We start from the raw sequence: 57,671 nt of genomic DNA, 5'->3' as shown, positions 1-57,671 counted from the left end.
GTCACGATGGTGGAGTTTGCGTGTGCAGAGAATTCGCGGCCACCGTATGCTTTCCCGATAATGAGGGAGAAGAACTTTTCCTTCCGCAGGTAATCCCATACTTCTGGCGGTAAATCGCGGTCTTCCCGGACGATTTGGTGATCATCCAGCATCGCCAGCAGAGTCTTTAATTCATGATCAATAAAGTGTTGCTCTTCGTCACTCAGCTTTGGTGTCGGATAACTGAGTAAGGTATTCCAGTCTGGTTTACCGGCAAACAGCTGACCGTCCCACCAAACACTACCGGCTTCCATGGCTTCCCGCTCTGTATCTGACAGCGGCGGAAGTACTTTTTTAAATACTTTGAAAGCCGGATCACTGATGTAGCGTTGTCTCAAGCTTTTGTTACTCATGGTCACGTCCTTTTGTCTCTGCCTTTGTGTTGGCGGATGATTCACTATTCTTGTTGTTGCAGGGTTCAGTATGTATTTTCGATGGCTGAATTCTCGGGTGAAGCCATTTCAATCGGTGCGGCGACCCCAGCAGCCAGATAAGGCACCATGCGGTCGATCAAGTCTGCCGTTGACACCACACACTGGAAATCATTCTCTGCAATTTCACGCAAGGCCGTACTGGAGGCCATCGTAAATACAGAAGCACCCAGCGTGAAATGAAGGCGCCAGAACAGAGTTTCTGGATCTAACGAAGGATTGGCCCGGCACACCGCTTTTGTGAACAGATTCAGAACCTGACTGTAGCGGGTTACAATAAACCAGCGTAAATGGCCCTGAACATCGGTATAGCCTCGTCCGATGAGTGACATAAAGATGGTCGCGCCATTCGGACGATAATCACTCAGTTTCAGCAAAGGTTGTTTGGTACAACGGAAAACATCGTCCATGCTGAAATCATCGCGGGTGAGCAACACTTCCAGTTCCTGTTTCAGTGCTGGCATGAACTCTTCCAGATAGCGGCTAATCACAGCACGGATGAGTGTTTTCTTATCCCCATAGTGATAGTTGACCGAAGCCAGGTTCACGCCTGCTTTACTCGTGATGGTCCGCAGGGATGTTTCTTTAAAGCCATGCTCAGCAAATAACAGCTCAGCGGCATCCAGAATCCGGTTTTTTGTATCAGCTTTGGCTGCCATGTTAGTCACCTGTATTAAACGTATGTTTAAACTCTACACCTTGCTAACAGATTTAACAAGCGATGAACAGAGTCGTTCTGTGGTCTGAAGAAAAAAATATAAAAAATGAGAGATGAGTTGGGAACCATGCGCCATGAGCGAAGTCTTAAATAATGCCACTGCTTTTTCTTAGAAGATATTCTTCATAGCCCGTTTCCATTTGGTTACGGGTTTTCTTTCGTCTGAGGTTTGAATCTCAGAACAGCAATCAGATACCCATGGTAAATATCGTTCAGGAAAATCACATAGAATATGAGATTTTTTAATGCCAAATATCAAACACTTAAAAAAAAGTGAAGAAAAAAATCAGGCCGCGTGGAACTAAGGCTATCCCGTCAGGTCATAACTAGTGACATTAAGATTATCGGACTGACGGATTAACCGGCCGCCCATGAATGGTTTACTGAACAGCTTTAATCGACAATGCCACTGCTGCTAAACTCCTAATTGTGTTAAGGATTCATTCCTCCCGCTGACAATTCAGCGGGATTTTTTTATGTCCTGCAAAACGGTCACTAACGCTCTGGTCGCTCAGACAACAAATCAGCATGCTGCCAGAACAGTTCTAACACCTGAGCCGTTTGCTCGGCATTGATCCATTTTCCCGCTTCTCCTCCGGGATGAAATTCCGGCAGAGGTAATTCTGCCATGCTTGCCATCTCTCGGTAGTATTGTGCTCGGCTGGGATGTTGCGGGGCAGACAAATGCAACGTGGTCTTCGCAGGCCATTGCACCAGAATGTTCCGCACAGCCGTGATCACATCATCCAGATGGACCAGATTCACCGGCGCATCACCGTTTGAAATCGCTTCACGGCCCGCCAGAAACTTCACCGGATGTCTGCCCGGTCCAATCAACCCAGCTAAGCGCAACACGACTAAACCGTCTCCCCACACCTGCCGCAGCTGCTGCTCGATGTACAGATGGGCTTTGCCGGATTCAGTGGTTGGTTCTGGTGCTGTGGTTTCTAACACTTCACCTTCAATCTCACCGTAGACCGAGGTTGTGCTGATAAAAATCACACGTTGGCACCCCGATCGCTTTGCTGCACGGGACAAACTCATGATGGCTTCAACAAAATCTGCCGCATTCATCTGCCGTCGGCCCGGTGGTACATTGATCAGCAAAACTTCTGCCGCAAGAAAAGAAGAAAGCTCAGCATCTGCTTGGGCCTGCAAAGGCAGTTGCAATGCCACGGCTGGGATTCCGATCGCTTCAAGCTGATTGGCACCCTCACGGCTCTGTTTGGAGCCCATCACCGAAAATCCTGATTGTTGTAGTGCTTTAGCCAGCGGTAATCCCAACCAACCACACCCGCAAACACTGATTTGTCCTGATGATTTCATCACATCTGTCCTTTTATTTTCGCCCTGTTTCCGGCTCGCTGTATTTTTGTTGTACATTTAATTCAATCTGTAAATTAATTCCGGAGCATGAAATTAAATAACAAGAAATCACGAGAACTTGGATCATTTTTCAATGTTTAAGCATGAATTCCTTTTCAAAACTGAAAGGGAAAGTAGATCATGATCAAACTATAATAAAAAGGAAAACTGATTCTCAGAGATTTACTAGGAGGCATGAAACGAAAAGTAGTATAGTTTCATCATATTCGATATCGAAACACAGATATCGACCATTTTGAAATTCAGTAACGAATCGCGGTTATCGCCATGAATACCCTAGAAAAAATACAGAACAACCTGGAAAATTTCAGTAAATCTGAGCGCAAAGTTGCTGAAGTGATCATTGCTTCCCCGCAAACCGCTATTCATTCAAGCATTGCCACGCTGGCAAAGATGGCAGATGTCAGTGAACCCACAGTCAACCGTTTTTGCCGCCGTCTGGATACCAAAGGCTTTCCGGACTTCAAACTGCATTTAGCGCAAAGCCTGGCGAATGGAACCCCTTACGTAAACCGGAATGTTGAAGAAGACGACAGTGCTGAAGCCTACACAGCAAAGATCTTCGAATCAACCATGGCTTGTTTGGATGTCGCGAAAAGCAGCCTCGATCCGATGCAGGTGAATCGTGCTGTTGATCTGCTGACGCAAGCCAAACGAATTTCGTTCTTTGGTCTGGGTGCATCCGCTTCCGTGGCGCATGATGCCATGAATAAATTCTTCCGTTTTAATATTCCGATTGTCTGCTTTGACGATGTCGTGATGCAACGGATGAGCGTCATCAACTGCACAGACAATGACGTTGTGGTGCTGATTTCTCATACCGGCCGGACCAAAAACCTGGTTGAAATTGCCACCATGGCCCGTGAGAACGGCGCAACGGTGATCGGGATTACTGCAAAGGATTCCCCACTGGATCGTGAATGTTCACTTTCTATTTGCCTGGATGTGCCGGAAGATACAGACATCTATATGCCCATGGCCAGCCGTGTCGTTCAGATGACGGTGATTGATGTGCTGGCTACCGGTTTTACACTGCGCCGCGGTCCAGGTTTCCGGGAAAACCTGAAACGGGTGAAAGAAACCATCAAAGATTCCCGGATTGCCAAAGAAGGCTTGTTTTAAACAATGCCTCGCGTATTCAAGATACGCAAGTGGGGTAACAAACCTGAAAAGCATGGCTTTATTGCCATGCTTTTCTTTTTTATACTCTGACAGCTTTAAACAAAAAAGACATAAACAGACGTGACATCAGGGATGAGATGTCGGACATAAATTGTGAAATTCATCAATTCATTGTCCTGTGTCGCCTTTTGATCACATACATCTGTAATAATATTACGGAATGTGCAAACACATCGTACCCTTTCGACTATATGGAGAGCTTCATGTCTCAAAGGCTAAGACGTACCAAGATTGTAACCACCCTCGGCCCTGCGACCGATCGCGACAATAACCTCGAAGCTATCATTGCTGCCGGCGCCAACGTGGTCCGCATGAACTTTTCTCACGGCAGCCCGGAAGACCATATTCAGCGTACAAAAAAAGTACGTGAAATTGCCGCAAAGCTTGGACGCCACGTTGCAATTCTCGGTGACCTGCAAGGCCCGAAAATCCGAATTTCAACCTTCCGTGACGGAAAAATCCGTCTGGCGATTGGTGATGCCTTCACGCTCGACAGCGATTTACCCAAAGGTGAAGGCACGCAACAGGCTGTTGGTCTGGACTATAAAGAGCTGCCAAAAGATGTCGGCCCTGGCGATCTGCTGCTCCTCGATGATGGCCGTGTTCAGCTTGAAGTCACTCAGGTTGAAGGCAATAAAGTACATACCAAAGTGACCGTCGGCGGCCCGTTATCAAACAACAAGGGCATCAATAAGAAAGGCGGCGGCCTGTCAGCTGAAGCGCTGACCGAGAAAGACAAAGCAGACATCATTACAGCTGCGGCAATGAACGTAGACTATCTGGCGGTTTCTTTCCCGCGTAATGGCGAAGACATGCACTATGCGCGCCGTCTGGCAACCGACGCTGGCCTGAATGCCCGCCTTGTTGCCAAAGTTGAACGTGCTGAAGCCGTCGCAACGCTGGAAGCGATGGATGACATCATCATGGCTTCGGATGCGGTGATGGTTGCCCGTGGGGATCTGGGTGTTGAAATTGGTGACCCTGAGCTGATTGGTGTTCAGAAGAAGCTGATCCGCCGTGCCCGCAGCCTGAACCGGACCGTGATCACCGCAACACAGATGATGGAATCCATGATCACCAGTCCGATGCCAACCCGTGCGGAAGTGATGGACGTCGCGAACGCAGTTCTGGATGGAACGGATGCGGTCATGCTGTCGGCTGAAACAGCTGCCGGTGATTATCCGGTTGAGACCGTGAAAGCCATGGCCAGCGTGTGTCTGGGTGCTGAAAAAGAGCACAGCATCAATGTGTCTTCGCATCGGATGGACCGGACCTTTGAAACTCCGGAAGAAACCATTGCAATGTCGACCATGTATGCCGCAAACCACATGATTGGTGTGACCGCGATGATCACGCTGACAGAGTCTGGTCGGACGCCTCTGATGATGTCCCGGATTTCTTCCGGTCTGCCTATCTTCGCGCTGTCGCGCAACGAGCAGACCCTGAACCGTGCAGCGCTGTATCGTGGTGTCACGCCCGTGTATTTCGACCGTGAAGGTGATGCGGGTCTGGATGTGGCCAAACACGCCATCAATGACCTGAAAGAACTGAATCTGCTGAAAACCGGCGATCTGGTGATCATCACCCAAGGCGATATCATGGATACAGTCGGCAGTACCAACAACATGCGTATCCTGACCGTGGACTAATCTCCGCTGTCCTTTGCCGCTAAGCTCCCATCAGCACAGATGGTTGCTTAGCGCGCCAAACAAAAAAGCTTGCGATCACCGCAAGCTTTTCTTTTTTATATACTTGTTAAGAGGCATCTGGCTGCATCCAGTTTGGATTCACTCTGGCGGTCAGAATGTGATCTTCCCAGCGGCCATTGATCAGCAGATATTCCCGGGCAACCCCTTCCTGTTCAAATCCTGCCGCTTTTAACACCGCCGCACTGCGCTGATTCCGGGGAATATAAGCAGCCATCACCCGATGAAAATGCTGCTCTTCAAACAACCACCGGATCGCTGCATTCAACGCCCGTCGCATGATGCCTTTCCCCTGCTGTTTTTCATCCAGCGAATATCCGACATGACAAGCATAGAAAGGATGACGCACCAGATTACTGAAATTGATGACCCCGCAGATTTCATCCGAGCCTTCACAGAAAACCACAAAATAATAAGCCAGATTGTGTTTGTGTAATTCACTTAACTGCGCAAGTCGCCGTTCCCAGCCTGCCACAGTAAAAAAAGCAGGATCCCGCAGCGGCTCCCAGGGTTGAAGAAAGGCCTTGTTGCGCTGATAGTAAGCCGCGATCTGGTAAGCATCCTTTTGAGTCACCAGTCGGATTGTCAGCTCATCGACTTTGAGGGACGAGGAGCGATGGATGATCGAATGAAACAAGCTGACCTCTGCGTTGTACATCTATACTTTCAAATTGACACAGCCGAATTCTTTCTTTGTGTCTGGCCATCAGGCCACCTGATTCGGCATGCGATAATCAACAGTCCACCAGTTATGGCAACTATGTATTACGATCTGATTCAAACAGAACTTGGTGTTATCTACCTGCAAGCGGATCTTCAGGGACTGAAACTGCTGTCCTTTGCCAGCGATGGTTATCAACCACCACCTTGCTGGAACTACCATCCTGAGAAAATGCACGAATATACCCTTCAGGTCAAAGAATACCTGTGCGGTCAACGTCAGCAATTTTCTCTTTCACTGGCACCGGAAGGAACGCCTTTCCAACGGAGTGTCTGGCAGGCGATACAACACATCCCCTACGGTAAAACAGCCACTTATCATAGCCTGGCAGTTCAGTTAGGTAACAAAAAAGCCCAGCAGGCGATTGCGCTGGCCAAAAATGTCAATCCGATTCCTTTAGTGATTCCCTGTCATCGGGTGATTTGTGATCATCCCAGATTAAGCTGCCGCTTCGGTCTGGACTTAATCAACCGGTTACGCCATCTGGAATCAGGCCAGATTCAGCCGGAACTCTTACCGCTCTGAAGCCATTCAGCCTCAGAGCGGTAATCCCCGTCAGGATTTATTGATCCCGTATTCCCGCAGCTTATTTGCCACGGCGGTATGAGAGACCCCCAGACGCTTCGCAAGCTTACGCGTCGACGGGTAGCTCTTATACAAATTCGTCAAAATGCCAGACTCATACCGCTTCATGATATCGTCCAGTGACCCATCCAGCGTTTCCTCACTGATCACACTGGCAGATTCATTTTCCGGCAATTGAATGTCATCGACTGTCATTTCAGCCTTTTCAAGCTGAGTCATGGCCCGGAACAGGACATTTCTCAACTGGCGGATATTCCCCGGCCAGGCATACTGACTTAAAGTCTGAGCCAGTTTCTCCGACATCGCCGGTTTCGGCTGCTGGAGCTCCTGCGCGAACTGAGATACAAACAGTTCTGCCAGCGGCACAATATCGGCTGATCGCTCTCGCAGAGGCGGCACCACCAGTGACAACACATTCAGGCGGTAATAGAGATCTTCGCGGAATTGGCCCGCTGCTACTAGATCCGGCAAACGTTTCTGAGTCGAGCAAATCACCCGGACATCCACTTTCACCTCTTTCTCTTCCCCGACGCGGCGGAAAGTGCCGTCCTGAAGGAAGCGCAGCAGTTTGACCTGCAAGTGAGACGACATTTCACCGATTTCATACAAAAACACAGTGCCGCCGTTCGCTTGCTCGAATATCCCTTTTTTACCTGCTTCACCGCCAACGCCTGCCACACCGAACAATTCAGTCTCGGCGGCATTATCCGGCATGGAAACACAGTTCACGAGCAGGAAAGGCTGATCCCGGCGTAATGAACGCTGATGACAGGCTCGCGCCAGCATTTCTTTCCCGGTGCCGGTTTCTCCCTGAATCAGCAGCGGCGCATCCAGCAAGGACAGCTTTTTCGCCTGACCAATCAAATGCCTGAACCGGGAAGAGTGACCCACCAGATGCTCAAAACCATTGTCCCCACTGATCTTACGCATGGCCAATGGCATTTTGGCTTCAGACAAAGAGCGCAGCAAAATCACAGCACTTGCCAGCACTTCGTTATTGGCATCGTCGGTGACATAAACAGGCAGCACTTCCATCAGGTAGTCCAGCCCGGACAACACCACCATTTCGCTGTACTGCTTGGCACCATCCTTTTCAAGCCAGCGATAGAAATTAAAGCCCAGTACGCTGTGAATGGTTTCTCCCAGTACCGCTTCCCGGGATTTTCCCAACACTTGCTCGGCCGGCTGGTTCGCCAGATCGATTTTTCCCTGCAGGTTCACCGAGAAAAACGGATCTGGCAGCGCTTCAAGTAATGCTTTCAGTTCTTTATGTTCACGCTCACTGGGCATGAACTGGATTTTACGAACGTCTGTCACGCCCTCCAACTGACGGATTTGCGACATCAGTTGGCGAAATTCTTCAAATTCGATTTCCGGACAATTCAGGTAGATGATCCCGCTACGGTCGATTTCGATTCCGCGCAGGTCCAGCTCACGACTGGCTAAAATATCCAGCAGTTCCCGGGTCATCCCCAGCCGGTCGACACAAAAGACTTGTAGCCTCATAGTGGTTGCCTTTTTACTCCAGACAAAACTGTCAACAATTCGTGACACGTGAGCAGTGTGCGCGGAAGTTACCTGATCGTCAAGACAGGAAATTCAGAAGGTGAGAGCTGTATCGTGATGAAATGGTGGCAAAAACAGTATTTTGCAGGGTCATGCCATCAGGTGAATAAAAATCGACCAGCCCCAATAGTGAAGCTGGTCGAAAAACATCAGGAATTCTGCCCCGTCGTCTCGGACTTGTCTGCTCCCAGTCGGCCAAGCAGATCACGACGAATATCACTCAGGGCCGGCGCCTGATCCGGCTGCCAGGGCAACGGCCGCATCAGATTGATTGCTTTCAGGCCGAGACGGCCAGTCAGCAGACCCACGCCTAAGCCCTGCGCAGCCCGGGCTGATAAACGACCGGTCAGGTGGACTGACAATAAATCCATGCTGCTGTCGGTGATCAGCTCACTGGCACCGGCAATGGCCATATTTTTCAGAACCAGTTTGAACAACTGAATTCGGGACCAGTAGCCCAATTCGATGCCGTACACTGCGGCAATCTGGTCAATCAGACGGAAGTTTCGCCAGGCGACCAGCAGGACATCAGCAATCGCCAGCGGGCTGACGGCAACCATCAGCGCGGCTTCACGCGCGTACTTCACCACCATCTTCTTCGCAGCTTTATCCTGTTGGCTGACCACAAGCTGGTCGTACATGGCCAGCACTTCAGCATCATTATGCGTCGCTGCCAGAGATTCCTGCCAGCGACTGTAACCTGCATGTTCGGCGGAGATCCCGCCCTGTTTCGCCAGCCGGATACAGAAAGCTTTCCCCTGCCCGATGCCATCTTCGGCGAGGAGCAGTTCAGCCTGTTCCCGTTCGGTCTGCCGGTCTTTCAGGCGGCGCAACCGATACCATTCACGGCCGAGGACGACAATCCCTGTGGCTGCCACGGAGGCCACCAGCACACTCCAGCCCAGAGACAGCCAGTCCCCGCTCTGATAGGCCGAATACACATAATCGACGCTCTGCCAGACGGTCAGACCCACCCCACCCAGCAACAGAGTTTTCAGCCAGCGACCTTTGGACTTCCGTTTTCCCAGCGTTTGTTCTAACTGTGCTTCTGCTTGTGTTTCTGAAGCATCTTCGGGACCAGATGGCAAGAAACTCTCTTCCTGCGCAAATTCCAGTCTTGTTTTGAGATCCGGCGCAGACTGCGCCTGTTCGGTTTCGTCGAATACAATCTTGCTCTGAAACGATTTGGTCATCGCAATTTATCTCCCAGCAAAAACGACAGGGTTTTATCCATCCGGATATGCGGCAGCGGCTCATCACTTTGCTGCGGCAAGGGCCGGAAACTGACAAAATCAAAACCCTGAGATGCCCAGAATTGATCATCCGGCAGACGTCTCGGGACTTCTCCCGGAAAAACAGTCTGGGCCTGACCGGACAAAGTATGGCCGCGCAAAGCTGGTACCTGCTTGCCCTGATGATCCACGAATCCGGGCTCCGTCGCCTGAATCGCGGCCAGACTGGTACAGCTCATATTGATCCCTTCAAACGATGCTGTCTGCCAGGCTTCATTGACCATCTGCTGCAGCAGGCTGACCAGATTCGGATGCTGCTCCGGGGTAATATGATCCGCTTTCGTGGCCGCAAACAGCACTTTATCGATTCTGGGCGAGAACAAACGGCGCAGTAAAGAACTCCGGCCATAATGAAAGCTCTGCATCAGTTGATTCAGGGCATGCCGCATATCATTGAAAGATTCACGCCCCGCATTCAGCGGTTGCAGGCAATCAACCAGAATAATCTGGCGGTCGAATTTCGAGAAATGGTCCCGGTAAAAGCCTTTCACCACATGTTGCTGATAATATTTATAACGGCTGCGCAGCATTCCGAAGTTTGTATTTTCTTTCGCTTCATTCAACTGGCTTTCGCTGTATTTATCCAGCCACATGAACGGAAAAAACTGAAGGACAGGCGCACCCGACAATTCACCGGGCAACACGAATCGTCCCGGTTGCACCCAATGTAATCCCGCCTCAGCCTTACATTTGTGCAAATACGCAGTGAACTGTTCTGCCAGACGGGCCAGCAGATTTTCATCCGCTTCTGCGAATGGATCCAGTGCCTCACCTGCCGCCAGCCAGTCTTGCGCCAGAGTTTGACGACGTCCCGTCATCAGCCGGTGCTGCTGTTTCGACCAGGCCAGATAATCCATGTCGAGCAAAGGTAAATCGAGCAGCCATTCTCCGGGATAATCAATAATATCCAGATAGAGGGTGGCCGTATCCTGCAGGAGTTTCAGCGGACCTTTCTGCGGCTGAAAACGCAGGGCCATGCGAATCTGGCTGACATCGCGAGTCGGCTCGGGCCAATGCGGTGGCGTAGCCAGCAAAGACTGCATCCCTTCTTCATATCCGAAAGCAGGCACATGCATCTCAACCTGTGGAACCCGTCGGGCGCCCATCAGGTGGCCGTCACTGACCGCCGGAAACAGCGGTAATCGTGGATTGGTACTGACATGCTGTAACTGGTTCACCAAGGATGTGATAAAAGCGGTTTTCCCGGCACGGGATAAACCGGTCACAGCCAGCCTGACATGCCTGTCCAGCCCCCGGTTCACTAATTTGTTCAGCTCTTGCCCTAAATGAATCATATCCTGCCCTTCTCATTTTTCTTCGTACAGCAGAAAAGCAGGCGGTTGCCTGCTTTCCTTTTTAGGCCAGTGTTGCGTTTAAAGCTGTTTGAACGCTTTTTCCACATCGTAGGCGGAGGAGGTCACATAAGCTTCCATCTCTTGGAGCTTGGTTTCCATGCCATCCATTTCGCTCTCCAGATTATGCAAAACCTGAGACGGTGACTGCCCGGACTGCCAGGGTTTCTGTTTCACCGTGTGCTCTTTATAAGCATGCTGCTGTGTCTGGCGTTCTTCCGGCATCTTATCCAGAAACAGACAGGCTGCGATATAAGCCAGCGTGACGAAAAAACCGATACCCAGCAAAAACGCAGAAACCGTCAGGATACGGACCACCCAGGTTTCAACCCCGAAGTATTCGGCAATCCCGGCACAAACACCCCCCAGTTTCCCGTTCTTCGGATCGCGGTATAAGGTTTTCGTCATGACTTCTGCCTCCATTGCGGCGCTTCAGCATCCAGTATCTTTTCCAGTGTGACAATACGTTGCTGCATCTGTTCTGCGCGGGTCAGCAACGCCTGCAGTTTATCCGCTTCATCACCGGAAAGTCCCTGTGCGGTGTGGCGCTTGCTTCGGTAATGCAAAATCAGCCACAACGGAGCGACAAATACCAGAAAGACAATCAGCGGCCCGACTATAAATCCCATCGACATGCAATCTCTCCTCTCAAGGCCTTCAATATTATTCTTTGTCTTTCATGCCTGCTTTCAGACGTGCCAGTTCCTGTTCGATTGCGTCTTGTGCCTGCAAATCCGAAAATTCCTGATCCAGACTCTTACCGCGACCTAAATTATAGCTGTCGGCTTCTGCCTCCATTTCGTCAATACGGCGCTCGTATTGCTCGAACTTGGATAATGCTTCGTCGACTTTGCCAGTATCCAGCTGACGACGAACTTCACGACGATTATCCGCAGCCTGATGACGCATCACCAGCGCTTGCTGACGCGCACGGGTTTCCTGCAGCTTGCGCTCCAGTTCAGCGACTTCCTTGGCCAGCTTTTCAATGGTTTCTTCCACCAGCTTGTACTCTTCCTGCAGCGTCAGAACCACATCACTGAGCTTTTGTTTTTCAATCAGCGCAGCACGGGCCAGGTCTTCACGGTTTTTCTGCAGTGCCAGCGTCGCTTTTTGCTGCCAGTCTTCAGATTGTGATTGCAGGCTGTTGATCCGACGCTGTAATTCCTTCTTGTCCGCCATGGCTTTGGCGGAAGAGGTACGGACCTCAACCAACGTGTCTTCCATCTCCTGAATAATCAGGCGGATCATTTTTTGCGGATCTTCTGCTTTATCCAGCAATGAATTCACGTTGGCGTTTACAATATCCGCAAAGCGAGAAAAAATACCCATAATTGTCTCTCCTTCATCGTCGCCATACCGACGCTCGGCTGACTGACGTTGTGATTCAGATGTCGCCGGAAAACCAGCGGACTCATGTGTGATAGCCCTATAATACAAAAGGCGTGCCAACTTTATTATTCATTCGATATCAGTAAGTTAGCTTTACATCTGCTTCTGCCTGCTGGTATCTTATCAATGTTTATGCCAAGAGTTGGCGAAATTGACCAACACCTTTTCTGTTGAATCATGTGGAGCTCTCCCTATGCAAAAAACGGACAACCTGATCGGCGAATCAGAAGCCTTTCTCGCCGCTTTAGATCATGCCTCGCGGCTGGCTCCGCTCGAACGCCCTATTCTGATTCTGGGTGAGCGCGGGACAGGTAAAGAGCTGATTGCCCAGCGGATTCACTATTTGTCCATACGCTGGGATCAGCCTTTGGTTTCCCTCAATTGTGCAGCCCTGAGTGAAGGGGTGATTGACTCAGAATTGTTCGGTCATGAGGCCGGTTCTTTTACCGGTGCCAAAGGCCGCCATATGGGCCGGTTCGAAAGAGCCGAAGGCGGTACGTTGTTTCTTGATGAACTGGCAACATCACCGCTGGGCGTGCAGGAGAAGTTGTTACGCGTGATCGAATATGGTGAATATGAACGGGTTGGCGGCACGAAAACCTGTCAGGCCAATGTCCGGCTGATCTGTGCCACCAATGCCGATCTCCCGACGCTGGCAAATGAAGGAAGTTTCCGGGCAGATTTATTAGATCGGCTGGCCTTTGACATTATCCATTTACCGCCGCTGCGAGAGCGTCAGGAAGATATCCTGTCGCTGGCAGAATACTATGCCGTCCGGATGTGCCGTGAGATGGGATTTGGCTATTTTTCTGGGTTCAGTCCCGCAGCAAGAAAAGCGCTCACCACCCATGATTGGCCCGGAAATGTCCGTGAACTGAAGAACACGGTGGAACGTTCTGTCTTTCGTCACAATCACGAGGATTTACCCATTGAATCAATTATCCTCGATCCATTCACTCCCCCTTGGGCCAACCAACCAAACGGGACGGACCAAGATGCGGATCCTGCGCTTAAATCTGCTCCGAAGCTTCCAATCGATCTGAGAAATTATCAGGCATCACAGGAAGTTAGTCTGATCAATCAGGCCCTGGTGCAATCGAAGTATAATCAGCGAAAAGCCGCACAACTGCTTGGATTAAGCTACCATCAACTCAGAGGCTTACTGCGCAAGCATGATATGGTGGGCAGTACTCAGGAAAATGACAACCATGAATAACAAACTGCGTCATTTAATAACATCGCGCTGGTTAATGAAGGAGATATCTTGGTGGTTCGCGCAGAAAGTGATAAATTTAGCCCCTTGTTTTTCCTCAACACCTGATAGATAAGAGCGTTGTTATGAACGCCTGTTTCCGATTGCTGCTCGCCTGTGCTGGATTGCTGGGTTTGACGGCCTGCTCTGATCCCCAGCAAGAAAATACCATTCGCCAGTGGGGATTTATTTATTGTGGCCAGGACACCCCCTGGACCTTTAATCCTCAATTGACGGATGGTGGTCATACGGCCGACAGTCTGGCAGCCCAGATCTTTGATCGGCTGCTGCAACTGGATCCGATCAGCCATCTGCCGCAACCGGCGCTTGCCAGCAGCTGGACCGTCAGTGAAGATGGCCTGGAATATACGTTCACGCTACGGCAGGATGTCCGGTTTCAGCGCACGCCAGACTTTTCTCCGACCCGGCGTTTCAATGCTGAGGATGTGCTGTTCAGTTTTCAGCGGGTCATTGACCCCAAACATCCGTATCACGCCGTTTCCGGTGGTCATTACCCTTGGTTTGAAAGCCAGTCATTTCATCGTTTGATTGAACGCATTAAAATCATTGATGCGCATCACATCAAATTTATCCTGACCCGGCCAGACAACGCCTTCCTTTCGACCATTGCCAGCTCTTATGCAGCCATTCACTCGGCGGAATACGCCGATCAGCTGTTACGGCAAGGCCATCCAGATCAGATTGATACCCGGCCGGTCGGAACCGGTCCATTTTATATGGATGAATACCAGCCCCATGATCTGATTCGCCTGAAACGCCACTCCTATTATTGGCGTGGAGCACCCTTTATGGGCCAGGTTGTGTTCGACATCTCATCCCGCGGGACAGGGACACTGGCCAAGTTGCTGAATCACGAATGTGATGTGCTCTCTTCTCCGGTTGCCAGCCAGCTTCCAGTGATCAAGAACGATCCAGAATTTGATTTGATCGCGCAAAATGCCATGAACGTGGCTTTCCTCGCCATCAATAACAGTATTCCAGCCTTGCAGGACGGACGCGTGCGTCAGGCAATCAATCTGGCGATCAACCGTGAGAATTTGCTGAATTCCGTTTACTACGGTACTGGCACTAAAGCCAAAACCTTGCTGCCCCCAATGTCTTGGGCACATGATAAAAACCTGCCCGATGTCAAATACGATCCGATCAAAGCACAGCAGTTCCTGAAAGAAGCAGGCTATGACCGTAATCTGCACCTGATTCTGGCGGTGCCCATGGAGCCGCGGCCTTACAATCCCAGTCCGCGTAAAACAGCAGAGCTGATACAAGCTGATCTACGTGCGGTTGGTATTGAAGTCACTCTGCTGTTGCAAGACAGGCCCTTACGCCCGGGGTCAAAAGCCCAGCAAAGCATCGACCTGACGCTGACTGGCTGGGTGGCCGACAATGGCGATCCGGATAATTTCCTGCGCCCGCTGCTTTCGTGCAGCGCCAAACAGGCCGGATTGAACGTTGCCAACTGGTGTAATCTGCAATTTGATAACTTGCTGGAACTGGCTTCGCGCACAACCCAACTGGAGCAGCGTCTGGATTATTATCAGTACGCGCAGGAAATTTTACAGGATGAAGTCCCGGTGATCCCGCTGGCCCATGGGGTTCACTATCAGATTCACCATCAATCCTTACAAGGCCTCCACCTGAGTCCGTTTGGCACCCGCTCGTTCTCTAATGTGTATCGGAGCGAATAACTGATGTTGATTTACACCATTCGCCGTCTGAACCTGTTTCTGATCACCCTGTTCATTCTGACCATGATCGGTTTCAGCATTTTGCGTATCGAGCCTTCCAGTTACTGGAACCTGCATGATTTCTGGTCGGGCTGGCTGCTGTATCTGGAAAACCTGATGGTTGGAAATCTGGGCCTCAATGAAGCTGGGGAACCCATTTTAGGGGAAATCCTGACCGTCTTCCCGGCCACATTGGAACTGTGTTTCTTTGCCTTTATTCTTTCCTTGGCGCTGGGTATTCCGTTAGGCACCCTGGCTGGCGTGAAGCGCGGACGCTGGATTGATACCTGCATTTCTTCTCTGACTCTGGTCGGCTATTCCCTGCCCTTGTTCTGGCTGGCGATGTTGTTGATCATGCTGTTTTCCATCCAGTTAGGCTGGTTGCCGGTCTCTGGACGTTACAATTTGCTGTATCAGATTGAACCCGTTACCGGCTTCGCGTTGTTTGATGTCTTCTTATCTGAAAAACCCTACCGTTCCGCAGCGATGCTGGATGTGGTTCGTCACCTGATTCTGCCGACACTGGTGCTGGCCATTGCGCCGACAACTGAGGTGATCCGGCTGACACGGGCTTCAGTGGCCGATGTTATGCAGCAGAACTTCATCAAAGTCGCGCAGACCAAGGGCCTGTCGATGGGGGAAATCATCATGCGTCACGTCATGAAAAATGCGATTCCGCCCATTATTCCAAAACTGGGGATGCAATTTTCAACCATGATGACCTTTGCCATGCTCACCGAGTCAATTTTCAACTGGCCGGGTATCGGACGGTGGCTGCTCGATGCTATCGCCACCCAGAATTATGTCGCCATTCAGGCTGGCGTGATCACTGTAGGTGGATTTATTTTGCTGGCCAATATTCTGTCTGATCTGGCGGGGGCCTTGGTCAATCCACTGACCCGGAAGGAATGGTATGCCATCAAATAACATCTACCAGGAACATAAAATTCCGACGCAATGGGAACGGGCGTGGCAAAACTATCAGGCCAACTCACTGGCGGTTTTCGGACTCTGGTGTCTGGGTTTTCTGCTGCTCATCACCCTTTTTGCGCCATTACTGGTCTCTTACGGGCCCAGTGAGCAGGTGGGCGAATTTCTCATGCCCCCCTCTTGGGATGCCAGCGGACACGTTGAATTTTTCTTCGGCACCGACGATCTGGGGCGGGACTTATTTACCCGTATTCTGCTGGGCAGCCAGTTGACCTTTGGGACGGCTTTGCTGGTTGCGTTTGCGTCTGCCATCCTCGGGATTGTGATTGGTATTCTGGCGGGCATGACCCGTGGCCTGAAATCCAGCTTCCTCAATCATGTGCTGGACACAGTTTTGTCGATTCCTTCCCTGCTGCTGGCCATCATTATCATTGCTTATATGGGCACCGGGATGACCAGTATCCTGCTGGCCATCTGGCTTGCATTGATCCCAAGGTTTATTCGAGCGATCTACTCTGCCGTGCATGATGAAATGGAAAAGGAGTACGTCACTGCGGCAAGACTTGATGGCGCCAACAGTTTCTACCTGCTGTACCACTCGATTTTACCCAACATCCAGCCTGTGGTGATCAGTGAGCTGACCCGGGCCATTTCCATCGCCATCATTGATATCGCAGCACTTGGTTTTCTCGGCCTGGGCGCTCAATCACCTTCCCCGGAATGGGGGGCAATGCTGGGTGATTCGATTGAACTGATTTATCTGGCTCCCTGGACCGTCACCCTGCCCGGACTCGCCATCACCTTCAGTATCTTGGTGGTAAACTTAGTAGGAGAAGGACTCCGACAGGCAATCAATGCAGGAGTAGACTGATGCCATTGCTCGATATCCGAAATCTCACCATCGAAATTGAAACCCCGCAGGGCATGGTTAAAGCGGTAGAACGCATGAGCCTGACTCTGAACGAAGGTGAAATCCGCGGGCTGGTCGGGGAATCCGGCTCGGGTAAAAGTCTGGTGGCCAAAGCCATTGCCGGGGTCACCAAAGATACATGGCGTGTCAGTGCCGACCGCCTGCGCCTGGGCGATATTGACTTGCAGTCTCTGTCTCCCCGCGAGCGCCGGAAAGTGGTGGGGCGAGAAATTGCGATGATCTTTCAGGAGCCCTCTTCTTGCCTGGATCCTTCAGAGCAGGTCGGGCAACAACTCGAGGAAGCCATTCCCCGCAGTTCATTCAGCGGTAGTTTCTGGCAACGTTTCCACTGGCGCCAGAAACAGGCGATCGCACTGCTTCACAAAGTCGGGATTAAAGATCATCAACGCGTGATGCACAGTTATCCCTATGAACTGACGGATGGTGAGTGTCAGAAGATTATGATCGCCATGGCCATTGCCAACCGACCACGACTTTTGATTGCGGATGAACCCACCAATGATCTGGATCCGATCACACAGGCGCAGATTTTCCGTTTGCTGAGCCGGATGAATCAGCTGAATAACACCACGATTCTGCTGGTCAGCCATGATCTGACCACAGTCACGCAATGGGCAGACCGGATCACCGTGATGTATTGCGGACAGGCTGTTGAGTCGGGCAGCCGCAAACAGCTGCTGACCACGCCACATCATCCTTATACCGTGGCGTTATTGCAGGCAATGCCGGACTTCAGTCAGGATATTCCGCACAAAAGTAAACTGACGACCCTGCCCGGCTCCATTCCACCCCTGCAGCATTTGCCGATTGGCTGCCGTCTCGGCCCGCGTTGTCCGCATGCGCAGCGGAAATGTGTCGAAGTCCCGAAACGTAAAAAAGTGAAAAACCATAAGTACAGCTGCCACTTTCCTTTAAATATGCCGGAGCCGAAATCATGAGTGTCCTTCTGGAAGTCGACAATCTGAGAAAGGAATACCATCATCGCTCTGGTTTATTCCGTCGTCGCAGCACAGAAGCGGTAAAGCCTGTGTCTTTCAAGCTGGAAGTCGGACAAACGCTTGCCCTGATTGGCGAAAATGGTTCCGGAAAATCGACACTGGCGAAAATGCTGGCTGGCGTTGTTGAGCCCTCCGGTGGTGTGATCCGGGTCAATGATGAGCCGCTGGCGTATGAAGACTACCGGACACGCTGCAAATTGATCCGGATGATCTTTCAGGATCCCAATACATCCCTGAATCCGAGGATTCAGATTGGCCAGATCCTGGAAGGACCGCTGAAGCGGAACACCAATATGACCCCGCAAGAGCGGGAAAACCGGATTAAAGCAACACTGCTGCGTGTTGGTCTGCTGCCAGAGCATGCGTATTTCTACCCGCAAATGCTGGCAACCGGCCAGAAACAGCGGGTTTCTCTGGCCAGAGCACTGATCCTGCAACCTTGTATTATTGTGGCCGATGAAGCCCTGAACGGATTGGACATGTCGGTCCGGTCGCAAATCATCAACCTGCTGCTCGATTTGCAGCAGGAGATGGGCCTGTCATATATCTATGTGTCTCAGCACATGGGCGTCATTAAACATTTCAGCGATCAGCTCATGGTGATGCAGCAAGGAGAAGTGGTCGAGCAAGGCGCAACGGTAGATATCTTTCAGTCACCCCAGCATCCGCTGACACAAAAGCTCATCGACAGCCATTTCACGGCACCGTCTCACGATCGCAGTACACGGATCAGCAGCCGCACGGCGAAAATCCACATCTAACACCATTGCAGCCAGAACCATCCTCCAGCAGCAAGTAGTGCAATCACGACAGGCGGCACGACACACATTCCCAGTGTGCGGCTGCCGATCCCCCAGGCCATCAGCATCTTCACCAGACTATTCACACAAGCAGCAATGACGATTCCGAATCCCGCAGTTTGCAGACTCATTTGCACCTGACTCTGATGCCCCAACGCCAGCGTAATGGCATCAACATCAGTCAATCCGGACAACGCAGACAGCACATAGGTGCCCGTGTCACCAAACCAAGTCTGCAATGCATGCGACAGCAACATAATGATTAACAAAATGAAACCAAACATCAGCGCAGAAGCCAGCCCCAAAGGGTTTCTTTTCACTTGCGGTGACTCATAATCTTCCAGCGGATTTCTCAGCCAAAGCCAGATCGCAGGCAGATAAAAACAGGCCATCATCACCAGCATCGGGATGGCAATCAGGACCGCCAGCGACGGGTTCAGCACTGAAGCTAGGAAAATGATTCTCGGAAACATCGTCCCACAGCTGATCAAAATGCCACTCCCCAATAACGGCGATAAAGCTTCCTCCTGCTTCGACAGATTTGAAAACTGAAGCGTTAAAGCCGTCGATGCACTTAAACCGGCAAACAAGCTGGTGAACAGAATCCCATTACGGGCGCCACCGATGCGGATCGCAACATGCCCGATAAACGAAATCGTCGCAATCAACACCACCAGGAGCCAGAGCTCAAAAGGATTCACCGCTTCCCAGGGGCCGAATCCTTTATCCGGCAATAAAGGGAGCAAAACAGCAGAGATCAGCAGCAGCCGGAGCGCAGCCTCCAGCTCATATTCCTGAACTTTGGTCATGGCCGCGTGCAGCTCTTCTTTCATATCGAGAATAATCGCCGTCACAACCGCAGCAGCAACTGCAATCACAGGCTGGCCACTCACAGCCAGACACCCCAGTACAAAAGTCAGCAGTAACCCAATCAGACTGGTAATTCCGACATCATGTGTGCGTTGCTGGCTGGTCAGATAGGCAACTGTTATCACGACACTGAGAGAAACCAGTGCAAACCCGAAAATCAGTTCAGAATAGATATCGGCCAGCACACCAGTCAGTCCGCCCAAAAGCCCCACTAACGAAAATGTACGAATCCCGGCAACACGCTCCCCTTCTTTACGGTTACGAGTCACCCAGCCACGCTGCAACCCGATAACAGCACCCAGTAACAGCGCAATACCTAGTTGCCATAGCGGAAAATGTCCAGTTTCCATCCGTTCGGACACCCTATCATTGTGTTGTTTTTACAGGGGAATCATCTTAAGAGTGTAAGAAAGAACCGGACAAGATGTCAGAAATATTGCCCCCGGCAGCGCGGGAGCAATATGAGGAGAAAGGATTAAGCCTGAAGGGTGCGATTGATGTCAGCCAGAACTGCCGCCGGATCATCAGCTTGGGTGATCGGGCGACCGATGACCAGATAGTCAGATCCCGCTTTGACTGCATCAACTGGCGTCATCACACGGCGCTGATCGCCCGCGGCACTGCCAGCCGGACGGATACCCGGTGTCACCAACTTGAAGTCAGCACCCAGATTTGATTTCAGCAGCGTTGCTTCCTGCGCTGAACAGACCACACCATCCAGCCCGCTGTTTTTCGTCAGTGTTGCCAGGCTCAGCACATGCGCCTGAGGTTCACGGGTAATCCCGACACCAGCCAAATCCTGGGCTTCCATACTGGTCAGCACGGTCACGCCGATCAGTAATGGGCGATCTTTCCCGTATGGTTCCAAAATTTCACGGGAAGCGGTCATCATGCGCTCTCCACCACTGGCATGTACATTCACCATCCAGACCCCCAGCTCAGCTGCAGCTCTCACTGCACGCGAGCAAGTATTTGGGATATCGTGAAATTTCAGATCCAGAAAGACAGAATGACCTTTGTCGTGCAGGTTTCGAACAATATCCGGCCCAAACAGCGTAAACATTTCTTTGCCTACTTTCAGGCGGCAACTACCCGGCTCAATGCGATCCACAAACGCCAGCGCTTCATCCTGCGTCGGATAATCCAATGCCACAATCACTTTTGGGTCTAACATGCTCTCTCCTAGACTTCACTTACTCAGATTACACTCAAAAGAAAGGGCCAGCACCAGCGGTGATCAGCCCTTTGAGAATGTTACAACAATTCATTTTATTCCCCATCCAGTCCGCGAATGGGTTTTACAGCCCCCCAGCCTTTACAGGATGGGCATTGCCAATATAAAGAGTGGCTTTCAAAGCCACATTTACCGCAGCGGTAATGAGGCTTCATCTTCAGTTGCTCCCCAACCAAACCACGCAAGGTCGACAAGCTTTCTTTCGCCCGGCCCTCTTCAGCTTCATCCAGATGATAATCCATCAGTTGATAAAAGCCTTTCATGGTTGGATTCTTGACCAACTGACGGGTCATAAAGGTTTGTGCCATCACAGCGCCCTCATGACGGGCGATTTCATCTGCCAGCATCAGTTCGGCGGTTGCCCCGGCATGACTGTCGACACAATGACGGAGATATTTCACCCAACCCGCTTCATTCTGCGTTGCTTCATAGCACTCCAGTAACATGGGCAAGGTTTCACTGATGTAATCCACATCCTGCTCTGCCACCCGCTCCAACTGTTGTGCAGCAGATTTATAATTTTTTTCTGCCATCAGCACTCTCGCCATGCTAATTGAAGCCCGAACACAGTGCTTATCGGCTGACAGTGCTTTTTTCAGGAACTGTTTGGCCTTCTCCGGGTTCTGCGAACTTAATTCCAGCATGGCCTGCTCACACCAGAAATGAGCGATATCATGACGTAGCTTATGTTTACCCATTTTGACCAGTTGCGTTGCCATGTCGATGGCGCGGTCCCACTCGCGTGTCTGCTGATAAATCGTTAACAATTGCTGAAGAGCGCCTTCACGGTGATCCGGCTCATCCAGCAACTGCTCAAAAATTTTTTCTGCCCGATCGAAGAAACCGGCAACCATGTAGTCTTTTGCAAGCTGCTGTAAAGCCAGATTCCGCTGGTCAATGGTCAGGTTCGGTCGGGCAATTAAGTTTTGGTGAATGCGAATTGCGCGATCAACTTCGCCCCGGCTTCGGAACAAATTCCCCAGGGCAAGGTGTGTATCTATCGTTTCACTATCGACCTGTAATAACTCAATAAACAGATCAACAGCTTTATCAGACTGATCGGACAGCAGCAGGTTCAGACCAGTCACATATTGGCGTGACATATGGTGCGATTTTTCCTGCCGCTTATTACTCGCGCTTCTGTTCCCCATATACCAGCCGTAAGCAGCGGCAATTGGCAGCAACAGAAACAACAGCTCTAGCATGAAATAATTATTCCTTGGCTGTCTCTGCAGAACGCAGTTGCTCTAATTCTTTTTCCTGCTTGGCGATGCGTTTCGTTAAGCTTTTTTTCGAAAGACGCGCTTTCAGGTACATCGAACCACAAATCAGCCACCCAATGGCAAAACCTGTCCCGAAGGTCACCCCTAAAAGCGTTGAAAGCTGAAATTGTCCCTTCGCAATCAGAAAATCGAAGTCAACCATTACCTGATTCTGAGCACCTAATGCCAGTGTGATCAAAAAACACACTATCAAGATAAGAATGCCTACTATTTTCATCGTGAATCCTCTCACTAGATCAAAAACTTGATGAATAGATTATGCAGTAAAACGACTCATCAGACCATGATCAACAGGCATAAAAAAACGGCATACTCAGAGCATGCCGTTTTCTTGTGCAACTAACGATTAACCTGCATTCAGTGAATTCACACGATCACGTAATTCTTTGCCCGGTTTAAAGTGAGGAACGTACTTGCCGTCCAATTCCACTTTATCGCCGGTTTTCGGATTACGACCAACGCGTGGCGCACGGTAATGCAGAGAGAAACTACCAAAGCCACGGATCTCAATGCGGTCCCCTTCAGCCAGGGTTGTGGCCATATGCTCAAGGATTTCCTTGATCGCATCTTCTACTTGTTTCGCAGAAAGATGAGTTTGTTGGCTGCACAGCCTTTCGATCAATTCAGACTTTGTCATAATCACCCCGTTTTTTAGTATGTTTCTCAGTAGTATAACCGTTAAGGGGGAAAATACTTCCCCCTTGGGGCAAATTATTCGCCTTTCGCTGCTTTGAAAGCGTCAGCCATAGCATTACCGAATGCAGATTCTTCCTGCTGGTTCAGGCTAGCCATTGCTTCTTGCTCTTCGTCTTCGTCTTTCGCACGTACAGACAGGTTGATCACGCGGTTCTTACGGTCAACACCGGTGAACTTCGCTTCAACTGCGTCACCTTCAGACAGGATCAGCGTTGCGTCTTCTACGCGGTCACGAGAAGCTTCAGAAGCACGCAGGTAACCTTCTACGCCTTCAGCCAGTTCAATGGTTGCACCTTTCGCGTCAACGGTAACAACTTTACCGTTTACCAGAGAACCTTTCTTGTTCAGAGCTACAAAGCTGTTGAACGGATCTTCTTCGATCTGCTTGATACCCAGAGAGATGCGCTCACGCTCAGCGTCAACAGCCAGAACAACTGCAGAGATTTCGTCGCCTTTCTTGAAGTCACGAACTGCGTCTTCGCCTGCAACATTCCAAGAAATGTCAGACAGGTGAACCAGACCGTCGATGCCGCCGTCCAGACCGATGAAGATACCGAAGTCAGTGATAGACTTGATCTTACCAGTGACACGGTCGCCTTTCGCTTGTGCTTCAGCGAACTGCTGCCAAGGGTTAGCTTTACATTGCTTCAGACCCAGGCTGATGCGACGACGCTCTTCGTCGATGTCCAGAACCATCACTTCAACTTCGTCACCCACGTTAACCACTTTAGATGGGTGGATGTTCTTGTTGGTCCAGTCCATTTCAGACACGTGTACCAGACCTTCAACGCCTTCTTCGATTTCAACGAAGCAGCCGTAGTCAGTCAGGTTCGTTACGCGGCCAGACAGCTTAGTGCCTTCTGGGTAACGCTTAGCGATAGCAACCCATGGATCTTCACCCAGTTGCTTCAGACCCAGAGATACGCGAGTACGCTCACGGTCGAACTTCAGAACTTTAACGTTGATTTCGTCACCAACATTAACGATTTCTGATGGATGCTTCACGCGCTTCCAAGCCATGTCAGTGATGTGCAGCAGGCCGTCAACACCGCCCAGATCTACGAATGCACCGTAGTCAGTCAGGTTCTTAACGATACCTTTCACTTCCATGCCTTCTTGCAGAGAAGCCAGCAGCTCATCACGCTCAACGCTGTTTTCAGATTCGATCACAGCACGACGAGAAACAACAACGTTGTTGCGCTTCTGGTCCAGCTTGATAACTTTGAACTCTAGCTCTTTGCCTTCCAGGTGAGCAGTGTCACGTACTGGACGAACGTCAACCAGAGAACCTGGCAGGAACGCGCGAATACCGTTCAGCTCAACAGTGAAACCACCTTTCACTTTACCGTTGATGATACCCATAACGGTTTCAGCATCTTCGTAAGCTTTTTCCAGCTGGATCCAAGCTTCGTGACGTTTCGCTTTCTCACGAGAAAGTTGAGTTTCACCGAAACCGTCTTCGATCGCGTCCAGAGCTACGTCAACTTCACCGCCAACTTCGATTTCCAGCTCGCCAGCAGCGTTTTTGAACTGCTCAGCAGGAATAGCGGATTCAGATTTCAGGCCAGCGTCAACCAGAACGAAACCGTTCTCGATTGAAACTACAGTACCTTTAACGATCGCACCAGGGCGTGTTTCGATTTCTTTCAGAGACTCTTCAAAGAGTTGAGCAAAAGATTCAGTCATTTAAATAATCTTCAGTAGATAAACAACCATGGGTATCCTACCGCATGGGGTTGATAAAAAAGTCAGTTATCGTTCCTTGACACCGACATACCATCACGCAGATTTCTCTGCCGATAATTTCTCTTCAATATGAGCCAGGGCCTGTTCGGTGACCTGCTCAATCGACAGATGCGTAGAGTCTAGCACTAATGCATCTGCTGCGGGACGTAATGGCGCAACAGCTCGGTTGCGGTCGCGATCATCACGCTCCTGAATTTCGCTTAAAAGACTATCAAAGTTAACACTTAAGCCTTTTTGTTGCAACTGGTTCATGCGACGTTTCGCACGCTCCTCAGCGCTGGCGTCCAGAAAGATTTTCACTTCTGCATTCGGGAAAACCACGGTGCCCATATCACGGCCATCGGCAACCAGACCCGGTTCACCATTAAAGGCGCGCTGACGACGGAGCAAGGCTTCACGAACGCGCGGCAATGCTGCAACCTTGGAGGCAGCATTGCCCACTTCTTCGGTACGCAGGGTCGAAGACACGTCCTCTCCCTCGAGAATCACTTTGACCAGATCACCTTCAGCAAGAAACTGCACATCCAGATGAGCGGCCAGCGGAACCAATGCTTCTTCAGAATCCTGTTCTACACCATGATGAATTGCTGCCAGTGCCAACACGCGGTAGATGGCACCAGAATCCAGTAAATTCCAGCCCAGTTTTTCTGCCAACAGCATGCAAAGTGTTCCTTTCCCGGCTCCACTTGGCCCATCAACAGTGATCACTGGTGCGTTTGTAGACATAGAATTCTCCGAAATTGTTTAACCTTCAGCAAGGTTGCTGATTCAACGCGGGCCGTATTATACGGCAAATTTGACTCAGAGGCACTTCAAGAGGGGGAAAAAATTCACCCGACATTCAGCCGGGTGACAGATATATCACACAGAGGTCCGGGATGAATGGCTCAGCGAAGCCAGCTTTTCAAAATAATCCGGGAAAGTTTTCGAAGTACATTTCGGATCATTAATTGTCACAGGTGTTTCTTCACTCAGAGCAACCAGCGAGAAACACATCGCCATCCGGTGGTCGTCATATGTGTCAATCGCGGCATGAATCAGCTGCGCCGGAGGGGTAATCACAATGTAATCCTCCCCTTCTTCAACCGTTGCACCAACTTTTCGTAATTCTGTTGCCATCGCAGACAGGCGGTCGGTTTCTTTCACACGCCAGTTGTACACGTTGCGAATGGCTGTCGTGCCTTCCGCAAACAGCGCCGTTGTTGCAATCGTCATGGCTGCATCCGGAATATGGTTAAAATCCATATCCACACCACGCAGGACACCACGACGGGCAATCACGTAATCGTCGCCCCATTCAATCTCGGCACCCATAGCAGCCAGCGCTTCAGCAAACTGGGTATCGCCCTGAATACTGGATTTGCCAATGCCGGTGACTTTCACTTCACCGCCTTTGATCGCAGCCGCGGCAAGGAAGTAAGATGCAGAGGATGCGTCGCCTTCCACCAGAAAATCACCCGGTGACTGATATTGCTGCCCACCTTTCACAATAAAGCGCTGATACTGATCGTTTTCCACCTGAACACCAAACTGTGCCATGATGTGCAGTGTGATATCAATGTACGGCTTCGAAACCAGCTCACCTTTAATCTGAATCACTGTATCCTCTGCGGCCAGTGGTGCACTCATCAGAAACGCAGTCAGAAACTGGCTGGAGATAGAGCCGTCAATCTCGACCTTGCCACCTTTCAGGCCTGTGCCTTTGATCGATAAAGGTGGAAAGCCTGGATTTTCCAGGTAACTGATTTCAGCTCCGGCACTTTGCAGTGCATCCACCAGATGACCAATCGGACGCTCTTTCATCCGTGGCTCACCGGTCAGTACATACTCACCTTCACCCAGACACAAAGCTGCAGCCAAAGGACGCATGGCTGTACCGGCATTTCCTAAAAACAGTTCAAGCACCTGTGTGGTGCGAAAAGCCTGGCCAAGCCCCTGAACTTCACAAACCGTTTTATCTTCAGAAAGCTGGTAATGAACACCCAGTTGCGTCAGTGCATTCAGCATGTGGCGAATATCGTCACTGTGGAGCAAGTTTGTCAGACGTGTTGTGCCTTTCGCCAGTGCGGCCAGCAATAAAGCACGGTTGGAAACACTTTTCGATCCCGGCAGATTTACTTCGCCGTCAATACGCTGAATTGGCTGTAAGGTTAAACTCTCCATTCGATGTTTTTCTGTCCTGTTGTCTTTGCGTTTTTGCAGAGTAACGAATAATTCATACTGATACTAGAGTCTGTTGACCGAAAACGCATCATCCCTCGTCAGGCGATGTCTGACGGGGGATGTTCAACTGCAAATGAGGTGTTTTACCCGAATTGTTCTGGCTTAATCGTCCAGATGACATTGGCTCAGAAGTAAGCCATCCAGCCGGCATTCCACGTCAACCCACTGACCTTCGTAAACGCTCAGGGAAGCATCTGCTGCACGATATCCCCAGATATGATTATCCGTGACCAAACCTTCCAGACTGACTTCTGATTCCTGAATTTCAGGCTCGATTTCCCGAACCAGAAACAGGCCCTCGACTTTACTGCCTTCAAGTTCGACCCATTGTCCATCCAGAGTAGTCTGCGTGAGGCCATCCTCCAGACGTACATTCTGGCTCAGCGTCAGCACAATGCCATTGATCGACAGTGTTTCATCCACATACCGGGCCTGGCCTTCAATGCTGAACGGCTTCGCCTGAACCGCTTCGGCAGCGGATTCAAACTCAACTTCCTCAGCAAACAACTGTGCGTTCTGGCTGAAGACATCAACGTCAACAGTACGGCCTGTCGTCAGATCAGCCTGAGTCCCATCTTCGTAACGGGTATTCGGGGTGAGTGTGATGAGTGTGCGACTGTTCAATTCCAGCGTTGTTTTTTCCTGATTGATGAAAGTAATCACGCCTTCAAGCGATTTGCCGTCAAAATCAGTCTCATCTTCAACATCAACCTCTGACGCCTGAAAAACACCATTGATAAAAGCTCCTGTAACTTCCACCCAGTTCCCTTGTTGCAAAGGTTCATCGTCCAGAACAGCCCCACTGAAGTCTACCGTTGTGCTGTTGATCACCAGTGTTTTGGTGGCTGTGTCCAACTGACTGATGCGACCTTCAACTTCACTGATGGCGTTCGTCTCAACCGGTTGAATGGCGGTCAGACGAAGATTGCCATCTGCCTGCGGTTGACCAAAAATAAGCACAAAGTCCCGAACCTGCGCCGTGGTTGTCACTTCATTCAACGGAAAGGTCTGGCCGTTTACAGACAGCGACGTGGCATCAACTGTGGCGACTTCCCCACTCAGCATCGGCTCGAGTTCTATCTCGCTCACGCGGCCCTTCTCACTGTCAATCTCAACCAGCATGCCAGCGACCACATCCGTCAGTTGCAATGGCTGGTCTTGGTAACTGACTTGCGCTGTGGCAGCATCCAGCGCACGTCCCTGAATATGGATGGTCTGCCTGTCTGCCTGAACACGCTCCACCAGACCCACGACAGTGCCTGTATATGCCTGTGACGTGTCTGCAGCGTCATTCCCATCGCTGCCACAAGCGCTCAAAAGTCCTGCCAGCACGGCCATCGTCATGATTTTTTTCATTGTTTCGAAACCTTCTGTTCGCATTCGTTGTGAATACCGCATAAGGTATGCAATACAATGTGAAGCGTTCGTGAAGAAGTCTCAACGGGGGCACAATGCAAGTTCTGATAGTTGAAGATAACCCTAAAATTTCAGAAACGATTGCGGATTATCTTGAGTTGGAAGGAATGGAATCCGACTTTGCTTTTCATGGTGAAGCTGCGCTGGCACTCGTCGCTGAAAACCATTATGACGTCATTATCATGGACATTATGATGCCAAGAACCGATGGCATTACAACGGTGTATAAGCTACGGCAGGAACTGTTTTGCAATACGCCAATCCTTTTTTTAACAGCGAAAGATGGTCTCGACAGTAAAGTCGCTGCGTTCAACGCTGGCGGGGACGACTACCTGCTCAAGCCTTTTGCAATGGAAGAATTGACGCTGAGGCTTCGCGCGCTCGCCAGTCGCGGACCCAGACAAGACCTCGGGACGCTGAATTATGCAGACATCACGTTAAATCCCCAGACTGAAGAAGTGACCCGTGCCGGACAACCCATCAAACTGAGCCGGATTCAGTTCAAAATCTTGCAGTTACTCATGCGTCACGCGCCTGCGATTGTCAGCCGGCAAGAAGTCATTGAGACCGTCTGGGGCGACGATGTTCCACCCAGTGATGCCTTACGCAGTCATGTTTATGGCTTACGGAGCGCACTCGACAAAGATTTCGACACCAGCAGATTAGAGACGATTCATGGTAAAGGCTACCGACTCAAAGGTTAAGCAGACCTTCCCCAGTATTTATCGAAAACTCAGGCTGAGTTTTGTACTCCTCACGCTGGCTATGTTCGGGCTGTTCTGGTCGGTGATTTATATTGCCGAAAATCAGCTGGAAATCATCAGCCTGCATCACTGGCTGGATACAGAAGCCAATCGATATGCCAGCGACTATCCTCAGCTGGGGATCGCAACGCCACTACCCAATCCGACTGAGTTTTCCAGTTACTGGAGTGAGGCGAATCTGCCCGACTGGCTGACGTCCTATACGGAACCCGGATTTTACGAGCATTTACTCGGTATAGAAGACAAGCACTTCACTGTGATCCACCACCCGTCCGGACAAGGTCTGTTCTATATCGTCTTTCAGGATGATGCCGATGATTATCTGGATGACTATGAGGCCAATCTGCATCACATCACCCTGATTCTGGGAGCCGCTATGACGCTGGCCATGATTCTATATGGGGTGTATCTGGTCCGGACCTTATCGCAGCCTTTGGCAAGGATTCAGCAAAAAATCAGCCGTATGCCCCCGGATCAGCCCTTATTTGAAGTTGACACCGCGTTTCAGGAAACCCGTGCAATTGAGCAAAGCCTGCGTGACAGTAAATTGAATATTGCGCGATATTTTCAGCGTGAGCAGGATTTCAGCCGCTTCGCCTCCCATGAGCTGCGGACGCCGATTATGGTGATCAAAGGCTCCGCCGATATTCTGCAAAAAGTGCCTGATCAACCGCGCATCGCTGTCAAAGCCATCGGTCGGTTGCAACAGGCCAGCCAGGAAATGACACTGCTGACAGAAACCTTCCTGCTGTTGGGCCGGGAACACATCGATCGCAGCTTTTACGCCGCATGCCCTCTCGCAGATATTCTTGAGCACCAACTGGAAGAACTGTCGCCACTTTTTGCCCGTCAGGACACCAGCTATCATCTGACGTTATCACATCCCGGAACAATCAAGGCTCCGGAGAGCTTTGTGAGCATTATCATCAATAACCTGATCAAGAACGCATTCAGCTACAGTATCGATGCCATTCAAATCAGTCTGAACGCGAACCATTTAATGATCGCGAATCATCATGATGGTCATGATACCGACAATGCCGGGTATGGCTGCGGCCTGGTGATTGTTGAGCGGATCTGTGAGCGGATGCATTGGATGTACACAGTCCATGATGACGGGCAGACGTTTACCACCTCACTGGTGTTCAGCTAATACCAATCAAAGTAAGTCAGTGATCAGAAATAGCGCAGGAAAAATGTTTGAGAACAAGGCGGATTTTTTGGATAAGTCCTGACTCTACAATCAAAAAATCTAACGCAGTGATCGAGCATTTGAACAAGCTAAGATGACCCATGATTTACTGCGATTGGTGTAAAGCGCCCGGGAAGAAAAAAGCCGTCGATTCGACGGCTTTTGACAGGGTTACAGTGAATCAACTCAGGCGTTTTCACGCTCGAATGTGGTCATAAAATCAACCAGCGCCTGTACACCTTCAATTGGCATCGCATTATAAATGGAGGCACGCATACCGCCGACCGCACGATGGCCTGCCAGCGCTTTCAAACCCGCAGCATCAGCCTGCTGCAGGAATGCTTTATCCAGTTCTGCGTTCTTCAGTTGAAATGGCACATTCATCAGGGAACGGTTGTCCGGATGAACGTCATTGCGATAGAAGTCTGACTGGTCAATAAAGTCATACAGCACTTTCGCTTTCGCTTCGTTACGCGCCTGCATCGCTTCCACACCGCCAATCCCCTTGAGCCATTTGAAGACTTCACCGGATAAATACCAGGCAAAAGTCGGCGGGGTGTTGAACATTGATTCTTTCTCTGCCAGCACCTGATAATCCAAAATACTTGGCACTAGCTGTTGCGCCCGACCAAGCAGATCGTCACGCACAATCACAAGCGTCAAACCGGCCGGACCAATGTTCTTCTGAGCACCAGCATAAATCAGACCATACTGCGACACATCGATGGTGCGGGACAGAATCGTCGAAGACATGTCGGCGATGATTGGTTTGTCTGTTTGTGGCAGATCACGAATCTCAATGCCATCAATGGTTTCATTCGGGCAGAAATGTACATAGGCTGCATCCTCGGACAGTGACCACTCTCTGGCAGGCAGGACTGCTTTTTTACCGTCACGCTCGCATGTCACAGACACCACATTCGGCTGGCAATATTTCTGAGCTTCTTCGATTGCGCTGTGCGCCCAGTAGCCGCCATCAATGTAATCCGCTGTGGCAGCATCGCCCAGTAAATTCATCGGTATGGCCGCAAATTGTGCCCGTGCACCGCCATGGCAAAACAGCACATGATAATTATCTGGGATCCCAAGCAGATCACGCAGATCACGTTCAGATTGTTCCGCTACTGCAATAAAGTCTTGGCTTCGATGGCTGATCTCCATCACTGAAGTACCCAGACCATTCCAGTTCACCAGTTCCTGTTGTACCTTTTCCAGCACTTCTGTCGGCATCATCGCCGGGCCAGCACAAAAGTTATAGACTTTATCCATGATGAGAAACATGCTCCTGCTTTGCAAAAATGACATTGTTGGAAGACTAGCACAGTCAACCCAACGACCTTCGTCCTGTTTTTTTACACCTTTCGCTATCAGCTGAAAACCTTTTTCGTCAGGTAAACCCTAAAAAATATGACAGTCGCTGCATCAGGCTGCGAAACGCCGGATTTTGCTAAAAAAATGTAAAAAAAACGCAGCTCTCAGGCTGCGTTTCAAGGATGTTTGCAAAGATTAATCTTCGCTGCTTTCTTCTGTGTCGTTTTCCGCAGCCGGTGGCGTTTCACCGGTTTCAGTCGTGTCTGACACTTCGGCGGCAACTTCACCTTCCAGAAGTAAATCTTCCTCTTCAGGCTCTTCGATGCGCTGAAGGCCAACAACCTGCTCATCTTCAGCCGTTCGAATCAAGGTCACACCCTGAGTGTTTCGGCCAACACGGCTGACTTCAGCAACCCGGGTCCGAACCAGGGTACCCGCATTGGTGATCATCATGAACTCATCACCGTCCTGCACCTGAACAGCACCGACCACAGCGCCATTTCGTTCAGAAACCTTGATCGACACAACACCCTGAGTCGCACGGCTCTTCGCCGGGTACTCTTCCAGGCTGGTGCGCTTCCCGTAACCGTTTTCGGTGACGGTCAGAACATCGCCCTCATTGTGCGGTACGATCAGAGAGACGACTTTGTCATCTTCTGCCAGCTTGATCCCGCGGACACCCGCAGCAGTACGGCCCATACCACGGACCTGTCCTTCAGAGAAGCGAACCACTTTACCTGCTGCAGAGAACAGCATGATGTCGTTATCGTTGTCTGTGATGTCCACACCAATCAGCGAATCACCTTCACGCAGATTCACGGCAATAATACCGGCGCTGCGCGGACGACTGAAATCAGTCAGCGGCGTTTTCTTCACCGTACCGTCAGCCGTTGCCATGAAGATGAACTTATCTGCTTCGTATTCTTTCACAGGCAGAATCGCGGTAATCCGCTCATTCTCTTCCAGTGGCAGAATGTTGACGATTGGCTTACCACGCGCAGTACGGCTGGCTTGCGGCAACTGGTACACTTTCAGCCAGTACATCCGGCCGCGGCTTGAGAAGCACAGAATCGTATCGTGAGTATTAGCGACCAGCAGACGCTCAATGAAGTCTTCATCCTTCATCCGGGTTGCTGCACGGCCTTTACCGCCACGACGCTGAGCTTCGTACTCAGTCAGCAGCTGATATTTCACGTAACCGTGATGCGACAGCGTCACCACAACATCTTCCTGGCTGATCAGATCTTCCAGATCGATATCATGACTTGCTGCAGTAATTTCAGTCCGGCGCGCATCATTGAACTGCTCTTTCACCAGTTCCAGTTCTTCGCGAATGACTTCCATCAGACGCTCAGCACTGCTCAGGATCAGCATCAGTTCTTCAATCTGCGCCAGCAGACCTTTGTACTCGTCCAGAATCTTCTCGTGTTCCAGACCTGTCAGTTTGTGCAAACGCAGATCCAGGATGGCCTGAGCCTGCTGTTCCGTCAGGTAATACTGACCATCTCGCACACCCAGCTCTTCACCCAGCCATTCCGGACGCGCTGCATCCACACCGGCACGTTCCAGCATTGCGGCAACGTTCCCCAGTGCCCATGGACGAGCCAGCAGACCTTCACGGGCAATCTGAGGCGTTGCAGCCTGACGGATCAGGTCAATGATCTCGTCAATATTTGCCAGAGCAATCGCCAGACCTTCCAGAATATGCGCACGCTCACGGGCTTTACGCAATTCATAGATAGTCCGGCGGGTGACCACTTCACGACGGTGGTTGATGAAGCTTTCCAGCATCTCTTTCAGGTTAAACAGTTTCGGCTGACCATTTTTGTCCAGCGCGACCATGTTAATCCCGAAAGTGGTTTGCAGTTGCGTTTGCGCATACAGGTTGTTCAGAACAACTTCGCCCACAGCGTCACGGCGGCATTCAATAACAATGCGCATGCCGTCTTTGTCAGACTCATCACGCAGGGCACTGATGCCTTCAACTTTCTTCTCTTTTACCAGCTCAGCAATCTTTTCGATCAAACGCGCTTTGTTGACCTGGTAAGGAATCTCAGTCACGACAATGGTTTCTTTACCATTCTTGTCGGTTTCGATGTCCGCTTTCGAGCGCATGTAAACTTTACCACGACCCGTTTTATAAGCGTCCACAATCCCTTTACGGCCACTGATCAGTGCTGCCGTCGGGAAATCCGGGCCCGGAATATAATCCAGCAATTGATCAATGGTGATTTGATCGTTGTCCATATATGCCAGACAGCCGTCAATCACTTCGCCCAGGTTATGAGGCGGAATATTGGTTGCCATCCCCACCGCAATACCAGACGCGCCGTTCACCAGCAGGTTTGGAATCTTGGTTGGCAGCACCGCAGGAATACGTTCGGTACCGTCGTAGTTGTCAACATAGTCGACTGTTTCTTTATCCAGATCGGCCAGCAGCTCGTGGGCAATCTTAGACATCCGAACTTCGGTATAACGCATTGCCGCCGCGGAGTCGCCGTCAATCGAACCAAAGTTACCCTGGCCGTCGACCAGCATATAACGAAGGGAGAAAGGCTGCGCCATACGCACAATGGTGTCGTATACCGCACTATCACCATGAGGGTGATATTTACCGATCACGTCGCCCACTACACGGGCAGATTTTTTGTATGGTTTATTCCAGTCATTGCCCAGTACATTCATCGCGAATAGTACGCGGCGATGCACCGGCTTCAGGCCATCACGCACATCAGGAAGAGCACGACCCACGATGACGGACATCGCGTAGTCGAGATATGAGCCTTTCAGCTCCTCTTCAATGTTTACCGGCGTGATCTCTTTTGCAAGATCGCTCATGGAGCCACTATCCCTCAGGTAATTTCTGTCGTATTTTTATACGTGCAAGGTGCGGGAATATAGCATATTTCCCATTTAATAGGCACGCCTTTCAGTGCCTTTCTTGTGAGTAATTTTGCGAATTGAACACAATTCCACCCCATAACCTGTTGTCTGGCGGTGATTTCCCGAACAATATCTGCGGTGTTTTCACGCAAATTCATTCCGGTGACAGCAGCCTTCCCCAGCCAGACTTTCGAATTTCTGTCAGAGATCAAGGATTAGATTTCAACTCAGGCTGCTTTCGCTATAATGCCCCTTCGATATCAATGGAAATGGCAAGTAATAATGACCAAGCAGTTCAATGTCGATCCGGCAGAAATCAGTAAATTTGAAGAAATGGCATCACGTTGGTGGGATCTGGACGGGGAGTTCAAACCGCTGCATCAGATCAACCCGCTCCGTCTGAACTATGTGATCGACCATGCCGGTGGCCTGTTTGGCAAAAAAGTGCTTGATGTCGGCTGTGGCGGTGGGATTCTGGCCGAGAGTATGGCGCAGGAAGGTGCGCAGGTCACCGGTTTGGATATGGGCAAAGAACCCCTAACCGTCGCCCGCTTACATGCACTGGAGACAGGGACCAAACTGGATTACATTCAGGAAACCGTCGAAACTCACGCTGAACAACATCCGCAGACCTATGATGTCGTGACCTGTATGGAAATGCTGGAGCACGTACCCGATCCGGCTTCTGTGATTGCCTCCTGCGCCAAACTGGTGAAGCCCGGCGGCCATGTGTTCTTCTCGACACTCAACCGCAATATGAAATCGTATCTGTTCGCCATTGTCGGTGCCGAACAAGTCATGAAGCTGGTGCCAAAAGGCACACACGATCACAAAAAGTTTATTCGTCCATCAGAGCTTATGGCGATGGTCGATCTCACTGATTTGCAGGACCGCCATATCACAGGCCTTCACTACAACCCACTGACGGACACTTACACACTCGGTCGGAATGTCGATGTGAATTACATTCTGCACACCGTCATGCCAGAGTAAGCCCTCTCTCAGCCAGACAGACTTCCCTGTCTGGCTTTCTCATCACAGCCACAACAGCCCGCATTTTTCCTGATATGCTTATTGAAATTGACGCGACTTCCGCGGTGATTTGTGCAAAGGATATTGCTCATGCTGAAACATCAACTCAACGCTGTCTTATTCGACTTGGATGGTACGCTGCTTGATACCGCACCGGATATGGCACGTGCAGCAAACCGGGTACTGGCTGATCATCAGATTCCCCCTCTGACTCCCGCACAGATTCAGGCCAATACCAGCTACGGCGCGAATGGGTTGCTGGCCGCTGGATTTGGCACCATTCCCGACCACTTGGACCCCCAAGCACTCCGCCTGCAATTTCTTGAATATTACTTGAATAATATTTGTTTAGAAACAGCCACTTATCACGGTATCGATTCACTTTTACGCTACCTGAAAGAGAATTCGATCCCTTGGGGGATAATGACAAACAAACCTGGTTTTCTGACCCAGCAACTCCTTCCATTTTTTCCGGAACTGAATGAAGCGGAAGTCATTGTCTGCGGCGATACGCTCGCCAAAGCCAAACCGCACCCCGATCCACTCTGGCATGCCTGCGAACTGCTAAAGGTTGCCCCACAACACTGCCTGTATGTCGGAGATATCGAAAAAGATATGATTGCAGCACGATCAGCCGGAATGCCGGGTGCTGTCGCAGGCTGGGGATACATTGGCATGGAACACACACCGCACCTTTGGCAGGCCGACATTATCCTTGCAGAACCCGCCGCATTAATCCAGTTACTTGAACAACAAAATCGTAACGGACGCCCCTTTTTTAATCAATCATGCTACAGCTGAAAATGGAGCTGAAAATCAGGAAAAATCAAGGAAAAAAAATTTTTTCCGCCCGGAAATTTTCACTGATTTTATTTGCAATTTTCTATGATATTGGCCAGTCTGATGAAATAGGTTAGTGTATACTAACTATCCATTTTGCATCCCCACGTTATCCACAAGCGGTCAAAAAATACCAGCTTGCAAAATACCATGCTCAACACTATCTTGTTTGCCACATGGCTTAACACCCCAATATATAGTGTTTTGGTCTATTCTTTTAAGTGTAACGAAGATCACAATATTCGTTTACTTTTTTAATAAAATTGTAAAAAGACACTATTGATCAGGGAAAACCGGGAAAACGATTAAAAATGAATCAACAGCTAACTGTTACCAAGCGTGATGGGCGCAAAGAACGCATCGATCTGGACAAGATCCACCGTGTCATTACCTGGGCTGCTGAAGGCCTGGAGAATGTTTCCGTGTCGCAGGTTGAGCTGAAGTCACACATCCAGTTCTATGACGGCATTCAAACGGAAGACATTCACGAGACCATCATCAAAGCAGCAGCTGACCTGATCTCTGAAGAGTCGCCTGATTACCAGTACTTGGCTGCCCGTCTGGCTATCTTCCATCTGCGTAAAAAAGCGTATGGCCAGTTTGAGCCGCCGACGTTGCTGAACCATGTGAAGACCATGGTCGACAAAGGCAAGTACGACAAACATTTGCTGGAAGATTATTCCCCTGAAGAATTTGCCGTGATGGATAACTTTATCGATCACTGGCGTGATATGAACTTCTCTTATGCAGCCGTAAAGCAGCTGGAAGGCAAGTATCTGGTTCAGAACCGTGTGAGCGGCGAAATCTACGAAAGTGCGCAGTTCCTTTATGTGATGATCGCAGCGTGCCTGTTCAGCAAGTATCCGGCTGAAACGCGTCTGGACTATATCAAGCGTTTCTATGACGCGGTCTCAACATTTAAGGTCTCACTGCCAACACCAATTATGTCTGGTGTGCGTACCCCGACCCGTCAGTTTAGTTCTTGTGTTCTGATTGAGTGTGACGACAGCCTGGATTCTATCAACGCAACGGCCAGCGCCATTGTTCGTTATGTATCTCAGCGTGCCGGTATCGGGATCAATGCAGGCCGCATTCGTGCACTGGGTTCTGAAATCCGTGGCGGCGAGGCATTCCACACCGGTTGTATCCCGTTCTACAAATACTTCCAGACGGCTGTAAAATGCTGTTCTCAAGGCGGTGTTCGTGGCGGTGCAGCGACGCTGTTCTACCCAATCTGGCACCGCGAAGTTGAGTCGCTGCTGGTTCTGAAAAACAACCGGGGTGTTGAAGAGAACCGTGTTCGTCACATGGACTACGGCGTTCAGATCAACAAACTGATGTACACCCGTCTGATCAAAGGTGAAAACATCAGTCTGTTTTCTCCGTCTGACGTGCCTGGACTGTATGATGCCTTCTTTGCCGATCAGGATGAGTTCGAGCGCCTGTATGTGAAATACGAGCAAGACGAAAGCATTAAGAAGCAAACCGTGAAAGCGATCGATCTGTTCTCGCTGCTAATGCAAGAGCGTGCATCCACGGGCCGTATCTACATCCAGAACGTCGATCACTGTAATACGCACAGCCCGTTTGACCCGTCTGTTGCACCGATCCGCCAGTCTAACTTGTGTCTGGAAATCGCACTGCCAACTAAACCACTGAATAATGTGGAAGATGAGAGCGGTGAGATTGCGCTGTGTACGTTGTCTGCATTCAACCTGGGTGCGATTGAACACTTGGACGAGCTGGAAGAGCTGGCTGAACTGACCGTTCGTGCCCTGGATGCCCTGCTGGATTATCAGGATTACCCATTGCCTGCAGCCCGCCGAGCAACCATGAACCGTCGTACGCTGGGTGTTGGTGTGATCAACTTTGCTTACTATCTGGCGAAACACGGTGTGCGTTATTCTGACGGCAGCGCAAACAACCTGACTCATCAGGCTTTCGAAGCCATTCAGTACTACCTGCTGAAAGCGTCTGTTGGTCTGGCGAAAGAGCGCGGCGCATGTCCGGCGTTCAACGAAACTACTTATTCTCAGGGTGTGCTGCCAATCGACACCTATAAGAAAGATCTGGATAAGATTTGTACTCAGGAACTGCGTTACGACTGGGAAGCGCTGCGCGGAGAAATCGTCGAGCACGGTCTGCGCAACTCTACGCTGTCTGCGCTGATGCCATCTGAGACTTCATCTCAGATCTCGAATGCGACCAACGGCATTGAGCCACCACGTGGTTTCGTGTCCATCAAAGCATCCAAAGACGGCATCCTGAAACAGGTTGTGCCTGAGTACAACAAATACAAAGACAACTATGAGTTGCTTTGGAACATTGGCAGCAATGACGGCTACCTGCAACTGGTCGGTATCATGCAGAAATTCGTTGACCAAGCGATCTCTGCAAATACTAATTACGACCCGAGCATTCAGCCAGGCGGCAAAGTGCCAATGAAACTCTTGCTGAAGGACCTGCTGACAGCGTATAAACTCGGCGTCAAAACCCTGTACTATCACAACACCCGTGATGGCGCATCCGATGCGCAGGGCGATGTTGCTGCAGACGACTGCACCAGCTGCAAGATTTAACAATTACAAACCAAATGGGAGCTTCGGCTCCCCTTTGATGTTGAGGACACCATGGCGTACAGCACTTTCTGTAAAACCAACAACAACCCGCTGAAAGAACCGATGTTCTTTGGTCAGCCTGTCAACGTTGCCCGTTACGACCAGCAGAAATTCGAAATCTTTGAAAAGCTGATCGAGAAACAATTATCTTTCTTCTGGCGTCCGGAAGAAGTGGACGTATCCAGCGATCGGATTAACTTCAATAATCTGCCTGAGCATGAACGCCACATTTTCATCAGCAACCTGAAATATCAGACCCTGCTGGATTCTATTCAGGGACGCAGCCCGAACGTGGCACTGCTGCCGCTGGTCTCGATTCCTGAGCTGGAAACCTGGATTGAAACCTGGTCGTTTTCTGAAACGATTCACTCACGTTCTTACACGCACATTATTCGCAATATCGTGAACGACCCGGGTGTGGTATTTGACGATATTGTTACCAATGAGCACATCATCAAGCGTGCCGGTGACATCTCTCATTACTACGATCAGCTGATCCAGGGCACCAACGATTACCACCGCCTAGGTGAAGGTGTGCATACCATCAATGGTGAAACCGTTGAAATCAGCCTGCACGAACTGAAGAAAAAGCTGTATCTGTGCATGATGTCGGTGAACGCGCTGGAAGCGATTCGCTTCTACGTCAGTTTTGCCTGTTCATTTGCATTTGCTGAACGCGAGCTGATGGAAGGAAACGCGAAAATCATCAAACTGATTGCGCGTGATGAAGCCCTGCACCTGACGGGCACACAGCACATTCTGAATCTGATGCGTACCGGTCAGGATGATCCTGAAATGGCTGACATTGCTCACGAGCTGGAAGAGCAAAGCTTTGAAATTTTCAAAGAAGCCGCGGAGCAGGAAAAAGAATGGGCAGAGTATCTGTTCAAAGACGGTTCCATGATTGGTCTGAACAAAGACATCCTGTGTCAGTACGTTGAATACATCACCAACCTACGCATGACCGCCGTTGGCCTAAAGCCGGCTTATCCTGGCGCAACGCAGAACCCGATTCCTTGGATCAACGCTTGGTTGTCTTCTGACAACGTTCAGGTTGCCCCTCAGGAAGCGGAAATCAGTTCTTATCTGGTCGGTCAAATTGACAATGATGTCAGCGCTGACGATCTGGGTGATTTTGAACTATGACAAAACTGACCATTACGGTGAATGGGCAAGCGGTTTCGGGAAATAACCACGAACCGCTGCTCCTTCAACTGGAACAGGCTGGCTTACAACCTGAATTCCAGTGCCGCAATGGAATGTGTGGTGCCTGCCGGTGCAAACTGAAATCAGGCCATGTGACGCAGTATGATGCCATGGCGTTTATCGCGCCGGGAGAAATTCTGGCCTGTCGCACGGTCCCGACGTCCGATCTGACGCTGGAGTTTGAATATCATCTCCAGCTTCCACCGCTCCAAGCCGCAGTCAATGAATAAAAAAAGCCAGCCTGAACAATCACAGGCTGGCTTTTTCTGATCCTGCCCGATTTCATACCAATCGAGTCAATCACTGGTCATCCTAGCTTGTTCAAATGCTCGATCACTGCGTTAGATTTTTTGATTGTAGAATCACGACTTATCTAAAAAATCCGCTTAATCTCAAACATTTTCCCTGCGCTATTTCTGATCATTTACTTACTTTGATTGGTATAAATCGTCTCAACGGGTAAGAACAGCTCACTCAGCGTTTCAAAAGATTCATATTGCCCGACAACCGTCTCGCCTGTCTGCCAGCGTCTCAGCATATCCAGCATCAGAGTGGCCACCATCTTCCGGTGTGTTTTATTGGCATACTCACGCTTTGTACGGACATGTTGTGCCCAGTCACCCTTTGGCGTAGAAAGCGCAATTGAAATCGCCCCCTCATGCAACGAACCACAAACCAGCGCTAAATCGGACCCGGTTTGCTGGCGGGCCGCCGCCGCCATCGCTAAAGCTGCGCCCATCGGCTCAGCATCACTAATGGACGGATCCACGTGTGTGGTCAGCAACCAGGCCTGACTCAGTGCCGACTGCGTCGCAGGATTATCCTGCAGCCAGTTCAGCACATCACCACCGGTAAACTGTTCGGCCACCGTGAGCGTGTAAGGTGACTGAGAAAAGTGGCTGCCGATGGTATCCAGTAGATTCAAACCCACCCCGACGATATTTTCACCAAGGCGCTTGCGGATCTCATCCATCACAACGGGCACCTGAGCGTCCCCTTTCGGCGTAAACAGTTTCACCTCGATAAATGGCATTGATGAGCGATAACCCAGCTGGAACGAAGGTGGCAGATTCAACGTCGACAAAGTGTCGTTGATACCGGATTCAGACAGACCAAAACAATAAAGGCGATGACATTCCAGGGTCGAGACTTCCGGGTGCAGGGCTTTCATCCGAGGCAGGATTTCCTGCTCAACCATGACTTGAAACTCACTGGGTACGCCAGGCGTGAAAAACAAATGGGCCCGGTTCAGCTTCATCTGAAATCCGCAGGCTGTCCCGACCGGGTTATCCAGAATTTCAGCCCCTTCCGGCAACATCGCCTGCTTCAGATTCCCCTGTGGCATTTCCCGGCCAAAGGCCCGGTATTTTTCCAGCATCTGCTCAACCCAGAATTCGGATTGTTCCAAACCGACACCCGCGGCCACCGCAGCGGCCTGCGCAGTGAGATCATCCGTCGTCGGTCCCAAACCACCATTCACAATCACAAGATCTGCCGTCAGGCTGCATTGTTCGATTTCAGAAGCCAGGATTTCAAGGTGATCCCCGACCGTGGTCCGGCGGGACAAGGCAAAACCATGCTGAAAAAACAACCGGGATAGCCATGCCGCATTGGTATCGACAATATCTCCATGCAGGACTTCTTCACCGGTACTGATCATAACCACTTGCAACATGCTATTCCTCATCCTTATTGGTTTGTATCTCACTGTAACACTTCACCCACAGTGAGAAAATCTTCCTCATCGTTAATTGAAATCCCCCGGACAAACAAGCGAACATCAAAACGAAAAAAAAGCCAAACCGTAAATATAAAATTACACCCATTAAACGTAAGTTGACAGTCATTTTTTCTGCGATTAAAGTACACAGCATCAGATTACAACTGATAATCTGATTACTTAATAGACAAAAACACCAAATGTTGCGCAGATGTTATGAGTAAACACGTGATGAAGACATATTATCGTTGGCCACAGTGGCCGACAGCGTTGTAAAGAAAGTTGAACATATCATTTCCTTCCAACCCGCTCCGCTATTGTGGCTATATTTTTTCTTCGGAGAGAAACAGCCTGACAGCCCCCTCTCCCATCAAATAATTCGATAAAAATACAGGGAGTTATGACTCAATGAGCATGAATAAAACTTTCGGCAGTACGCTCATTATTGCCGGCACAACCATTGGCGCAGGGATGCTGGCGCTGCCACTGGCTTCGGCTGGTCTGGGATTCACCACCGCAACGTTCACCCTTTTCGGAATCTGGGCACTGATGGTGTACACCGCGTTACTGATGCTGGAAGTCCACCAGCACGCCGATCAGTCCGCCACACTGCATACCCTCGCAAAAGAATTGCTGGGAAAAAAAGGCCAGCTTGTGGCCAACTTTGCCATGATGTTTCTTTTCTACGCTTTATGTTCTGCGTACATCGCAGGGGGGGGATCACAGCTTCAGGATAAGCTGGCTAATTGGTTTGGGCTGGATGTGTTACCTCAGGTCGGCACCATTGTATTCACTCTGGTGATTGCTGCAGTCGTTTCCATTGGCACCCATTCTGTCGACATGGTGAATCGGGTCCTTTTCACTCTGAAAGTGATTGCGCTGGTTGTCATGCTCAGTCTGCTGCTGCCCCATATCCAAGGCCAGCATTTAGTGGATATGCCCGTTGAAAAAGGCTTACTGATTTCAGCATTGCCCGTCGTGTTCACCTCTTTTGGATTTCATGGCAGCATTCCCTCAATCGTGCGTTACGTCGGGATTGATATGAAAGCCTTACGGAAAGTCATGATCATTGGTGCATCCGTTCCGCTTGCAATTTACCTGCTCTGGCAAATCGCCAGTCAGGGGATCCTGAGTCAGTCAGAACTGATCGCAAATTCAAGCCTGGGGAATTTCATTACCGCGCTCAGCCAGTTGCTGCATAATCCGATGGTCAGCAATTCAGTCTCTGTTTTTGCGGATTTAGCACTGGCAACCTCATTCTTGGGAGTCAGCCTGGGGCTGTTTGATTTCCTCTCCGATACGCTAAAGCGGAAAAATTCAACCTCTGGTCGGTTCCAAACCGCTTTGTTTACCTTCGTCCCACCGCTTTGCTTTGCCCTCTTCTACCCGCAAGGCTTTATCATGGCGCTCGGGTATGCGGCGATTGCACTGGTGATACTGGCGATCTTCCTGCCAGTGGCCATGGTTCATGTGCAGCGCCGTCAGCGTAAAGATGGTTATCAGGTGATGGGCGGCCAACCGGCACTGATTCTGGCAGCTTCCGCTGGGATTCTGATTATCACAGCTCAGTTCCTGCAGATGGCAGGGGTGATCCCGGCTGTCGGCTAAGCCTTCTTTATCACACTGCACGTCAGGCCGAGCCTGTTCAGCTGACGTGCAGTTTTTCATCAGAACATCACAAGACGGCTGTTCCGAAAGAGAAATTCAGCGGAAGGTGATTATTTGATGAATCACTTATCTATCAGAACACTAAATAGACAAAACCATCAATATACGCATAGTTATGTGTTACCTTTCAAATATTTACACAAAAAAGACAGTCACTTTCTGAATCAAGATCACGCTTTATGTCCTCGTGCGTATATACGTGACTTATTTTAGGCTATCGTTGAGACATTCACTCTTTTAAGCCATCCCTTTATCTGGTATGAGCCAATCCTTTACGACCTTTGAATATCTGCAATCCCCGGTGTGGGTTTTCGATATCGAAAAAAAAGCCATTGTCTGGGCTAATTCTGCTGCTTTGCCACTTTGGGAAGCAGAGAACCTTGACGAGCTGACCGCACGAGATCTCGGCCGCGATATGTCCGATGCCGTTGAGGCAACTCTGAATGATTACCTTCAGATGTTCAACCGGGGCGAAGCACTCAAACTCTGGTGGAGTTACAGCCCGAAGAGCAAAGTGAAAAATGCACTTTGTCACTTCTCCGGGATCCCGCTGGCAGATGGCAGACTGGCCATGCTGGTGCATGTGATTGCGGAAGAAGCCAGCCTGCGCCGGGAACTAGCGTTTTCAGACGGTTCTAATCTCGCACTCTTATTCTCATCAGAAGGGATTCTCCTGAGTGCAAACCGGGCTTTCATTCATGCTTTCGGGGAACAACTCGACAGCCTGGCCACTTTTGTCGGCGATATCAATCTGGCCCACAAATGGCTGGAAGACGCCAGCAAGAACGGTATCGTGAATCGTCGCAAGTTATGCTGGACCGGGCGTAATTACGACTGGTTCAACATTGATGGCAAATGGCTGGCCGATAAACAGCAACTGCTATTAAGCCTGGTGAACATCAGCCAGGAGAAAGAGCAGCTCAAACAAGCCAAATATCAGTCTGAACACGATTATCTGACCGGATTGCTCAACCGCCGGGGCATGATTAATGCGATTCACGCCTCACAACATACCTCGCAGCCTTATACCCTGCTGTTTCTGGATATCGACGGCTTCAAACTCATTAACGACACCTATGGTCATGCCATTGGCGATAAAATGTTACGTGCTATCGCCATTCGTTTGAGTGAAATTGTCAAATTCAACGGTTTACTCGCCCGTTTCGGGGGAGATGAATTCATTATTCAGCTGGATCAACGCCAGATTGATGACCCGGCACGTTTTGCCCGGGCGCTGATCGCAAACCTCAACAAGCCCTTCCACCTGAAAGAAGTGGGTGAATTGTCGATCGGTTGCAGTATCGGGATGGCCAACTTCCCGACGGATGCAAAGAAAATTGAAACCCTGATCACGCAAGCGGATATGGCGATGCATCGCGCCAAACTGCGGGGACGGAATCGTTGCCATCATTTCTCGCCAGAAATGGCAGAAGATCTGTACCGGAAAATGACGCTGCGTCACCACCTCACACTTGCAATGGATGCCGAAGCGTTCGAGCTTTATTATCAGCCGATTGTTGATCTGAAAAACAATCGACTGGGCGGTTTCGAAGCACTGATTCGCTGGTACGATGAAGATCTCGGTCAGGTTGCGCCATCCGAGTTTATTCCGCTGGCAGAAGAAACCGGACAAATCGTCCCGCTGGGCAAATGGACGCTGAAGCAAGCCTGTATGCAGCTGTCGAGCTGGAATAAAACCTACGGCAAACGGTTTACCGTGAGTGTCAATTTATCCCGGGCGCAACTGCACGCCAGCCTTGCCGCTTACATCGGCACTTTATTGGAACAATACGACATCTCCCCGTCTCAGCTCGCGCTGGAGCTGACCGAATCGGCCATGCTGCAGGAATATGATGAAGCGAAACAATGCCTGGTGGATCTGGCTGAATTAGGGATCGAACTACATCTGGATGATTTCGGGACGGGTTATTCTTCCCTGTCTCAGCTCCAGAACCTACCCATTACCATGGTAAAACTGGATCAAAGCTTTGTTCAGGCGAACACGCAAAGCAGTCGGGCGATTGTCGAAGCCACTTGCGCCATCTGCGATAAACTAAGTCTCAAACTGGTTGCGGAAGGTGTGGAAACACTGGAGCAGTTGGAGTTTATTCAAAGCTGTCACTTTGATTACTGTCAGGGATACTATCTGGGTAAACCCATGCCAGCTCATGAACTGGAACAACGTCAGTTCAACCTGTTCAATGTGATTCCCAAAGCCAGCTGATTCTCAGAAAGTTTACCGCCGCCCATCTGGTATCGGTAAACTTTCTGGCTGACAAATGATCAGGTCCACATTGGGCTGAATCCCTGCCACAGCGCGGCCATCCCAGCAAAAGTACATAAAATCAGTAACGCGTATCTGATCCATTCCGTTTTAATGAAGCGCTGAACCCGATATGCGAGCAAAGTGGTCAGCACGGGGGCAGGTAAAATCAGGAGCGCTTGCTGAAAATGCCAGACACTGAAATGTCCGGTAGAAGACAAAGCAATCAGAGACAAGATACAGCTAAATACGAAATAAACTGCCAGATTTGCTCTGAGTTTTCCCGCTTCTGCATGTTGCAGAACCAAAGCCATCGGTGGCCCGCCTATACTGGTCGTCGTCCCCATTAACCCTGACGTGAAACCCGCAAAAAACAAAGCTTTCGGCGTTGGCTTAAACCGTACTTTCATCAGACTGATCAACACAGCCAGCAATACACCGGCACCGACCACCAGCGCCAGGTGCTCAGTACTGATGTACAACATAATCCATCCGGCAACCATGGTGCCGGGCACCCGTCCGATGAATGCTGCACTCATCCCTTGAAACGAGATCATGCGGCGATATTGCCACATATTGATCAGCGCCAGCACCAGACCCACGAACGTCACCACACCCGGCACAAACCGGGGTTCAAAGAAATAAATAATAGGCGCGGCGACAATCGCCATACCGAAGCCAACGGTACTTTGCACAAAACATCCCGCCGATAAAGCCAGCGCACAATAAATCAGGGTACTGGTGTCCATTATTTCTCCAATTGAGCGTGAATCAGAATATTTCTGGGGGTGATTGGCTTATCACAAAAAGTCCCGACTGAAACTTGGTATCCGGCCTGTGCCATAAACATAGCCCGATCGTAAACCAGCCAGAGTTCCAGCGGACGCCGGAAGACCTGCCGGATCAGCTCCATCCGTTCAACCCGATGAAATCGGTGTTCACCTGCCTGCTGCCAGTGGCGGTAGTCAATGCCATTCGGAAGCTGAATTCCTTTTTTCTCTGCTGCCCACTGACAGAACGCTTCAAAGCCTTCCTGCAGCAAGGCTTTCTGAACATTGGGCACAGGCAGATATGCGTGACTGTGCTGTAAAAACTGCTGGAGTGCATCAAATCCAAGCCGGAAACTAACTTCAACAAAACGCTGTTTTCTGACCCGTTGTCCCGCCGTAACCGTTTCCTGAAGCGGCATACGCAGATCATGTTTCGTGAGGACAAGCTGGCTGGCTTTTGCCGGTTCCGACAAAGGTTCATACTGTGCCGACCGGATCAGGTGATAGCAACACGGAGAAATACTGACAGCTTTGGCCTGCCGCACTGCCACCTGCTTCAACAAGGTTACATGCAAATCACCACAGGCATGCAGGGCAACCGCATGTTGCGCGGGCTGAACGAGAGAGGCACTCTCCGGTGAGAATGCATCCCCCTGCTGAAAAGTCATCGGCAAAGAGAGACGCTTTGCTATCGCCTGACCATCGGTGCATAAACTGTGCTGCCACTCAAGGCTGACCACAGGCTGATGATCGGCTGCTGCAAGTACCCGCCCGAGATACCCCTTCCCGGCACACCATTCAAGCCACGGAAGTCCATTGGCAGGAATCGCCGCATGAAAAGCCAGAATCTGATGCCATTTTCGGCCCGGAATACCCGCCTCCAGATTTCTGGGCCACAATTGCTGCGACCTTGTCCGGGCTGGCAACTCAGGTAAAACGCTCAACTGTGCAAGGTGGTCAATCTCTGGCAGATACGGGCTTACAGCCTGTCTCAGCGCTTGCGGATCGGCCAGAAAACGGGCTATCTCCGCTTCCGGCAAGTCATCCAGCCACTCGGCTAACGCAGGCAGGGAATCCCGCCAGGGATAATCCGGACAGGCGAATGGCATGAATTGCCAGTAAGGCCGCAGTTTGGTGAGCCAGTGATCCAGTTGGCAGAAAACTTCAGAACAGGCAGACATCAATTCACTCAGAGCACATCAGATGGAAAGCCGGTATTTTATCTTATATTTGCGCCAAGCAGCAGCGCATCTGCAAAAGAGAAACTCACGAATGACGCAATGTTGCTTGTTTTCAACCACCTGAAACAACAGAAGCTGCCAGCAGGCAGCTTCTGACAGAGCAGAGACGTTTCAACGTCAGGCTGGCAACGCGTTTACCTGACAGGCAATTTGATATTTGCAAACATCGCTTCAATTTCTTCATTACTCTTCAGTGCCAGAGCCTGATCAACCACATTTCGGGTCAGATGAGGCGCAAAGCGTTCCATGAAGTCATACATATAGGTTCGCAGGAAGGTCCCTTTTTTAAAGCCGATTGTCGTGGTGCTGGCATCAAAAATATGACTGGCATCAATGGCAACCAAATCATGATCTGTTGCCGGGTCAATCGCCATACTCGCCATCACGCCAACGCCGATTCCCAGACGAACATAGGTTTTAATGACATCCGCATCCGTTGCCGTAAAGACGATTCGGGGGGTCAGTCCTGAACGGTTGAAGGCATTATCCAGCTCAGAGCGTCCCGTAAAGCCGAAGACGTAAGTCACCAACGGAAATGCAGCCAAGTCTTGGATGGTGATTTCTTTTTTCTGGGCCAGCGGGTGATCGGCACGCACCACGATCGAACGGTTCCAGTGATAACAAGGGAGCATCACCATATCCTGATAGAGATGCAGCGCTTCCGTCGCAATGGCAAACACAGTCGTCCCTTTCGATACGGCATCCGCGATTTGCGAAGGCGTGCCCTGATGCATGTGCAGCGACACTTTCGGGTAACGTTCAATAAATCCCTGAATTACCTGTGGCAAAGCATATCGAGCCTGAGTATGGGTTGTTGCAATATGTAAGGTCCCCATCTCCGGATGGGTATATTCTCCGGCAACCGATTTAATGCTTTCAACACGGGAAAGAATATCACGGGAGATGCGAACAATATTTTCACCGGCCGGGGTTACTTTGGTCAGATGCTTACCGCTTCGTTCAAAAATCTGAACGCCCAGCTCATCCTCCAGTAATCTGACCTGCTTACTAATACCTGGCTGAGAGGTATATAAGCTTTCTGCAGTCGAGGAAACATTAAGGTTATGGTTCACCACCTCAACGATGTAACGTAATTGTTGTAGTTTCATTGTGCCGCCTCAAATATAGTCCGTTACATTCTAACAAAGCGTCGTTCTATTTCACTATGTTATATACACGATCATAGTCACTGAACACTGCATGTACAGTATGATGACGGATTGCATGCTCCGGTCCATGATAATTGGACAACTGTCGGAAATCTATATGGGATTTCCCCGGACAGCCCGCGACTTTTGCTGAACGCGACGCAGCCGGTAAATATACAGCGTGCGAATGTGAGGCTATGAGCAAAAATCCCCCCAATGCTATGACCTATCAGCCAGATCGTGTATCTTATTGCTTCGTTTCTCTTTAGATTATCTGATCGAGTGTATGAGTATTCCTTTAGTTGTCGGTCTGATCGGCCTGTTGTTAGTTCTGGTAGTCGGTTACAACGTCATCATTCAGTATCGCCAGCAGCTGGAAAGCCAGAAACAGCAGGAGTTGGCTAAACACATTGCGATTATTGACTCCAGCGAAGACATGATCGGCCATGCGCATCATCTTCCTTATAGTAAGGAACTACTGGTTTGTCTGAATCAGCGCATTCTTTCTGCTCTGGAAAGCATGTTCGAAATCGATCAGTCTGATCGCTCGATGCCGCAACGGATTCAAAATGTCCGCGAGCAGATCACTCAACTCCAGCAAAATTATACGCCCAATGAAATGTCAGGGTTCAAAGTGCCGACAACCGACCGTCAGGCCATTGCGATGCTGCAGCTTGTGAAACGACTCAAACAAGTCGTCAAAAATGAACACAGCAAAGGCCGATTAGGAACGCAGACTTTTGTGGCCGAGAATGCCCGTCTCGAAGGACTGCAATTACGCATCAACATCGAAAATGTCATTAAACGTGCGAATGAAGCCCGTATGAAACGACAAATTGGTACCGCGAAGCAGCTGCTAAGAAAAGGCCTGGATGCACTGTCGACGAAAAACCACAATTATGCCAATCAGGCGCGCGAAAAATTACAGGCGCTGCTGGATGAAATCGACAGCTCTCAGAATCAGACCAACGCCAAACAGCGTCAGGAGATGATCGAGAAAGAGCAGGACGAACTGGATGTTCTGTTCCAGCCAAAGAAAAAATGGTAATTCAGTGCCAATCCCCAGTATTCAAACAGGCCGCATCGAATGCGGCCTGTTTTGTATCCAGCCCATTCCACTCACTTACCCGTCAGATGCCCCGATGCGATGTTCACTCAGCACCTTGGCCAGAATGCTGCGGGACAGACACCCACGTAATCTGCCCTCGCTATCCAGCACAGGTAAAGGCCAGTTCGAATTCAATGTGGCTGGCAGGACATCCTCCAGTAACTGATGAGCACGAATGGCAGGCACAGACTCCAGCAAGTCAACAAGACTTCCTCCATTGAAGAGAGGGTGAGGTTGCGAACGGAGTTTGACCTCCGTCAGCACTCCAAGATACCCCTGCTGTTCATCCCAGATGTAGCTATACACCTGCTGGTTTGCTTTCAGAGCATGCGCTGCATCCTCTGGCGTCACAAGACCCAGTTGGTGAATCTCACGACTCATGACGCTGCCAACCGTCAGTGCCCGGGCGAGATTCACATCTCTGACAAAAGCTTCGACATAATCATCGGCAGGCCGGAGCAAAATATCGACCGGCCTGCCCTGCTGAACCAAGACCCCATCACGAAGAATCGCAATCCGGTCACCCAGCCGGAGCGCTTCATCCAGATCGTGTGTGATGAAAATAATGGTTTTCCCAAGCTCAGACTGAAGTGACATCAGTTGCGATTGCATCTCGCTGCGAATGAGTGGATCCAGCGCTGAAAAGGCTTCATCCATCAGTAATATGTCTGCATCGGTACACAAGGCCCGGGCCAGTCCGACCCGTTGTTGCTGGCCGCCAGACAGACTGGACGGATAATGATCGCCATACCCGCTCAGTCCTACCGTTTCCAGCCAGTACTGTGCTTTCTTCAGCCAATCCTGTTGACTGTGCTTCTGAATCTGCAACCCATATCCAATATTCTGCAGGACCGTCCGGTGCGGGAGGAGTGCAAAACGCTGAAAAACCATTGCCATGCGCTGTCGCCGGAAAGTTTGTAATGCAGCGCTACTCAAGGTGGTCACCTGAACATCATCAATGTCCACCTGTCCCGCTGTCGGTTCAATCAATCGGTTAAACAAGCGAATCAGTGTCGACTTCCCGGAACCAGACAGCCCCATAACGACAAAGATCTCACCGGGATACACCGACAGGTTGATGTCATTGAGCCCAACCGTGTGCCCGGTCTCTGCCAGAATCGTTTCTTTGCTTGTGCCGGCAAGCACTTGTGACATCACCTGCTCGGCTCGCGGGCCGAAGACCTTATATAAACCCCGCACCTGAATCAGCGGTTTTCGGTCATCGTGACGTATGGAAGGATCAGTCATGCCGGCTCCCGGAAAGATGCTGCTGCGCCCGACGGGCATAGCTCTGAGAGATTCGGTCAAACATAATCGCCAGCGCGACAATAGCCAAACCATTCAGTAACCCCAGCGTAAAGTACTGATTTGTGATGGATTTCAGAACGGGCTGCCCCAGCCCTTTCACGCCAATCATCGAAGCAATCACAACCATGGCCAGCGCCATCATAATGGTCTGATTGATCCCGGCCATTATCGTTGGCATTGCCAGTGGTAGCTGTACCCCGGTCAGACGCTGCCAGCGACTGGCCCCGTAAGCTTCCGCAGCCTCCAGAACTTCTTTGTCCACCAGCCGGATGCCAAGATTGGTCAGCCGGATCACCGGTGGAATGGCGTAAATCACCACAGCAATCAGGCCGGGAATTTTGCCGATTCCCAGCAGCATGACGACCGGAATCAGATAGACAAATGCTGGCATGGTCTGCATCACATCGAGCAGGGGCGTGACCCAACGCTGCACCCGATCCGAGCGTGCCATCCAAATCCCGACGGGAACACCAATCAACACCGCCAGCAATGTCGACGCAATGATAATGCTCATTGTCCGCATGGTGTCATCCCACATCCCAAACAGACCAATAAACACAAAAGCCACAACAACCCCAATCGCTAATTTCCAGGAGCGGCTGGCATAAAAAGCCAGTGCAGCCAGCAAGGCAATCATCAGCCACCAGGGCGTCGCCAGCAGCAACTTTTCAAACCCAATCAGGAAAGACAACAGGGGATCAAAAAATGATTCAATTGTGTCGCCGTATTCACGGGAAAAAGTCCGGTAAGCGCCATCCAGTGTCTGACGAATGGCCAGAAGTTGTTGCCGGTCCAGTTGGGGAAATTCAGTGAGCCAGGAAGTATCAGACATCATTTCAACAGCCGTCAGTATTCATCAAATCAGCCCGGCTTCGCTACCGGGCAAGAACATTTACTGCGTTTTCAACGCTTCCATCATGCGCTTTTCAGCCTCAGGGCTGACCCACTGCGTCCATAATTTTTGATGTTCTCTGAAAAAGTAGTCTGCTGCAATCTCACCATCCGCCTGATTGTCTTCCATCCAGGCCAATATCCGATTCATTTGCGGATTGGTAAAAGAACGCTTCGACAGATACGCCAGCGCTTGCGGGGCGCGCTGGGCAAACTTTTCTGTCACCACGGTATCAACCGGTGATGGCGGATACATGGTTGGTTTCGGATTCAGACAGTCTGCCTGGGTAATACAGGACTGATAATGCGCCACATCCACCCCGGTTCCGAAATCAACTTTCACCATCTCATACTTCCCAAGGATGGCTGTCGGTGCCCAGTAATAACCAAACCAGGGTTCCTTGCGCTCATACGCTTTTGCTATCGACGCTGCCAGTCCGGCACCGGAACCCGGATCCAGCAGTTCAAAGCCACTGTCTGCCAGATTGAGCGCATCAAAAAGATGTTCAGTGGTGATCTGGCAGGTCCACCCGGCCGGACATCCCATCATCGCAGCACGATCCGGGTCTTCCGGATGTCGGAAGAGTTTGGCTTTCGCCCGAATACCTGCCAGTGTTTTCAGTTCCGGGTATTCGTTCACCAGATAAGCCGGCACCCAGAACCCTTCTTCACCGCCGTCCGATAACGTAACCCCGGCATAGCGTAAGCGGCCTTCCTTCACCCCGATATCCAGGGCTTCGCGCATCGTATTACTCCACATTTCCGGGGCAATATCGGGCTCACTTTTTTCGATCATGGACGTGGTTGTCGGGATACTGTCTCCCGGCACCAGTTCGGCATCACAGCCGTAACCCTGCTGAAGAATGAACTGATCAACGTGGGCGATAAAAGTGGCGGAATTCCAGTTCATATCCGCAATGGTGACTTGACCACAATCATTGGCAGCAGAGGCAAACCAACTAACCGGCAGGGCTACCGATGCCAGCATACCTGAACACAACAGAGAAAAACGCATAACACATCCTTATGGTGAGGATTCCTTAAACCAAACCCGAATTTGACATTGTGCCGGGTGAATGTCTTTTCAGTATATGCAGACGAAAATGGAAATGTGATGTAAGAAACTCATTTTTTTGAGGCTAAGTTGTTCATTTCTGACTTGTTTGACCGAAGTCTGTCGGGGCATGATGAGCTTTGTTATAATCCGCCGACGATTTTCCCCTTCGACGGGAATCCCAGTTCAATTCTGTATTAAGACCACCTATGACAGACACACAACACCCGATCAACGAACTGCTGACTCCGGTTCGTCAGTTTCTGCATTGCGACACACCAGACAGCTGGATTGACGAAGCGTGCCGACCGGAAAACTTAAACGAGCTGCTGGTTGATCACTGTAACTGTGAGCTGAAAGCGAGCCAGACGGCCATATACCTGATCCGCAAATATGCCGTGGATGAAGCCAGCGGACAGGCACTGCTGGAATGGGCAAAGCCCTATGAAGACTTCGTGTATGGCAAATTGCGTCAGAAAGATGCGTTTCATGGCAAGAAAAACGGCCTGAGCGCACCGCTGACCGCAAAAGCGGATTGTCCGTACGGACAGGAACTGATCGACAAAATGGTTCGCCTGATCAAAGAAGAATTTCATCATTTTGAGCAGGTGCTTGAGATCATGGACAGCCGGGGCATCGCCTATTCCAGCCTGAATGCCGGACGCTATGCCCGCGGCCTGATGAAAGTCGTCCGCACACATGAACCAGCCACTCTGGTGGATAAGCTGATTGTCGGTGCCTACATCGAAGCGCGTTCGTGCGAACGGTTCGCCAAACTGGCACCCTTCCTGGATGAAGAACTGAAAAAGTTCTATATCTCACTGCTGCGATCAGAAGCCCGTCATTATCAGGATTACCTGAAACTGGCCGAACAGATTGCCGGAGAATCGATCACTGATCGCATTCAGATCATTGGTCAACGTGAAGCTGAGCTGATCAACAGTCCGGATGATCGCTTCCGTTTTCACAGTGGAATTCCGGCGACCGCTCTGGTGAACTGAACACCACGCGACTGAAATCGATCCAGCCATTTGCCAGCAGCGACACCCCGTTCAGATGGGGCCTGATACCCAGCTGCTGGCGGTTTTGCCATAACGGACGATAGAGTCCGCTTTCAACCAGCCAGCGCTCCACCTCCCCGAATGCTTCCAGCCGCTCCGCCTCGCTCTCAAACTGAAAAACCGTTTCCAGCTTTTGATGCAACACCTTCTGATGCCGGGTGCTCAGACAGACATTGAGCGCCGTGCTTGCTTTGAGCCATTCCATCCAGCTCAGGACTGAATCCTCCCCGAACACCTCGCCGGAGATAATGATATCCGCCTCTGCCAGCCGCTCGGCACGGTTAAAGTCCGGAAAGGTGTCGATACAGCAGGTTGCAGCAATCCCGGCAGCATTCAGTGCCGCGGTCAAAGACTCAGCCAGTGCGATATGATCGTGCAGCTGATAAGTCAGGACAACCAATGGCCGCTCCGGTGCAGGCAGTCCGAAGAGATCCACCGGCGGGCACTCTGATTGTTCAGGGGCTTGTGACTTCAGCATGCCCTTCGCAACCCGATAATCTGACAGGGCCATGCTCTCAGGCAACGGTAATTGCCGGAGAAATGCAGAAAGGCGCAGCCTGTGTGCCGGGGCCCGCATCCATTCCGACCAGTTTTCATTCAGTAAAACGTATTCACACCCCAGTTCCCAGGCTTCAAGCTGAGAAAACGGCGCTGTTTTCTCTGGCACCAGCCAAGGGTGGACAACATCACTGCTGAGATCAAAATCCATGGCCCGGTCACCAATGTTCCAGATTTCCACCGCATCCAGCCAGGGACGATACCCGTGATAGTGTTCAAAAGCGGTCAGCCGGGTCAGCCATTCTGTGGATTCATCCAGACGAAATGCGCCTGCCCCCAGCACTCGCCCATCGGGAGTCACTTTCGAAATACCGGCCGCTTTTTGTGTCAGCAGCGCTGGCACAAAATCCGGCGTTGCCTGAGTGACCAGTTTGAGACACAGCGGCGATAGCACATCAACCCGCTCAATACAGTCAAACAGCCGGACATTGGCACTGTCTGATGCCTTTAACCGTTCAAAGTGAGCCTTCACTTCTGTTGCAGTCAGAGGCGAGCCGTCATGAAACATCAGCCCTTTGCGTAATGTGATCAGCCAGTCATTACCACGTCGTTCCCAGTGCGCTGCCAGGTCACCCTCAATGCAGCCGGATCTCACATCCCGTTGAAGCAATCCGGCATATATATAGCTGCCCAGATGAACTTCCGTTCGCCGCGATAACTGTACCGCATCCAGATCATGAATGCCGCGATAAAACGGGATCCGCAGAACATCCTGATGGTGTTGCGCAGGCGTTAGGAGCGCCACATGCCCGGAGCGATGCTGTGCCAGATATTCAGCCAGTAGTCCCTGCCTTTCCTGAGCAGGCAGCAGGGCAGTTGCACGTTCGATCTGGTTCTGTGCCAATAAGGATAAAGCCGCCTGCCTGATCGTCGAATCGACCGGTTTCAGCAGACAAATCGTCGGCAGATTGCCCCGCCCGACCCCAGGTTGCCAGCGGATCCAACCTTCCTCAACCAGTTTTTTAATCACGATCTGAGCGTTGCGTCGGGTACAGGAAAGCACCCCGGCCAGATGGTCAAGGGACAGCCGCTGACGTTCTCCTACGGTCAACTCATCTCTCAGAAAAATCAAAGCTCGCCAATAACGCATAAAAGGTGAAATTCCTTATTTTCCTTTACACTTTTTCTTCTTCTTTTATCACGGATAATCACAAACCTCTGTGATGTAAAAGGAATTTATGATGACAACCACCACACAATCCCACTCAGGCATCTGGAAAGAACCCCGGTTTCTGATGCTCTTTTCCAGTGCCTTCTTTGCCGCTTTTGGGGCCAAAATTTACAGCCTGGCACTCCCCTTGCTGGTTTTTGATTTAACGTCTTCAGCGGAGTGGATGGGCTGGATGCGCGCAGTGGAGTACTTACCCAATCTGCTGCTGGCCCTGTTTATTGGCGTGTGGGTGGACAGAGTGAATCGCAAACACTGGTCGCAGGCCATGTTGATTGGTCAGTGCCTCTGCCTGCTGATCGCTTATACGGCAGTGGAATGGCTCGCAGAGCCGTTGTGGGCGCTTTTTCCTGCCGCCTTTCTGATGATGGCTTTCGACTACGGCTACCATAATGCCCGTCTCGGCATGATGAAGACTGCGCTGCCACAGGCATGGCAGAATACGGCCACCGCACGTTTCAGTACCCTGTACAGCTTTCTTGAAACGGTTGGCCCCGTGTTATCCGGGGCGCTGCTGCTGATGACGGCGATTCATCAGGTGTTCCTGCTGCTCATTGTGTTTTATCTGTTTTCTTTCATCCAATTGCACCGCATGTCGTTTGCCCCCGCCGAGCCGATCGCCCATCCGCCGGTGCTGACGGCACTCCGCGAAGGCTGGCAGGCGCTCACCGCAGACCGGGCAATGTGCCTGATCACTGCCGCTGTTGTGATCATCAATACCACCGGGGCTGTTTTTCATGTTCAGGCGATTTATTTTGCGAAAGCAACCCTGATGATGAGCCATCTGGAAGTCAGTTATCTGATTGCAGCCTCTGGCATCGGCGGGGCGCTGGGCGGACTGGTTGCAGACAAAATCAGAAAGCGCATGGGGCTGGGCTTGCTGCTGATTCTTTCGATTGCATTTGAATCCATTGGATTTGTGCTGCCAGCTCTGTTCCCGAGCGCGCCAGTCTTAGCCCTGTCTTTCTTCGTCATCAGCAGTATTGGTCTGATGAGCTCGATCTGCATCTGGAGTTACCGTCAGGAAGCCTTCAGCGACGCAGTGCTGGGGCGTGTGGCTGGCATCACGGGGTCACTGTTTAAACTGGGGATGCCGTTCGGGTTAGCAGCATCCGGGTATCTCGTGGCCGCGCTGGGGACTGATGTCCTGTTTTCACTGTGTTTTATCATTCAGCTCATCACTGCACTCCTGCTCTGCCTGACACATGTGAGAAACATGGTGTAATCCGCGAGGCTCAGCGAAACAAGAACACCGCTGATTCACACAATACACAGCGATAAAAAAACCGCCTTCATGAAGGCGGTTTTTTCTGATGTCTACATTACTTTTTCGCTTTCTTCCGCTTGTCGGTAATGATCCATTGTCCGGCATCATA

General features: G+C 50.6%; 51 protein-coding genes (2 of these 51 cut by a window edge). 21 read left to right on the top strand and 30 right to left on the bottom strand.

The annotated features are described in order from the left end of the window. The 3 genes from Q4579_RS10310 to Q4579_RS10300 form a co-directional block, all read right to left on the bottom strand. Positions 1–392 carry the 5' portion of an acyl-CoA dehydrogenase gene (locus Q4579_RS10310; protein ID WP_303563775.1) on the bottom strand. The gene continues 1,882 nt to the left of window position 1, outside the view, so only the first 392 of its 2,274 coding nucleotides appear in the window; it begins with the start codon at positions 390–392; the stop codon falls past the left edge of the window. 65 nt (positions 393–457) lie between these two features. After that, positions 458–1,129: a TetR/AcrR family transcriptional regulator gene (locus Q4579_RS10305; RefSeq protein ID WP_211645559.1), complete on the bottom strand. Its 672-nt coding sequence runs from the start codon at positions 1,127–1,129 to the stop codon at positions 458–460. 554 nt (positions 1,130–1,683) lie between these two features. Further along, positions 1,684–2,514, bottom strand: coding sequence for an NAD-dependent epimerase/dehydratase family protein (locus Q4579_RS10300; RefSeq protein WP_303563773.1), 831 nt, complete (start codon positions 2,512–2,514; stop codon positions 1,684–1,686). 327 nt (positions 2,515–2,841) lie between these two features. Here Q4579_RS10300 and Q4579_RS10295 point away from each other — a divergent pair, with 327 nt between their 5' ends. Both Q4579_RS10295 and pyk read left to right on the top strand, forming a co-directional pair. Further along, entirely contained in the window at positions 2,842–3,696 is an 855-nt protein-coding gene (locus Q4579_RS10295; protein WP_211645560.1) for a MurR/RpiR family transcriptional regulator, read from the top strand. A 263-nt stretch (positions 3,697–3,959) separates the two neighbouring features. Further along, the gene (gene pyk, locus Q4579_RS10290; protein WP_303563770.1) at positions 3,960–5,405 is read left to right on the top strand and encodes a pyruvate kinase; all 1,446 of its coding nucleotides are present in this window, start codon (positions 3,960–3,962) and stop codon (positions 5,403–5,405) included. A gap of 106 nt (positions 5,406–5,511) precedes the next feature. Here the strand turns inward: pyk and rimJ are convergent, their stop codons facing one another. Then, on the bottom strand, positions 5,512–6,099 hold the full coding sequence (rimJ, locus tag Q4579_RS10285) for a ribosomal protein S5-alanine N-acetyltransferase (protein WP_303563851.1): 588 nt from the start codon (positions 6,097–6,099) through the stop codon (positions 5,512–5,514). Positions 6,100–6,213: 114 nt separating this feature from the next. Between rimJ and Q4579_RS10280 the strand changes: the two genes are divergently transcribed. After that, positions 6,214–6,708, top strand: a complete 495-nt coding sequence (locus Q4579_RS10280) for a methylated-DNA--[protein]-cysteine S-methyltransferase (protein ID WP_303563768.1) — start codon at positions 6,214–6,216, stop codon at positions 6,706–6,708. Positions 6,709–6,738: 30 nt separating this feature from the next. Here the strand turns inward: Q4579_RS10280 and tyrR are convergent, their stop codons facing one another. The 6 genes from tyrR to pspA form a co-directional block, all read right to left on the bottom strand. Further along, positions 6,739–8,274 (bottom strand): transcriptional regulator TyrR, encoded by a 1,536-nt coding sequence (tyrR, locus tag Q4579_RS10275; protein ID WP_303563766.1) that lies wholly within the window; start codon positions 8,272–8,274, stop codon positions 6,739–6,741. A 209-nt stretch (positions 8,275–8,483) separates the two neighbouring features. Beyond that, entirely contained in the window at positions 8,484–9,527 is a 1,044-nt protein-coding gene (locus Q4579_RS10270; protein ID WP_303563765.1) for a YcjF family protein, read from the bottom strand. Further along, complete coding sequence (locus tag Q4579_RS10265; RefSeq protein ID WP_303563764.1) at positions 9,524–10,921, bottom strand: YcjX family protein; 1,398 nt, start codon at positions 10,919–10,921, stop codon at positions 9,524–9,526. The genes Q4579_RS10270 and Q4579_RS10265 overlap by 4 nt, the downstream gene beginning before the upstream one ends. Before the next feature lie 78 nt (positions 10,922–10,999). Next, a complete protein-coding gene (pspC, locus tag Q4579_RS10260) occupies positions 11,000–11,386 on the bottom strand; it encodes an envelope stress response membrane protein PspC (RefSeq protein ID WP_211645566.1) in 387 nt (128 codons plus the stop codon). Continuing rightward, positions 11,383–11,613, bottom strand: coding sequence for an envelope stress response membrane protein PspB (pspB, locus tag Q4579_RS10255; protein WP_211645567.1), 231 nt, complete (start codon positions 11,611–11,613; stop codon positions 11,383–11,385). Before pspB ends, pspC begins: the two co-directional genes overlap by 4 nt. 28 nt (positions 11,614–11,641) lie before the next feature. Then, on the bottom strand, positions 11,642–12,307 hold the full coding sequence (gene pspA / locus Q4579_RS10250; protein ID WP_303563760.1) for a phage shock protein PspA: 666 nt from the start codon (positions 12,305–12,307) through the stop codon (positions 11,642–11,644). Positions 12,308–12,560: 253 nt separating this feature from the next. On the opposite strand from pspA, the gene pspF reads away from it, so the two are divergent. The 6 genes from pspF (at position 12,561) to Q4579_RS10220 (ending at position 18,984) form a co-directional block, all read left to right on the top strand. Then, positions 12,561–13,583, top strand: coding sequence for a phage shock protein operon transcriptional activator (pspF, locus tag Q4579_RS10245; RefSeq protein WP_303563758.1), 1,023 nt, complete (start codon positions 12,561–12,563; stop codon positions 13,581–13,583). Between the two features lie 122 nt (positions 13,584–13,705). Beyond that, positions 13,706–15,325: an ABC transporter substrate-binding protein SapA gene (gene sapA / locus Q4579_RS10240; protein ID WP_303563756.1), complete on the top strand. Its 1,620-nt coding sequence runs from the start codon at positions 13,706–13,708 to the stop codon at positions 15,323–15,325. 3 nt (positions 15,326–15,328) lie between these two features. After that, positions 15,329–16,291 (top strand): ABC transporter permease subunit, encoded by a 963-nt coding sequence (locus Q4579_RS10235; protein WP_303563753.1) that lies wholly within the window; start codon positions 15,329–15,331, stop codon positions 16,289–16,291. Continuing rightward, on the top strand, positions 16,278–17,165 hold the full coding sequence (gene sapC, locus Q4579_RS10230) for a putrescine export ABC transporter permease SapC (protein ID WP_303563752.1): 888 nt from the start codon (positions 16,278–16,280) through the stop codon (positions 17,163–17,165). The genes Q4579_RS10235 and sapC overlap by 14 nt, the downstream gene beginning before the upstream one ends. Beyond that, positions 17,165–18,163 carry an oligopeptide/dipeptide ABC transporter ATP-binding protein gene (locus tag Q4579_RS10225; RefSeq protein ID WP_303563750.1) on the top strand — a complete coding sequence of 333 codons (999 nt, stop codon included), beginning with the start codon at positions 17,165–17,167 and terminating at the stop codon, positions 18,161–18,163. The genes sapC and Q4579_RS10225 overlap by 1 nt, the downstream gene beginning before the upstream one ends. Next, complete coding sequence (locus Q4579_RS10220) at positions 18,160–18,984, top strand: ATP-binding cassette domain-containing protein (RefSeq protein ID WP_303563749.1); 825 nt, start codon at positions 18,160–18,162, stop codon at positions 18,982–18,984. The genes Q4579_RS10225 and Q4579_RS10220 overlap by 4 nt, the downstream gene beginning before the upstream one ends. Here the strand turns inward: Q4579_RS10220 and Q4579_RS10215 are convergent. The 9 genes from Q4579_RS10215 to Q4579_RS10175 all read right to left on the bottom strand — a co-directional run bounded on the left by Q4579_RS10215 (position 18,981) and on the right by Q4579_RS10175 (position 28,431). Then, entirely contained in the window at positions 18,981–20,243 is a 1,263-nt protein-coding gene (locus Q4579_RS10215) for an MgtC/SapB family protein (RefSeq protein WP_303563746.1), read from the bottom strand. The genes Q4579_RS10220 and Q4579_RS10215 overlap by 4 nt on opposite strands. 125 nt (positions 20,244–20,368) lie before the next feature. Then, on the bottom strand, positions 20,369–21,067 hold the full coding sequence (gene pyrF / locus Q4579_RS10210) for an orotidine-5'-phosphate decarboxylase (protein ID WP_303563745.1): 699 nt from the start codon (positions 21,065–21,067) through the stop codon (positions 20,369–20,371). A gap of 95 nt (positions 21,068–21,162) precedes the next feature. Then, positions 21,163–22,332, bottom strand: a complete 1,170-nt coding sequence (gene lapB / locus Q4579_RS10205; protein WP_303563744.1) for a lipopolysaccharide assembly protein LapB — start codon at positions 22,330–22,332, stop codon at positions 21,163–21,165. A gap of 7 nt (positions 22,333–22,339) precedes the next feature. Then, the gene (locus tag Q4579_RS10200; protein WP_303563742.1) at positions 22,340–22,627 is read right to left on the bottom strand and encodes a LapA family protein; all 288 of its coding nucleotides are present in this window, start codon (positions 22,625–22,627) and stop codon (positions 22,340–22,342) included. A gap of 129 nt (positions 22,628–22,756) precedes the next feature. Continuing rightward, complete coding sequence (gene ihfB / locus Q4579_RS10195; protein ID WP_211645577.1) at positions 22,757–23,047, bottom strand: integration host factor subunit beta; 291 nt, start codon at positions 23,045–23,047, stop codon at positions 22,757–22,759. 74 nt (positions 23,048–23,121) lie between these two features. Continuing rightward, on the bottom strand, positions 23,122–24,792 hold the full coding sequence (gene rpsA / locus Q4579_RS10190; protein ID WP_303563738.1) for a 30S ribosomal protein S1: 1,671 nt from the start codon (positions 24,790–24,792) through the stop codon (positions 23,122–23,124). Between the two features lie 93 nt (positions 24,793–24,885). Next, positions 24,886–25,578, bottom strand: coding sequence for a (d)CMP kinase (gene cmk / locus Q4579_RS10185; protein ID WP_303563737.1), 693 nt, complete (start codon positions 25,576–25,578; stop codon positions 24,886–24,888). A gap of 135 nt (positions 25,579–25,713) precedes the next feature. Next, positions 25,714–27,015 carry a 3-phosphoshikimate 1-carboxyvinyltransferase gene (gene aroA, locus Q4579_RS10180; protein ID WP_303563734.1) on the bottom strand — a complete coding sequence of 434 codons (1,302 nt, stop codon included), beginning with the start codon at positions 27,013–27,015 and terminating at the stop codon, positions 25,714–25,716. A gap of 162 nt (positions 27,016–27,177) precedes the next feature. Then, positions 27,178–28,431 carry a DUF5666 domain-containing protein gene (locus Q4579_RS10175; RefSeq protein WP_303563733.1) on the bottom strand — a complete coding sequence of 418 codons (1,254 nt, stop codon included), beginning with the start codon at positions 28,429–28,431 and terminating at the stop codon, positions 27,178–27,180. A gap of 95 nt (positions 28,432–28,526) precedes the next feature. Between Q4579_RS10175 and Q4579_RS10170 the strand changes: the two genes are divergently transcribed. Both Q4579_RS10170 and Q4579_RS10165 read left to right on the top strand, forming a co-directional pair. Then, the gene (locus Q4579_RS10170) at positions 28,527–29,195 is read left to right on the top strand and encodes a response regulator transcription factor (protein WP_303563731.1); all 669 of its coding nucleotides are present in this window, start codon (positions 28,527–28,529) and stop codon (positions 29,193–29,195) included. Further along, a complete protein-coding gene (locus Q4579_RS10165; RefSeq protein WP_303563729.1) occupies positions 29,167–30,408 on the top strand; it encodes a HAMP domain-containing sensor histidine kinase in 1,242 nt (413 codons plus the stop codon). The genes Q4579_RS10170 and Q4579_RS10165 overlap by 29 nt, the downstream gene beginning before the upstream one ends. 225 nt (positions 30,409–30,633) lie before the next feature. Here the strand turns inward: Q4579_RS10165 and serC are convergent, their stop codons facing one another. Continuing rightward, a complete protein-coding gene (gene serC / locus Q4579_RS10160) occupies positions 30,634–31,716 on the bottom strand; it encodes a 3-phosphoserine/phosphohydroxythreonine transaminase (RefSeq protein WP_303563727.1) in 1,083 nt (360 codons plus the stop codon). 237 nt (positions 31,717–31,953) lie between these two features. Further along, positions 31,954–34,596 (bottom strand): DNA topoisomerase (ATP-hydrolyzing) subunit A, encoded by a 2,643-nt coding sequence (gene gyrA, locus Q4579_RS10155; protein ID WP_303563726.1) that lies wholly within the window; start codon positions 34,594–34,596, stop codon positions 31,954–31,956. A gap of 327 nt (positions 34,597–34,923) precedes the next feature. Here gyrA and ubiG point away from each other — a divergent pair, with 327 nt between their 5' ends. The 5 genes from ubiG (at position 34,924) to Q4579_RS10130 (ending at position 40,567) form a co-directional block, all read left to right on the top strand. Further along, positions 34,924–35,634, top strand: coding sequence for a bifunctional 2-polyprenyl-6-hydroxyphenol methylase/3-demethylubiquinol 3-O-methyltransferase UbiG (ubiG, locus tag Q4579_RS10150; RefSeq protein WP_303563724.1), 711 nt, complete (start codon positions 34,924–34,926; stop codon positions 35,632–35,634). 132 nt (positions 35,635–35,766) lie between these two features. Then, positions 35,767–36,474 carry an HAD family hydrolase gene (locus tag Q4579_RS10145; protein ID WP_303563849.1) on the top strand — a complete coding sequence of 236 codons (708 nt, stop codon included), beginning with the start codon at positions 35,767–35,769 and terminating at the stop codon, positions 36,472–36,474. A 350-nt stretch (positions 36,475–36,824) separates the two neighbouring features. Further along, entirely contained in the window at positions 36,825–39,092 is a 2,268-nt protein-coding gene (gene nrdA, locus Q4579_RS10140; RefSeq protein WP_303563722.1) for a class 1a ribonucleoside-diphosphate reductase subunit alpha, read from the top strand. A gap of 51 nt (positions 39,093–39,143) precedes the next feature. Beyond that, positions 39,144–40,277: a class Ia ribonucleoside-diphosphate reductase subunit beta gene (gene nrdB / locus Q4579_RS10135; protein ID WP_303563719.1), complete on the top strand. Its 1,134-nt coding sequence runs from the start codon at positions 39,144–39,146 to the stop codon at positions 40,275–40,277. Then, positions 40,274–40,567 (top strand): 2Fe-2S iron-sulfur cluster-binding protein, encoded by a 294-nt coding sequence (locus tag Q4579_RS10130; protein ID WP_303563717.1) that lies wholly within the window; start codon positions 40,274–40,276, stop codon positions 40,565–40,567. The genes nrdB and Q4579_RS10130 overlap by 4 nt, the downstream gene beginning before the upstream one ends. Positions 40,568–40,761: 194 nt before the next feature. Here the strand turns inward: Q4579_RS10130 and Q4579_RS10125 are convergent, their stop codons facing one another. Beyond that, positions 40,762–42,012, bottom strand: a complete 1,251-nt coding sequence (locus tag Q4579_RS10125; protein WP_303563716.1) for a CinA family nicotinamide mononucleotide deamidase-related protein — start codon at positions 42,010–42,012, stop codon at positions 40,762–40,764. Between the two features lie 453 nt (positions 42,013–42,465). Here Q4579_RS10125 and tyrP point away from each other — a divergent pair, with 453 nt between their 5' ends. Continuing rightward, complete coding sequence (gene tyrP / locus Q4579_RS10120; protein WP_303563713.1) at positions 42,466–43,665, top strand: tyrosine transporter TyrP; 1,200 nt, start codon at positions 42,466–42,468, stop codon at positions 43,663–43,665. Between the two features lie 319 nt (positions 43,666–43,984). After that, positions 43,985–45,949 carry a bifunctional diguanylate cyclase/phosphodiesterase gene (locus tag Q4579_RS10115; RefSeq protein WP_303563711.1) on the top strand — a complete coding sequence of 655 codons (1,965 nt, stop codon included), beginning with the start codon at positions 43,985–43,987 and terminating at the stop codon, positions 45,947–45,949. A 59-nt stretch (positions 45,950–46,008) separates the two neighbouring features. Here the strand turns inward: Q4579_RS10115 and Q4579_RS10110 are convergent, their stop codons facing one another. The 3 genes from Q4579_RS10110 to cysB all read right to left on the bottom strand — a co-directional run bounded on the left by Q4579_RS10110 (position 46,009) and on the right by cysB (position 49,108). Further along, on the bottom strand, positions 46,009–46,737 hold the full coding sequence (locus tag Q4579_RS10110) for a sulfite exporter TauE/SafE family protein (RefSeq protein WP_303563709.1): 729 nt from the start codon (positions 46,735–46,737) through the stop codon (positions 46,009–46,011). After that, entirely contained in the window at positions 46,737–47,939 is a 1,203-nt protein-coding gene (locus Q4579_RS10105; RefSeq protein ID WP_303563708.1) for a methyltransferase, read from the bottom strand. Before Q4579_RS10105 ends, Q4579_RS10110 begins: the two co-directional genes overlap by 1 nt. A 194-nt stretch (positions 47,940–48,133) precedes the next feature. Beyond that, complete coding sequence (gene cysB / locus Q4579_RS10100) at positions 48,134–49,108, bottom strand: HTH-type transcriptional regulator CysB (RefSeq protein ID WP_303563706.1); 975 nt, start codon at positions 49,106–49,108, stop codon at positions 48,134–48,136. Positions 49,109–49,433: 325 nt separating this feature from the next. On the opposite strand from cysB, the gene Q4579_RS10095 reads away from it, so the two are divergent. Further along, complete coding sequence (locus Q4579_RS10095) at positions 49,434–50,195, top strand: DNA repair protein (protein ID WP_303563705.1); 762 nt, start codon at positions 49,434–49,436, stop codon at positions 50,193–50,195. Positions 50,196–50,270: 75 nt separating this feature from the next. Here the strand turns inward: Q4579_RS10095 and Q4579_RS10090 are convergent, their stop codons facing one another. Genes Q4579_RS10090 through Q4579_RS10080 form a run of 3 tightly spaced genes read right to left on the bottom strand, consistent with a single transcriptional unit; the run spans position 50,271 to position 53,469 of the window. Then, positions 50,271–51,503 carry a glycine betaine/L-proline ABC transporter ATP-binding protein gene (locus tag Q4579_RS10090; protein WP_303563702.1) on the bottom strand — a complete coding sequence of 411 codons (1,233 nt, stop codon included), beginning with the start codon at positions 51,501–51,503 and terminating at the stop codon, positions 50,271–50,273. Beyond that, positions 51,496–52,395 (bottom strand): proline/glycine betaine ABC transporter permease, encoded by a 900-nt coding sequence (locus tag Q4579_RS10085; protein ID WP_303563846.1) that lies wholly within the window; start codon positions 52,393–52,395, stop codon positions 51,496–51,498. The genes Q4579_RS10090 and Q4579_RS10085 overlap by 8 nt, the downstream gene beginning before the upstream one ends. Before the next feature lie 60 nt (positions 52,396–52,455). Next, positions 52,456–53,469 carry an ABC transporter substrate-binding protein gene (locus Q4579_RS10080; RefSeq protein ID WP_303563701.1) on the bottom strand — a complete coding sequence of 338 codons (1,014 nt, stop codon included), beginning with the start codon at positions 53,467–53,469 and terminating at the stop codon, positions 52,456–52,458. Between the two features lie 248 nt (positions 53,470–53,717). Here Q4579_RS10080 and Q4579_RS10075 point away from each other — a divergent pair, with 248 nt between their 5' ends. After that, positions 53,718–54,509 carry a tRNA-(ms[2]io[6]A)-hydroxylase gene (locus tag Q4579_RS10075; protein ID WP_303563700.1) on the top strand — a complete coding sequence of 264 codons (792 nt, stop codon included), beginning with the start codon at positions 53,718–53,720 and terminating at the stop codon, positions 54,507–54,509. Here the strand turns inward: Q4579_RS10075 and Q4579_RS10070 are convergent. Next, positions 54,445–56,217, bottom strand: a complete 1,773-nt coding sequence (locus tag Q4579_RS10070) for an SgrR family transcriptional regulator (protein WP_303563698.1) — start codon at positions 56,215–56,217, stop codon at positions 54,445–54,447. The two genes, Q4579_RS10075 and Q4579_RS10070, sit on opposite strands and share 65 nt — an antisense overlap. Positions 56,218–56,305: 88 nt before the next feature. Between Q4579_RS10070 and Q4579_RS10065 the strand changes: the two genes are divergently transcribed. Continuing rightward, positions 56,306–57,520, top strand: coding sequence for an MFS transporter (locus Q4579_RS10065; protein WP_303563695.1), 1,215 nt, complete (start codon positions 56,306–56,308; stop codon positions 57,518–57,520). A gap of 97 nt (positions 57,521–57,617) precedes the next feature. Here the strand turns inward: Q4579_RS10065 and topA are convergent, their stop codons facing one another. Beyond that, positions 57,618–57,671 carry the 3' portion of a type I DNA topoisomerase gene (gene topA, locus Q4579_RS10060; protein WP_303563694.1) on the bottom strand. Its footprint extends 2,577 nt past the window's final position, so 54 of the gene's 2,631 nt are visible here — the last part of the coding sequence; the start codon falls outside the window, past its right edge; it ends in the stop codon at positions 57,618–57,620.

Source organism: Photobacterium sp. 1_MG-2023 (assembly GCF_030547945.1).
In the GTDB taxonomy this organism is placed as follows: domain Bacteria; phylum Pseudomonadota; class Gammaproteobacteria; order Enterobacterales; family Vibrionaceae; genus Photobacterium.
Note: the sequence above shows the minus strand (reverse complement) of the source record. Positions and strands in the feature narration are given on the sequence as shown.

Bases quoted from the DNA above. Each gene is read 5' to 3' on its own strand.
- Q4579_RS10115 (WP_303563711.1), top strand. From the start codon at position 43,985: ATGAGCCAATCCTTTACGACCTTTGAATATCTGCAATCCCCGGTGTGG.
- Q4579_RS10280 (WP_303563768.1), top strand. From the start codon at position 6,214: ATGGCAACTATGTATTACGATCTGATTCAAACAGAACTTGGTGTTATC.
- Q4579_RS10165 (WP_303563729.1), top strand. From the start codon at position 29,167: ATGGTAAAGGCTACCGACTCAAAGGTTAAGCAGACCTTCCCCAGTATT.
- Q4579_RS10215 (WP_303563746.1), bottom strand. From the start codon at position 20,243: ATGGAAACTGGACATTTTCCGCTATGGCAACTAGGTATTGCGCTGTTA.
- sapC (WP_303563752.1), top strand. From the start codon at position 16,278: ATGCCATCAAATAACATCTACCAGGAACATAAAATTCCGACGCAATGG.
- ihfB (WP_211645577.1), bottom strand. From the start codon at position 23,047: ATGACAAAGTCTGAATTGATCGAAAGGCTGTGCAGCCAACAAACTCAT.
- Q4579_RS10065 (WP_303563695.1), top strand. From the start codon at position 56,306: ATGATGACAACCACCACACAATCCCACTCAGGCATCTGGAAAGAACCC.
- Q4579_RS10070 (WP_303563698.1), bottom strand. From the start codon at position 56,217: ATGCGTTATTGGCGAGCTTTGATTTTTCTGAGAGATGAGTTGACCGTA.
- Q4579_RS10085 (WP_303563846.1), bottom strand. From the start codon at position 52,395: ATGTCTGATACTTCCTGGCTCACTGAATTTCCCCAACTGGACCGGCAA.
- gyrA (WP_303563726.1), bottom strand. From the start codon at position 34,596: ATGAGCGATCTTGCAAAAGAGATCACGCCGGTAAACATTGAAGAGGAG.
- ubiG (WP_303563724.1), top strand. From the start codon at position 34,924: ATGACCAAGCAGTTCAATGTCGATCCGGCAGAAATCAGTAAATTTGAA.
- Q4579_RS10080 (WP_303563701.1), bottom strand. From the start codon at position 53,469: ATGCGTTTTTCTCTGTTGTGTTCAGGTATGCTGGCATCGGTAGCCCTG.
- pyk (WP_303563770.1), top strand. From the start codon at position 3,960: ATGTCTCAAAGGCTAAGACGTACCAAGATTGTAACCACCCTCGGCCCT.
- Q4579_RS10175 (WP_303563733.1), bottom strand. From the start codon at position 28,431: ATGAAAAAAATCATGACGATGGCCGTGCTGGCAGGACTTTTGAGCGCT.
- pspC (WP_211645566.1), bottom strand. From the start codon at position 11,386: ATGACGAAAACCTTATACCGCGATCCGAAGAACGGGAAACTGGGGGGT.
- Q4579_RS10225 (WP_303563750.1), top strand. From the start codon at position 17,165: ATGCCATTGCTCGATATCCGAAATCTCACCATCGAAATTGAAACCCCG.
- nrdA (WP_303563722.1), top strand. From the start codon at position 36,825: ATGAATCAACAGCTAACTGTTACCAAGCGTGATGGGCGCAAAGAACGC.
- Q4579_RS10300 (WP_303563773.1), bottom strand. From the start codon at position 2,514: ATGAAATCATCAGGACAAATCAGTGTTTGCGGGTGTGGTTGGTTGGGA.
- Q4579_RS10130 (WP_303563717.1), top strand. From the start codon at position 40,274: ATGACAAAACTGACCATTACGGTGAATGGGCAAGCGGTTTCGGGAAAT.
- Q4579_RS10125 (WP_303563716.1), bottom strand. From the start codon at position 42,012: ATGTTGCAAGTGGTTATGATCAGTACCGGTGAAGAAGTCCTGCATGGA.
- Q4579_RS10200 (WP_303563742.1), bottom strand. From the start codon at position 22,627: ATGAAAATAGTAGGCATTCTTATCTTGATAGTGTGTTTTTTGATCACA.
- Q4579_RS10170 (WP_303563731.1), top strand. From the start codon at position 28,527: ATGCAAGTTCTGATAGTTGAAGATAACCCTAAAATTTCAGAAACGATT.
- Q4579_RS10110 (WP_303563709.1), bottom strand. From the start codon at position 46,737: ATGGACACCAGTACCCTGATTTATTGTGCGCTGGCTTTATCGGCGGGA.
- cysB (WP_303563706.1), bottom strand. From the start codon at position 49,108: ATGAAACTACAACAATTACGTTACATCGTTGAGGTGGTGAACCATAAC.
- aroA (WP_303563734.1), bottom strand. From the start codon at position 27,015: ATGGAGAGTTTAACCTTACAGCCAATTCAGCGTATTGACGGCGAAGTA.
- rpsA (WP_303563738.1), bottom strand. From the start codon at position 24,792: ATGACTGAATCTTTTGCTCAACTCTTTGAAGAGTCTCTGAAAGAAATC.
- Q4579_RS10220 (WP_303563749.1), top strand. From the start codon at position 18,160: ATGAGTGTCCTTCTGGAAGTCGACAATCTGAGAAAGGAATACCATCAT.
- Q4579_RS10105 (WP_303563708.1), bottom strand. From the start codon at position 47,939: ATGTCTGCCTGTTCTGAAGTTTTCTGCCAACTGGATCACTGGCTCACC.
- Q4579_RS10295 (WP_211645560.1), top strand. From the start codon at position 2,842: ATGAATACCCTAGAAAAAATACAGAACAACCTGGAAAATTTCAGTAAA.
- Q4579_RS10075 (WP_303563700.1), top strand. From the start codon at position 53,718: ATGACAGACACACAACACCCGATCAACGAACTGCTGACTCCGGTTCGT.
- tyrP (WP_303563713.1), top strand. From the start codon at position 42,466: ATGAGCATGAATAAAACTTTCGGCAGTACGCTCATTATTGCCGGCACA.
- Q4579_RS10270 (WP_303563765.1), bottom strand. From the start codon at position 9,527: ATGACCAAATCGTTTCAGAGCAAGATTGTATTCGACGAAACCGAACAG.
- cmk (WP_303563737.1), bottom strand. From the start codon at position 25,578: ATGTCTACAAACGCACCAGTGATCACTGTTGATGGGCCAAGTGGAGCC.
- tyrR (WP_303563766.1), bottom strand. From the start codon at position 8,274: ATGAGGCTACAAGTCTTTTGTGTCGACCGGCTGGGGATGACCCGGGAA.
- Q4579_RS10095 (WP_303563705.1), top strand. From the start codon at position 49,434: ATGAGTATTCCTTTAGTTGTCGGTCTGATCGGCCTGTTGTTAGTTCTG.
- sapA (WP_303563756.1), top strand. From the start codon at position 13,706: ATGAACGCCTGTTTCCGATTGCTGCTCGCCTGTGCTGGATTGCTGGGT.
- lapB (WP_303563744.1), bottom strand. From the start codon at position 22,332: ATGCTAGAGCTGTTGTTTCTGTTGCTGCCAATTGCCGCTGCTTACGGC.
- pspA (WP_303563760.1), bottom strand. From the start codon at position 12,307: ATGGGTATTTTTTCTCGCTTTGCGGATATTGTAAACGCCAACGTGAAT.
- nrdB (WP_303563719.1), top strand. From the start codon at position 39,144: ATGGCGTACAGCACTTTCTGTAAAACCAACAACAACCCGCTGAAAGAA.
- serC (WP_303563727.1), bottom strand. From the start codon at position 31,716: ATGGATAAAGTCTATAACTTTTGTGCTGGCCCGGCGATGATGCCGACA.
- Q4579_RS10305 (WP_211645559.1), bottom strand. From the start codon at position 1,129: ATGGCAGCCAAAGCTGATACAAAAAACCGGATTCTGGATGCCGCTGAG.
- Q4579_RS10265 (WP_303563764.1), bottom strand. From the start codon at position 10,921: ATGATTCATTTAGGGCAAGAGCTGAACAAATTAGTGAACCGGGGGCTG.
- pspF (WP_303563758.1), top strand. From the start codon at position 12,561: ATGCAAAAAACGGACAACCTGATCGGCGAATCAGAAGCCTTTCTCGCC.
- pyrF (WP_303563745.1), bottom strand. From the start codon at position 21,067: ATGTTAGACCCAAAAGTGATTGTGGCATTGGATTATCCGACGCAGGAT.
- Q4579_RS10235 (WP_303563753.1), top strand. From the start codon at position 15,329: ATGTTGATTTACACCATTCGCCGTCTGAACCTGTTTCTGATCACCCTG.
- Q4579_RS10090 (WP_303563702.1), bottom strand. From the start codon at position 51,503: ATGACTGATCCTTCCATACGTCACGATGACCGAAAACCGCTGATTCAG.
- pspB (WP_211645567.1), bottom strand. From the start codon at position 11,613: ATGTCGATGGGATTTATAGTCGGGCCGCTGATTGTCTTTCTGGTATTT.